Below are 55079 nucleotides of genomic sequence, written 5' to 3'. Positions count from 1 at the left end.
GGGTGGTGTTGGACACCCGCGCCTGCAGGTTGGCCAGGCCGAGCTTGCTCCACTGGGCGATAACGTCGCCGTCGCCGTGGGTCAGGGTGCGGTTGTTGGGCCCGGCGACCGCGGCCCGTCCGCGTTCCAGCGCGATGGCGTTGTAGCCGGCGACCTGGGTGGCGAAGCCGACCGCGCCTTGGGTGAACCCCGAGCTGTAGTCGAGGATGGTGCCCTGCACCCAGTTGTCGCGGCTGTGGCTGTCGCGGCGGGTGCCGTCGCTCTTGTAGTAGCGGAACAGCGGGCCCTTGGTCGCGCGCTCGCGGGCGTACCAGTTGCGGGTCGAGCCGGACAGGCGCTGGTCTTCGATGAAGCCGTTGGCCTCGGCCTGGGCGCTGTTTTCCTTGAGGGTCAGCGGCAGGTAGCCCTGGTCGACGGATTTGGCCTGGGCGATGCCGCTCAGGCTGGCGAGGGACAAGGTGATTACGGTAGCGATGCGTTTCAAGGCGATGTTTCCTTTCTTGTTCTTGTCGGTGGACCGCCGGGGCTGGTGAGCCGGGCGGTCGCGGTCACGGCGTCGGTTCAGTCGATGCCGACGTCGCGGAACGTGGTCTTGCCGAAGGGGCTCACCCGGTAGTCCTGCACCCGGGTACTCACGGGCTGGCTGACGGTGGAGTGGGCGATCGGGGTGATCGGCACGTTCTGCTTGATGTAGTGCTGGGCCTGGCGATACAGCTCGCTGCGTTGTTCGCGGTCGCTGGTGCCCTTGGCTTTCTTCATGAGAGCGTCGTATTCCGGGTCGCACCACATGGAGTGGTTGTGGCTGCCGATGGCGTCGCAGCTGTACAGCGTGCCGAGCCAGTTGTCCGGGTCGCCGTTGTCGCCGGTCCAGCCGATCAGCAGGGTGTCGTGCTCGCCGCTCTTGGCGCGCTTGAGGTATTCGCCCCACTCGTAGCTGACGATGTTGACCTTGAGCCCGAGCTTGCCCCAGTCGTCCTGGAGCATCTGTGCCATCAGGCGCGCGTCGGGGTTGTACGGGCGTTGCACCGGCATGGCCCAGAGGGTGATCTCGGTGCCCTCCTTGACCCCGGCGTCGCGCAGCAACTGCCTGGCCTTGTCCAGGTCACGGGGGGCGTCGGCGACGCTCTCGTCGTAGGACCACTGGGTCGGCGGCATGGTGTTCACGGCCACCTGGCCGGCGCCCTGGAACACGGCCTTGATGATCGCCTCCTTGTTCACCGCCATGTCCAGCGCCTGGCGTACTTCCAGCTGGTCGAACGGCTTGTGCCGGGTGTTGTAGGCGATGTAGCCGAGGTTGTAGGCGGGCTTCTCGATCAGGTTGATGCTTTCGTCGCGCCGCAGGGCTTCGAGGTCGGCGGGGCGCGGGTGGATGCTCACCTGGCATTCGCCCTTGATCAGCTTCTGCACGCGCACGGACGGGTCGACGTTGATGGAGTAGATCAGGTTGTCCAGCTTGACCTGGTCCGGGGCCCAGTACTCGGTGTTGCCGCGATAGCGGATCTGGGTGTCCTTCTGGTAACGGGCGAACACGAAGGGGCCGGTGCCGATGGGCTTGTGGGTGATGTCCGAGGGGGTGCCGCGGGCCATCAGGTGTTCGGCGTACTCGGCGGAAATCACCGAGGCGAAGCTCATGGCCAGGTTCTGCAGGAGGGTCGCGTCGGGGTGGTTGAGGGTGAAGGTCACGGTCATGGGACCGGTCTTCTCCACCCTGGCAATGGTCTTGTCCATGCCCATGGCGTTGAAGTAGGGGAATACCGTGCCGTAGGCCAGGCGGAAGGGGTGGGTCGGGTCGAGCATGCGGTTGAAGGTGAAGACCACGTCGTCGGCGTTGAACTCGCGGCTCGGAGTGAAGCCCGGGTTGCTGTGGAACTTCACCCCCGGGCGCAGGTTGAAGGTGTACACCAGGCCATCGTCGGAAATGCTCCAGTCGGTGGCCAGGGACGGTTCCACCACCGTGGCCCCGCGCTCGAACTCCACCAGGCGGTTGTACAGCGGTTCGGACACGTCGTTGTCGGTACCGCTCTGGTATTGCGCGGTATCGAAGCCGGAAGGGCTGCCCTCGGAACAGAACACCAGGCTGCCCTTGGCCAGGCCGAGGGGCGAATGGGCCAGCAGGCCCGCCCCGAGCAAGGCGGCGAAGAGAGACGTCATACGCATGGGAATTCCCTGTCTTGTCGTCGTTATTGGAAGTTTCCGCGGCACATGGCGAGTCCTCGCTCACGCGTCGCGGCGCCGTTCCCAAGGTAAGGGGGGGAAAGGCGTCCGACGAGGTACACAAGGTGCAAATTGGGGTAGGAGGATTCCGAGTGATTTGTGGAATTTTCAGCAGCAAGCTGATGATTCATCCACGCATCGACAGTTTCGTCCCGTGCGGCCCCGGTACATGACCGGGGCCGTCCCTGCGATCACGGCTTCAGACTGACGCCATTGAAGTCGTTGAGGGCGAATGGACTGATCTTGAAGTCATCGACGTTCTTGCGCATGGGCTGGTAGACCGTGGAGTGGGCGATCGGGGTGATCGGCACCTGGTCCTTGAGGATGTGCTGGGCCTGCTTGTACAGCTCGGTGCGCTTGGCCTGGTCGGGGATGCGCTTGGCGTCCTTGACCAGCTTGTCGTAGTCGGTGTTGCACCAGTGGGAGAAGTTGTTGCCGTTGACCGCGTCGCAGCCGTACAGGGTGCCGAGCCAGTTGTCCGGGTCGCCGTTGTCGCCGCTCCAGCCGATCAGCATGGCGCCGTTCTCGCCGTCCTTGGCGCGCTTGATGTACTCGCCCCATTCGTAGCTGACGATGCGCGCCTTGATGCCGATCTTGGCCCAGTCGGACTGGATCATCTCGGCCATCAGCTTGGCGTTGGGGTTGTACGGTCGCTGCACCGGCATGGCCCACAGGGTGATCTCGGTGCCTTCCTTGACCCCGGCTTCCTTGAGCAGGGCCTTGGCTTTCTCCGGGTTGTACTCGGTGCCCTTGATGGTCTCGTCGTAGGACCACTGGGTCGGCGGCATGGCGTTGACCGCCAGTTGCCCGGCGCCCTGGTACACCGAGTCGATGATCTGCTGCTTGTTCACCGCCATGTCGAGGGCCTGGCGGACCTTGAGCTGGGCCATGGGGTTGGGTTCGTTGCTGCCCTTGATCTTGTCCATCACGTTGTAGGCGATATAGCCCAGGTTGAAGCCGGCCTGGTGCGGCATCTGCAGGTTCGGGTCGGCCTTGAGCGTCTCGAGGTCGGCCGGACGCGGGAACAGGGTGACCTGGCACTCGTTCTTCTTCAGCTTCTGCATGCGCACCGAGGCGTCGGTGGTGATGGCGAAGATCAGGTTGTCGATCTTCACCTCGCCAGGTACCCAGTACTCCTTGTTGCCCTTGAAGCGGATCTGCGCGTCCTTCTGGTATTTGCTGAACACGAACGGACCGGTGCCGATCGGCTTCTGGTTGAGGTCCGCGGCTTTGCCCTGCTTGAGCAACTGGTCGGCGTATTCGGCGGACTGGATCGAAGCGAAGCTCATGGCGATGTTCTGGATGAACGCGGCGTCGACCTCGGCGAGGGTGAAGCGGACGGTGTGCTCGTCGACCTTCTCGACCTTCTTGATGTTCGCGTCCATGCCCATGTCGGTGAAGTACGGGAACTCGGTGGGGTACGCCTTGCGGAACGGCATTTCCTTGTCGAGCATGCGGTTGAACGTGAACAGCACGTCGTCGGCGTTGAACGGCCGGGTCGGCTTGAAGTAGTCGGTGGTGTGGAACTTCACGCCTTCGCGCAAGTGGAAGGTGTAGGTCAGGCCATCGTCGGCGACGTCCCAGCTGGTGGCCAGGCCGGGAATGACCTTGGTGCCGCCGCGCTCGAACTGGGCCAGGCGGTTGAAGACGGTTTCGGACGAGGCGTCGAAGTCGGTTCCGGTGGTGTACTGGGCGGGGTCGAAGCCGGCAGGGCTGCCTTCGGAGCAATACACCAGGTTGGACGCTGCCTGGGCGGCGGGGGTGGCGGCGAGCAGACCTGCGCCGACGAGGAAGGGAATGACTGCGGTTTTCAGCATGGTGGCCTCATTGTTGTCATTTTTGAGTGAGGGCGGCCTCGTGAGCCGACCCGAGGATACTTATGCAGGTGCTGTACCCGATGCAACGCTTGAGGATAGCTTGAGGATAGCTGGTCGCTGAAAAAGCGGAACGAACGTACAAGGATGTCGCATTCGTGTAATTTCGCGCAGGTTGAACGTTTGCGCTGGCGGGTTTCTGTAAGAAATTGAAACTTTTCTTGCTTGAGGGCCTCGGTGCGGGCCCTCAAGACCAATCGAAAAGGGCCGGCATGCACAGGCCCGGAATCAATCAGGGCATCTGCACTTCAATGGTGCCATCGGCATTGACGCTGACCTCGGTGGTCCCCGCCTCGACCTGCGGCGCCGCGGCGCCCTCGGCATCCATGCTGGCCTTCATCATCATCGGCGCCCGTGCATAGGGATGCGGATAGCCACTGCTGTTGAGGTTCAGGCTGACCACCTTGTAGCCCTTGCCGCCCAGCGCCTCGGTGGCGATCTGTGCACGGGCCTTGAAGGCATCGACGGCGTCCTTGATCAGTGCATCTTCGCTGGCCTTGCGGGTGGCCGGGGCGATGGAGAAGTCCATGCCTGCCATCTTCAGGTTCTGCAACAGGTCGCCGGTCAGCTTGGACAGGGCAGGGAAGTCGGCGCTTTCCAGGCGCAGTTCGGCGCGCTCGCGCCAGCCGGTGATCTTCTGGCCCTTGTCGTCATAGATCGGGTAGGCATTGCGGCTGCCCTGGCTGATCTTCACGTCCTTGACCTGGCGCGCCTGCTCCAGGGCCTTGTTCAGGGTGGTGGTGATCTCGGCGGCCAGCTTGGCCGGGTCGCTGTTCTGCGCTTCGCTGTACAGGGTCACGACCATGAGGTCGCGAGCGACTTCCTTGCTGGCTTCGGCGCGCAGGGAAACATGGTTGTAGCGCGGCTCGTCCGCCAGAACGGGAAGGCTGACCAGGACACTGGCGGCCAGCAGGGCTTTGGCGCTACGGCGTGGGGTATGCATGTGCGACTCCTTGAAAAATGGGCGTGGCCGATAAAATCCTTTGCCACGCAGACCCTATCCGACCTTGAAAGTAGCACTAAGGTTCCATAAAGCCATCATTCACCCCCGCCGTGGTGTGGCGAGTTGCCGCATCGCTGCAGCCCCGGGAGCCGCTTGGCGTATACTCGCCGGGGTTTACCTGGAGCACTCATCAGGAGCGCTCATGCTCGCCTCGGTCTCTATGCAAATGCTGTCTGCCACCCGTCAAAACCTCTGGCGCCTGACGTTCATCCGTACCCTGGTACTGGCCGCCCAGGCCGGCTCGGTCGCCGTCGCCTACTGGACCGACCTGCTGCCGCTGCCCTGGCTGGCGCTCAGCGTCACCCTCGGCTTCTCCATGGTGCTGTGCCTGGTCACTGCCCTGCGCCTGCGTGCCTCGCTGCCGGTCACCGAACTGGAATACGCGGTGCAACTGGCCTGCGACCTGCTGATCCACAGTGCACTGCTGTATTTTTCCGGCGGCTCGACCAATCCGTTCGTTTCCTACTACCTGGTGCCGCTGGCGATCGCCGCGGTGACCCTGCCCTGGATCTATTCGCTGATCCTTTCCGGTATTGCCCTGGTGGCCTACACCTTGCTGCTGGTGCAGTTCTACCCGCTCGATATCTTCCCCATGGCCCGGGAAAAGATGCAGATCTACGGCATGTGGCTGAGCTTCGCGCTGGCTGCGGCGGTGATCACCTTCTTCGCGGCGAAGATGGCCGAGGAACTGCGGCGCCAGGAACAGTTGCAAGCCCAGCGCCGCGAGGAAGGCCTGCGCGACCAGCAACTGCTGGCCGTGGCCACCCAGGCCGCCGGCGCCGCTCACGAACTGGGCACGCCGCTGGCGACCATGAGCGTGCTGATCAACGAAATGCGCCAGGACCACACCGATCCGCTGCTGCAGGACGACCTGGCCGTGCTCCAGGAGCAGGTCAAGCAGTGCAAGCACACCCTGCAGCAGCTGGTGCGCGCCGCCGAGGCCAACCGGCGCATGGTGGTGGAACAGCAGCCGGTGACCTTCTGGCTCGACGAGTCGCTGAACCGCTGGCACCTGATGCGTCCGGAAGCCAGCTACCGCTTCCAGCGTTTCGGCCAGGGCCTGATCCCGCACCTGGCGCCGCCGCCGGACCTGACCCAGGCCCTGCTCAACCTGCTCAACAATGCCGCCGATGCCTGCCCCGATGGCCTGGAAGTACACCTGGACTGGGATGCTTCCGACATCATCATCAGCATCCGCGACCATGGCCCTGGCGTGCCGGTGGCCATTGCCGAACAGATCGGCAAACCTTTCTTTACCACCAAGGGCAAGGGCTTCGGCCTTGGCCTGTTCCTGAGCAAGGCCAGCGTTACCCGTGCTGGTGGCTCGGTAAAACTCTATAGTCACGAAGAAGGCGGCACGCTTACCGAGCTGCGCTTGCCCCGTGACGCGCGAGGAGACGTGTGATGACTGATGAAATCCAGGTTGAAGGTGAAGAACTGCCGCACCTGCTGCTGGTCGATGATGACTCGACCTTTACCCGGGTGATGGCCCGTGCCATGAGCCGCCGCGGTTTCCGCGTCAGCACCGCGAGTTCGGCGGAGGAAGGCCTGGTCCTGGCCCAGCAGGACGTGCCGGACTACGCCACGCTGGACCTGAAGATGGAAGGCGACTCGGGCCTGGTGCTGCTGCCCAAGCTGCTGGAGCTGGACCCGGAAATGAAGGTGGTGATCCTCACCGGCTACTCCAGCATCGCCACGGCGGTGGAGGCGATCAAGCGTGGCGCCTGCAACTATCTGTGCAAACCGGCGGATGCCGATGACGTGCTGGCGGCCCTGGCGTCCGAGCATGCCGACCTGGATACCCTGGTGCCGGAAAACCCGATGTCGGTAGATCGCCTGCAGTGGGAGCACATCCAGCGCGTCCTGACCGAGCACGAAGGCAATATTTCCGCGACGGCGCGGGCGCTGGGCATGCACCGCCGGACCTTGCAGCGCAAGCTGCAGAAACGCCCGGTCCGGCGCTGAGTCTGTCCGGCCTCATCGCTGCGGTTCGGCGTCCCGACGAGCCAGCTCCCCACAGTTACAGCGGTGCACGCGACCCCTGTGGGAGCTGGCTTGCCAGCGATGGGGCCCGGAAAGTCACCGAAAAACGGCATTTTCCCCGGCAGCTCGTCCACAAACCCCCATCCCTGAGCCTTGCACTGGCGTATCATTAGCCGCCTAACGACAGGCCACGGAACACTCCCCCGCATGCTCGCCTTATTCATCCAGACCCTGAACATCACCGCTCCGGTCTTCGCGATGCTGTTCATGGGCGTGTTGCTGCGCCGCATCGACGCCATCAACGACAACTTCATCCAGACCGCCTCGTCGCTGGTGTTCAACGTGTGCATGCCGGCGCTGCTGTTCCTCGGCATCTACCACGCCGACCTCGACGCCGCGGTCAAGCCGGGCCTGTTGCTGTACTTCATCGCCGCCACCTTCGGCAGTTTCGCCTTGGCCTGGCTGATTGCCATCTGGCGCTGCCCCCGCGAAGATCGCGGCATCTACACCCAGGGCGCGTTTCGCGGCAACAACGGGGTGGTGGGGCTGGCCCTGGCGGCCAGCATGTACGGTGACTACGGCATTTCCCTCGGGGCGATCCTCGCCGGGCTGGTGATCCTGCTCTACAACTCGCTGTCGTCGGTGATCCTCGCGGTGTACAGCCCGACGGTGAAGTCCGACCCGTGGAGCATCTTCAAGAGCATCCTGCGCAACCCGTTGATCATCAGCGTGCTGCTGGCGACGCCCATGGCCTACGCCAAGGTCGGGCTGCCCAACTGGCTGCTGACCTCCGCCGACTACGTCGCGCAGATGACCCTGCCACTGGCACTCATGTGCATCGGCGGCACGCTGTCGCTGGCATCGTTGCGTGCAAGCGGGCGCATGGCCCTGAGCGCGAGCCTGGTGAAGATGGTCTGGTTGCCCCTGGTATTCACCTTCGGCGGCTGGCTATGCGGCTTTCGCGGTGCGGAACTGGGCATCCTGTTCCTTTATATTGGCAGCCCCACGGCGGCGGCCAGTTATGTCATGGCCCGCGCGGCCAATGGCAATCACGAGTTGGCGGCGTCGATCATTGTCATCACGACATTGGCGGCGGCTCTGACAACCAACATCGGAATCTTCCTCTTGCAGTGGGGAGGATGGATCTAGATGCTGCGGAAAAATAATACGAACACTGCGTCTCACGTCTGAGGACACTTCATGCAAGACCAGATCACGCCCGAGCGTTTGCATCGCGGCCTGAAAAATCGCCATATCCAGCTGATCGCGCTGGGCGGGGCCATCGGCACCGGCCTGTTCCTGGGCATCGCCCAGACCATCCAGATGGCTGGCCCGTCGGTACTGCTGGGCTACGCCATTGCCGGCCTGATCGCCTTCTTCATCATGCGCCAGCTCGGCGAGATGGTGGTGGAAGAACCGGTTTCCGGGACCTTCAGCCACTTCGCCCACAGCTACTGGGGGCCGTTCGCCGGCTTCATGTCGGGCTGGAACTACTGGGTGCTCTATGTGCTGGTGGGCATGGCCGAACTGACGGCCGTGGGCATCTACGTGCAGTACTGGTGGCCTGAGTTTCCGACCTGGGCCACGGCGGCGGTCTTCTTCGTCATCATCAACCTGATGAACGTCAGCCAGGTGAAGGTCTACGGCGAGATGGAGTTCTGGTTCGCCCTGATCAAGGTCGTGGCGATTCTCGGCATGATCGGCTTCGGCGGCTACCTGTTGATCAGCGGCAACGGCGGTCCGGATGCCAGCGTCGCCAACCTCTGGCAGCACGGGGGCTTCTTCCCCAACGGCGTCACCGGCCTGATGATGGCCATGGCTGTGATCATGTTCTCCTTCGGCGGCCTGGAACTGGTGGGCATCACCGCCGCGGAAGCCGACAACCCGCGCTACAGCATCCCGCGTGCCACCAACCAGGTGATCTACCGCATCCTGCTGTTCTACGTGGGCGCCCTGGCCGTGCTGCTGGCCCTGTACCCATGGCAGAAAGTGGTCGATGGCGGCAGCCCGTTCGTGATGATCTTCCATGACCTGGACAGCAACGTCGTGGCCACGGTGCTCAACCTGGTGGTCCTGACTGCCGCGCTGTCGGTCTACAACAGCTGCGTGTACTGCAACAGCCGCATGCTGTTCGGCCTGGCGACCCAGGGCGATGCGCCGAAGTCCTTGCTCAAGGTCAACGCCAAGGGCGTGCCGCTGGTGGCGCTGGGTATTTCCGCGCTGGCCACCGGCCTTTGCGTACTGATCAACTACTTCATGCCGCGCGAGGCCTTCGGCCTGCTGATGGCCCTGGTGGTGTCGTCGCTGGTGATCAACTGGGGGATCATCAGCATCACCCACCTGAAGTTCCGCAAGGCCAAGGCCGCGGCCGGTCACGAGACGTTCTACAAGAGCCTCGGCTACCCGCTGACCAACTACCTGTGCCTGGCCTTCCTGGCGTTCATCCTGGTGATCATGTGGCAGACCGAGGGCATCCGTATCTCCGTTGAGCTGATCCCGGTCTGGCTGCTGGTGCTGTTCGTGGTATTCAAGCTGACCAAGGGTCGTCGCGCCTGACGACCCCGTTCCGGGAAGTGCTCGATCAGCCCTGTTGCCAGGCGTCGATCACTTCCTGGGCCGCGCGGAACGCATCGATCGCCGCCGGCACGCCCGCATAGACTGCGCAATGCAGCAGGGCTTCGCGAATCTCTTCCACCGTACAGCCATTGTTCAGGGCGCCACGCACGTGGCCCTTGAGTTCCTGCGGGCACTTGAGCGCGGTCAGGGCGGCAAGGGTGATCAGGCTGCGGGTCTTCAGCGGCAGGCCTTCGCGGCTCCAGACGCTGCCCCAGGCGTGTTCGTTGACGAATTCCTGCAACGGCGCGGTGAACTCGGTGGCATTGCCCAGCGCGCGGTCGACGAACACGTCGCCCATGACCTGGCGGCGAACCTGTTCGCCGGTTTTCTTCGTATCGCCCATCTTGTTTTCCTTAGTGTTGACGACGCCAGGCGCGCAGGGTCGTGTAGCCGAGCAGCAACCCCAGCACTGGCAGGACATAGAACAACATCAGTTGCTCCAGGCGGTTGGCCAGGGGCATGCCGGTGGTGAAGGACACCACGTGCAGGCCATAGGCCAGATACAGGCAGAGGAACACCAGGCCTTCGGCGCGGGTCACCCGGTAGCCGGAGTAGAACACCGGCAGGGTCAGCACCGCGACGCCGAGCATCACCGGCAGGTCGAAATCCAGGGCATTGGGCGAGACGGACAGCGGCTCAGGGGTCAGCACCGCGGTCAGGCCGAGCACCGCCAGCAGGTTGAACAGGTTGCTGCCGATCACGTTGCCCACGGCGATCTCCCGCTCGCCGCGGATGGCGGCGATCAGCGAGGTGGCCAGTTCCGGCAGCGAGGTGCACACGGCGACCACGGTCAGGCCGATGACGCGCTCGGACAGGCCCAGGTCGGTGGCCACTTCCACCGCAGCCTCCAGCAACAGGTGTCCGGCCAGGCTGAGCAGGCCCAGGCCGAGGAGCATCAGTAGCAGGCTGCCGAACCAGAAGCCGAGGCCACGATCGACCCGCGGGTTCGGCGCCGGGTAGGTGCGGGCGTGATGCCGCGACTGGTGCCAGAGCATCGCCAGGTAGGCCAGCAGGCCGGCCAGGAGCAGGGCGCCTTCCCAGCGCCCAAGCTGTTCATTGAGGGCCAGCAGGTACACCGCCACGCTGGCACCGATCATCAGCGGGATATCCAGGCGCACCAGTTGTCGTGAGACCCGCAAGGGAATGATCAGCGCGGCGAGGCCGAGGGTGACGAGAATATTGAAGATATTGCTGCCGATCACGCTGCCCACTGCCACGTCGGGGGCGCCGGTGTAGGCGGCTTGCAGGCTGACGGTCAGTTGCGGCGCGCTGCTGCCGAAGGCGACCAGGCTGAGGCCGATGATCAGCGGGCGCACGTGCAGGCTGGCGGCGATGCGCAAGGCGGCGCGCACCAGCAGCTCGGCACCGAGGACCAGGAGGATCAGGCCGCTGCACAGTTGCAGGAGGCTGAAGGTGGGTAAGGCGGCCAGGTCGAAGATGATCGTGCTCCGGAAACGGGGTCAGTCGTTCAGGCTTTGTACCCGGACCCGCGCCGTTCCGCTACGGAGCATGTCCAGGCGTTGCGCCGCGGCGCGGGACAGGTCGATCAGGCGGCCACGGGTGTGCGGGCCGCGGTCGTTGATGTGGACCACTACGCTACGGTCGTTCTTCAGGTTTGTGACCAGTACCTTGGTGCCGAACGGCAGGCTGCGGTGGGCGGCGGTCAGGCCGTGCTGGTCGAAGGCTTCGCCACTTGCGGTGCGTTTGCCGTGATGGCGCGAGCCGTAATAGGAGGCGGTGCCGGTTTCATCGTAGCCCCGTGGGTCGATGTCGTGGCTGGCACAGCCGGCGAGGAGGGTGAACAGCGCGAGGGCGCTTAGGGGACGCCACATTTATGTCTGATGCTCCGTGGTCTCTATTGTGGGAGCGGGTTCACCCGCGATTACGATGGTGAACTCACCGACGTCATCGCGGGTGAACCCGCTCCCACAGGGGTATTGCAGTTACCCTTCGAGCTTGCTCTTGAGCAGTTGGTTCACCTGTTGCGGGTTCGCCTTGCCCTTCGACGCTTTCATCGCCTGGCCGACGAAGAAGCCGAACATCTTGCCGCGCTTGGCTTCGTCCGCTGCACGGTACTGCTCGACCTGCTCGGCGTTGGCCGCGAGCATCTCGTCCAGCACCTTCTCGATCGCACCGCTGTCGGTGACCTGCTTCAGGCCCCGGCTCTCGATGATCTGGTCGGCATCGCCTTCACCGGCAGCCATGGCTTCGAACACGGTCTTGGCGATCTTGCCGCTGATGGTGTTGTCGCGGATGCGCAGGAGCATGCCACCCAGTTGCTCGGCGCTGACCGGCGCCTGGTCGATCTCGACGCCCAGCTTGTTCAGCAGGCTGCCCAGTTCCACCATGACCCAGTTGGCCGCCAGCTTGGCGTCGCCACCAATGGCCGCGACCTTCTCGAAATACTCCGCCTGCTCGCGGCTGGAGGCCAGCACGTTGGCGTCGTAGGCCGACAGGCCGTACTGGCTCTGGAAGCGCTCGACCTTCTGTGGCGGCAGTTCCGGCAGGGTGGCGCGCAGGTCGTCGAGGTACGCCGACTCGATCACCACCGGCAGCAGGTCCGGATCGGGGAAGTAACGGTAGTCGTTGGCTTCCTCCTTGCTGCGCATGGAGCGGGTCTCGTCCTTGTTCGGGTCGTACAGGCGGGTTTCCTGGATGACCTTGCCGCCGTCCTCGATCAGCTCGATCTGGCGTTGCACTTCGCTGTTGATCGCGCGCTCGATGAAGCGGAACGAGTTGACGTTCTTGATCTCGCAGCGGGTGCCGAACTCGACCTGGCCTTTCGGGCGGATCGACACGTTGCAGTCGCAACGCAGCGAGCCTTCGGCCATGTTGCCGTCGCAGATACCGAGGTAGCGCACCAGCGCGTGGATCGCCTTGACGTAGGCCACGGCTTCCTTGGCGCTGCGCATTTCCGGCTCGGAAACGATTTCCAGCAGCGGTGTGCCGGCGCGGTTCAGGTCGATGCCGGTGGAGCCGCTGAAGTCTTCGTGCAGGCTCTTGCCGGCGTCTTCTTCCAGGTGCGCGCGGGTGATGCCGATGCGCTTGACGGTGCCGTCTTCAAGGGCGATGTCCAGGTGGCCCTTGCCGACGATCGGCAGTTCCATCTGGCTGATCTGGTAGCCCTTGGGCAGGTCCGGGTAGAAGTAGTTCTTGCGCGCGAACACGTTGTGCTGACCGATCTCGGCGTCGATTGCCAGGCCGAACATGCAGGCCATGCGCACCGCTTCCTGGTTCAGCACCGGCAGTACGCCGGGCATGCCCAGGTCGATCAGGCTGGCCTGGGTGTTCGGCTCGGAGCCGAAGGTGGTGGCGCTGCCGGAGAAAATCTTCGACTGGGTGGCGAGCTGGGTATGGATCTCCAGCCCGATGACAACTTCCCATTGCATGTGTCTGTCCCTCAGAAGCCGTTAGGTGCGCGGGTGTGCCAGTCAGTGACCTGCTGGTACTGGTGCGCGACGTTGAGCAGGCGGCCTTCCTGGAAATACGGGGCCAGCAGTTGCACGCCGACCGGCAGGCCGTCGACGAAACCGGCCGGCATCGACAGGCCTGGCAGGCCGGCGAGGTTGGCGGTGATGGTGTAGACGTCTTCCAGGTAGGCGGCGACCGGGTCGGCGCTCTTCTCGCCGATCTTCCACGCCAGGTTCGGCGTGGTCGGGCCGAGGATCACGTCGACGCCTTCGAAGGCGGCCATGAAGTCGTTCTTGATCAGGCGGCGGATCTTCTGTGCCTTCAGGTAGTAGGCGTCGTAGTAGCCGGCCGACAGGGCGTAGGTGCCGACCATGATGCGGCGCTGCACTTCGCTGCCGAAGCCTTCGCCACGGGAGCGCTTGTACAGGTCGGTGAGGTCCTTGGGGTTCTCGCAGCGGTAGCCGAAGCGCACGCCGTCGAAACGCGACAGGTTCGAGGAAGCCTCGGCCGGGGCGATCACGTAGTACGCCGGGATCGCGTGCTGGACGTTCGGCAGGCTGATTTCCTTGATCACCGCGCCGAGTTTTTCCAGCTCCTTGACGCTGGCCTGGACCAGCTCGGCGATGCGCGGGTCGAGGCCGGCACCGAAGTATTCCTTCGGCAGGCCGATGCGCAGGCCCTGCAGCGAGGTGTTGAGGCTGGCGCTGTAGTCCGGCACCGGTTCGTCGATGCTGGTGGAGTCCTTCGGATCGAAGCCGGCCATGCCTTGCAGGAGCAGGGCGCAGTCCTCGGCGGTGCGGGCCAGCGGGCCGCCCTGGTCGAGGCTGGAGGCGTAGGCGATCATGCCCCAGCGCGAAACGCGACCGTAGGTCGGTTTCAGGCCGGTCAGGCTGGTCAGTGCTGCGGGTTGGCGGATCGATCCGCCGGTGTCGGTGCCGGTGGCGGCCGGCAGCAGGCGCGCGGCGACGGCAGCGGCGGAGCCACCGGACGAGCCGCCCGGTACGTGCTCCAGGTTCCACGGGTTCTTCACCGCGCCGTAGTGGCTGGATTCGTTGCCCGAGCCCATGGCGAACTCGTCCATGTTGGTCTTGCCCAGGGTCACGGTGCCGGCTTCGGCCAGCTTGCCGACCACGGTGGCGTCATAGGGCGCGGTGAACGAGTCGAGCATTTTCGAGGCGCAGCTGGTGCGCACGCCCTGGGTGCAGAACAGGTCCTTGTGGGCGATCGGCGCGCCGAGCAGGGCACCGGTTTCGCCGGCGGCACGGCGGGCATCGGCGGCCTTGGCCTGGCTGATGGCCAGGTCGTCGGTGACGCTGATGAAGCTGTTGAGCTGCGGGTCGAGCTGGTGGATACGGGCCAGCAGGGCACGGATCAGCTCTTCGGAGGAAAACGATTTGTCGGCGAGTCCGCGAGCGATCTCGGCCAGGGTAAGTTGATGCATGGCAGGCGCTATTCCCTTACTCGATGACTTTTGGAACCAGGTACAGGCCGCTGTCCGTCGCCGGGGCGATGGCCTGGTAGCTGTCGCGATGGTTGCTTTCTGTTACAACGTCGGCGCGCAGGCGCTGACTGGCTTCCAGAGGGTGTGCCAGAGGCTCGATGCCGGTGGTGTCGACGGCCTGCATCTGGTCGACCAGTCCCAGAATACTGTTCAGGGCATCGGTAGTGCGTGGCAGATCGGCCTCGTCCAGGCCCAGGCGGGCCAGGTGAGCGATCTTTTCCACGTCGCAGCGTTCAAGCGCCATGGGGATCTCCTGGGGAAATAAAACGGAATTGTCCGCGCAGAGGAACATGCCGGTGTACACGCGGTCATAAGGCCCGATCGTGTGCTGGCCTGCTCGGAAAAACCGCCAATTTAACATATTGGCGCCTTGCCCAAAATCCCCGCCATTGTTAGAGTTTGCCGCACTTTTTTACCCACGCGTTGCCAGGGTCCCTTTCCCATGTTCAAGAAACTGCGTGGCATGTTTTCCAGCGATCTCTCCATCGACCTGGGCACTGCCAACACCCTTATTTACGTGCGTGAGCGCGGTATCGTCCTGAATGAGCCCTCCGTCGTGGCCATTCGTACTCACGGCAACCAGAAAAGTGTCGTAGCGGTCGGTACCGAAGCCAAGCGCATGCTCGGCCGTACCCCGGGCAACATTGCTGCCATTCGTCCGATGAAGGACGGCGTGATCGCCGACTTCAGCGTCTGCGAGAAGATGCTGCAGTACTTCATCAACAAGGTTCACGAGAACAGCTTCCTGCAGCCGAGCCCGCGCGTGCTGATCTGCGTGCCGTGCAAGTCGACCCAGGTCGAGCGCCGTGCCATCCGTGAATCGGCCCTGGGCGCCGGTGCCCGTGAAGTGTTCCTGATCGAAGAGCCAATGGCTGCCGCTATCGGTGCCGGCCTGCCGGTCGAGGAAGCCCGTGGCTCGATGGTCGTCGATATCGGCGGCGGTACAACCGAAATCGCGCTGATCTCCCTGAACGGCGTGGTCTATGCCGAATCCGTCCGCGTCGGCGGCGACCGCTTCGACGAAGCCATCGTCACCTACGTGCGCCGCAACTACGGCAGCCTGATCGGCGAATCCACCGCCGAGCGCATCAAGCAGGAAATCGGTACCGCCTACCCGGGCGGCGAAGTGCGCGAAGTCGACGTCCGCGGCCGCAACCTGGCCGAGGGCGTGCCACGTGCCTTCACCCTGAACTCCAACGAAGTCCTGGAAGCCTTGCAGGAATCCCTGGCGACCATCGTCCAGGCGGTCAAGAGCGCCCTGGAGCAATCGCCTCCGGAACTGGCCTCGGATATCGCCGAGCGTGGCCTGGTGTTGACTGGTGGTGGCGCACTGCTGCGCGACCTCGACAAGCTGCTGGCCCAGGAAACCGGCCTGCCGGTAATCGTCGCCGAGGACCCGCTGACCTGCGTCGCCCGTGGCGGTGGACGCGCCCTGGAAATGATGGACAAGCACACCATGGACCTGCTCTCCAGCGAGTGATTTCGCCGGATTGCCTTCTCGTCGCCCGGATTTCGGCTAGCCTGCGCAGTGCTGTCCGAACCCGGGCTGACGTCCCTCTGGACGTCCATTCCATCCACCCGCAAGCCAGGCCGGTGCGTTGCCGTATGAATTACCTGCTGAACCGTCGACCACGAGGAGCGGCCCATTAAACCGCTTTTCGCCAAAGGCCCGTCGCTGGGCGTGCGCCTGCTCGTGCTGGTCGTGCTGTCGATCGCCCTGATGGTGGTCGATGCCCGCTTTACCGTGCTCCAGCCCGTGCGCAGCCAGATGTCCCAGGTGCTGATGCAGGCCTACACGATCACCGACCTGCCGCTGCGCCTGTGGCAGGGCGTCGCCAGCCAGTTCGGTAGCCGCACTGAGCTGATCGCCGAGAACGAGAAACTCAAGACCGAAGCCCTGCTCCTGCAAGGCCGCCTGCAGAAGCTGGCAGCGCTGACCGAGCAGAACGTGCGCCTGCGCGAACTGCTCAATTCCTCGGCGCTGGTCAACGAGAAGGTCGAGGTCGCCGAACTGATCGGCATGGACCCGAACCCCTTCACCCATCGCATCCTGATCAACAAGGGCGAGCGCGACGGCGTGGTCCTCGGCCAGCCGGTGCTCGACGCCCGTGGCCTGATGGGCCAGGTGGTCGAGCTGATGCCGTACACCTCGCGGGTGCTGCTGCTCACCGACACCACCCACAGCATCCCGGTGCAGGTCAACCGCAATGGTCTGCGCGCCATCGCCAGCGGTACCGGCAACCCGGAGCGCCTGGAACTGCGCCATGTCGCCGATACCGCCGACATCAAGGAAGGCGACCTGCTGGTCAGCTCCGGCCTTGGCCAGCGGTTCCCGGCCGGTTACCCGGTGGCGACGGTGAAGGAAGTGATCCACGACTCCGGCCAGCCGTTTGCCATCGTTCGCGCGGTACCGACCGCGGCGCTCAACCGCAGCCGCTACCTGCTGCTGGTGTTCTCCGACAGTCGTACCCCGGAAGAGCGCGCCAGCGACGCGGTCAAGGCGCAGGAGGCGGATCATCCGGCTTCGCCAGTTCAGGTCCTCGACCCTGCGCATGCGGCCCCGGCGGTTACCCCGGTTCCCGCCACTCCCGCAGCCACCACCCCGGCCGCACCGCATGCCCCGGCAGCCACGCCCGCCCCTGCGCCAGCCCCGGCTGCTGCACCGGCGAACCATGGCGCGGCCACGACCCCATCCCGGGAGAGACATTGATGGTCAGTACCCATGGCAAGAATGGCTGGGTGGTCTGGTTGACCTTCCTCATCGGCCTGCTCCTGAGCGTATGGCCGATGCCGCCGTTCATGGACATCTTCCGTCCGTTGTGGCTGGCCTTGCTGCTGGCCTTCTGGACCCTCAACCTGCCGCACAAGGTCGGAATGACCACCGCATTCCTGCTCGGCCTGTGCGAAGACGTGCTCTACGGCACCCTGCTGGGGCAGAACGCCCTGGTGCTGACCCTGATCACCTTCCTCGTGCTCAGCCTGCAGCAACGCCTGCGCATGTTCCCGATGTGGCAGCAGAGCCTGACCATCCTCGTGGTGTTCGGGGTCGCGCAACTGGTGCAGCTGTGGCTCAGTGCGCTGACCGGCAATCGCCAGCCGACCCTCGCGCTGGTCTGGCCTGCGGTCACCAGTGCCTTGCTCTGGCCCTGGATCAGCTTTGGCCTGCGCGGGCTGCGCAGTCGCCTGAGCATCTACTGAATCCCGCTTTTCGACGCTGACAGGGAGACGTCACGATGACACCGCTGTACCTGGCCTCCGGTTCGCCGCGCCGCCGTGAGCTGCTGACCCAGATCGGCGTTCCCTTCACCGTCGTCAGCGCCTCCATCGACGAAACCCCGTTGCCCGGCGAAGCGGCCGGTGCTTATGTCGAGCGCCTGGCCCGGGGCAAGGCCGCTGCCGGCCTGGCCCTGCTGACCGCCAGCGGCACCCGCGAACCCCTGGCGGTGCTCGGTGCCGACACCGCCGTCGTGCTCGACGGCCGCATTCTTGGCAAGCCGCTCGATCGCGACGACGCCCTGGCCATGCTGGCCGCCCTCTCCGGACGCGAGCACGAAGTGCTGACCGCGGTCGCCGTCACCGACGGCCAGCGCACGGAAAGCCTGTGCATCACCAGTCGCGTCGCCTTCAATCCCATCAGTGAATCCCGGGCGCAGGCCTACTGGGCCAGCGGCGAGCCGCAGGACAAGGCCGGTGCCTACGCCATCCAGGGCCTCGGCGCGGTGTTCGTGCAGGGCCTGCAGGGCAGCTACTCCAGCGTGGTCGGCCTGCCGGTCGCCGAGACGGCCGAGCTGCTGGCGCGCTTCGGCATTCCCTGCTGGCAGGGTATTGCGTGAGGATGCACTGACCACCGTTTATTGCTCGCCAGCCACCGCCGGGCGATCCATGATTACCTGAAGACTTTTGACGAGAGCCTGCCATGAGTGAAGAGATTCTGATCAACATCACCCCGATGGAATCCCGCGTGGCGGTGGTGGAAAACGGTGTCCTTCAGGAAGTCCATGTCGAGCGCACCCAGCGCCGTGGCATCGTCGGCAACATCTACAAGGGCAAGGTGGTGCGCGTACTGCCGGGCATGCAGGCGGCCTTCGTCGATATCGGCCTGGAGCGCGCGGCTTTCATTCATGCGTCAGAGATTTCCCTGCGCGAAGGCACTACGGTGGAAAGCATCAGCGCCCTGGTCCACGAAGGGCAGGCCCTGGTGGTGCAGGTGACCAAGGACCCGATCGGCTCCAAGGGCGCGCGCCTGACCACCCAGTTGTCGATCCCGTCGCGCTACCTGGTGTACATGCCGCGTACCAAGCATGTCGGCATTTCCCTGAAGATCGAGGATGAAGCCGAACGCGAGCGCCTGAAACAGGTAGTCAGCGATTGCGTGGCCAAGGAGAACATCCAGGATTCCGGCGGCTTCATCCTGCGTACCGCCGCCGAAGGCGCCGGCGCCGACGAGATCCTCATGGACATCCGCTACCTGCGTCGCCTATGGGACCAGATCGGCGCACAGATCAAGACCGTTGGCGCACCTACGGAAATCTACGAGGATCTGGGCCTGGCCCTGCGCACCCTGCGCGACCTGGTCAACCCGAAGATCGAGAAGATCCGCATCGATTCCCGGGAAACCTTCCAGAAAACCACACAGTTCGTCGCCGAACTGATGCCGGAAATCGCCGATCGCCTGGAACACTACCCGGGCGAGCGGCCGATCTTCGACCTGTACGGCGTCGAGGACGAGATCCAGCGCGCCCTGGAGCGCAAGGTACCGCTCAAGTCCGGCGGCTACCTGGTGGTCGACCCGGCCGAGGCGATGACCACCATCGACGTCAACACCGGGGCCTTCGTCGGCCATCGCAACCTCGAAGAGACCATCTTCAAGACCAACCTCGAAGCCGCCACCGCCATTGCCCGCCAGCTACGCCTGCGCAATATCGGCGGAATCATCATCATCGACTTCATCGACATGGAAGATGAAGAGCACCAGCGCCAGGTCCTGCGCACCCTGGAAAAGCAGCTCGAACGCGATCACGCCAAGACCAACATCATCGGCCTGACCGAACTGGGCCTGGTGCAGATGACCCGCAAGCGCACCCGGGAAAGCCTGGAGCAGGTGCTCTGCGAGCCCTGCATCAGTTGCCAGGGCCGCGGCAAGCTGAAGACGCCCGAGACAGTCTGTTACGAGATTTTCCGGGAAATCCTTCGCGAGGCGCGGGCTTACCAGGCCGAAGGGTATAGAGTGCTCGCCAATCAAAAGGTGGTGGACCGCCTGCTGGACGAAGAATCGGGGAACGTCGCCGAACTCGAAGCCTTTATCGGGCGAACCATTCGTTTCCAGGTGGAGTCCATGTATTCCCAGGAACAATACGACGTGGTGCTGCTCTGATTCGGTCTGAAGCCTCGATCGCCGCCCTGGCGCTGGCAAACCCGACACGCCGGGCCATAGTTACAAGACGACTCGGGGGGCCACTGCAATGGAGCGTCTGATCCGCGTTCTGGCAGCATTGACCCGCTGGGGGTTGGGCGCCTGTGCGCTGCTGGCGGTATTGGTCGCGCTGTACGTAAGTCTGGGCCGCGAACTGATTCCGCTGGTCGCCGAGTACCGTGGCGAAGTGCAGGACAAGGCCGAGGCCGCGCTCGGCATGCCGTTGCACATTGGTGCGCTGGAAGGGCGCTGGAGCGGCCTGGCGCCGATCCTGGTGGTGCGCGATGTGCAGGTCGGCGAAGGCAGCTCGGCGCTGCGGCTGGACGCGGTCAAGGTGGTGCCCGACCTCTGGGCCAGCCTGACCCACCGCGAAGTGCGCCTGGCCCGGGTCGAGCTGGGTGGCCTGCAACTCAACCTGCGCGAAGACGAAAACGGTCAGTGGGCGCTCAAGGGCCTGCCGGTGAAGGACGACCAGCCGCTGGATGTCGAGCAGGTGCTGCGGCGCATGCAGGTGGTGGCGAAAGTCTCCATCCTCGATAGCCAGGTCACCCTGGAACCCTTCGACCACGATCCCATGACCCTGACCTATGTCGGCCTGAGCCTGCAGACCGGCAGCGTGCGCCAGCGTCTCGATGCGCGCCTGACCCTGCCTGACGGCCAGCCCATGGCGCTCAGCCTGAAAAGCCGGATCCGCGCCTCGCAGTGGCGCGACGGCCAGGTCGAAGGCTATCTCAGCTTGCCGCAGAGCGACTGGGCCAAATGGCTGCCCGCGCGCTTGCTCGGCCAATGGCAGCTTCCCGAGGCGCGGGCCGGTGGCGAGGTGTGGATCGACTGGAACAAGGGCCGGCTGCAAAGCGCGACCCTTCGCCTGAACGCGCCGAAGGTGCGCGCCGCCTACGCCGAGCGCAAGCCCGTGAGCCTGGACAACGTGGCCCTGAATGCCTGGCTGCGGCGCGGCGAGCAGGGCCTGGACATCGCCCTTGATTCGTTGGCCTTGAGTCTTGGCGAAACCCGCTGGGAATCCCATGTGCAGATCCGCCAGCGCCACGACGAAAAGGACGGTGAGTTATGGAGCGTCCAGGCCGACCGGCTTGACCTGACGCCGCTGACCCCGGTGATCCAGGCCCTTGGCCCGCTGCCGAAGCAGGGCATGGCGGTGGTCGATGGCCTGAAGGTCACCGGCGGCCTGCGCAACGTCCTGCTGGATATCCGCCCCCAGGTCGAGGGCGACCGCCTGTTCAGCTTCGCCGCCAACCTCGACCGCGTCGGCTTCGATGCCTATCACGGCGCGCCGGCTGCGGGGAATGTCAGCGGCAGCATCAGCGGCGACCTCGGCCACGGCGAGCTGCGCCTGGATACCGACAAGTTCATGCTGCACCTGGTGCCGATCTTCGCCGATCCCTGGCATTACCTGAAAGCCAACGCCCAGCTCACCTGGAAACTGGACAAGGAAGGCTTCACCCTGATCGCGCCGTACCTCAAGGTACTGGGCGAGGAGGGCAACATCGCCGGTGACTTCCTGATCCGCCTGCTGTTCGCCGAAGGCAGCGAGGACTACATGGACCTGCGGGTCGGCCTGGTGGACGGCGATGGCCGCTACACCGGCAAGTACCTGCCGGAAGTCCTGAGCCCGGACGTGGCGCACTGGTTGCGCACGGCCATCCTCAAGGGCAAGGTCGACGAGGGTTACTTCCAGTACCAGGGCTCGCTGAACCACGGTGCCCCCGACCATGCCCGCAGCATCACCCTGTTCTTCAAGGTCGAGGACGCCGCCCTGGACTTCCAGCCCGGCTGGCCACAACTGAGCAAGGTGGACGGCGATGTGTTCATCGACGACCACGGCGTGCGGATCAAGGCCAGCACCGGGCAGATGCTGAATACCACGGTCAGCGACGTGCTGGTGGACATTCCCCATGTGCCAGCCGGCGAGCACAGCCATCTGCTGGTCGACGGTGCCTTCGACGGCTCCCTGGGTGATGGCCTGAAGATCCTCCAGGATGCGCCGATCGGCACCGGCGCGACCTTCGCCGGCTGGGAAGGCGAGGGCGACCTGAAGGGGGCGCTCAAGCTGGACATCCCCCTGGCGCACGACACCGCGCCCAAGGTAGTGGTGGACTTCCAGACCGAGGGCTCACGGCTGAAACTCAGCGAACCGGTTCTCGAACTGACCCAGTTGAAGGGGGATTTCCGTTTCGACCTGGACAAGGGCCTGAGCGGCAAGAACATCAGCACCACGGCGTTCGGCAAGCCGGTCACTGCCGAGATCTTCGCCGAGGGCAAGCCCGGCCAGTTGCAGACCCGCATCGCCGCCAAGGGCCAGATCGCCTTGAAATCCCTGACCGACTGGCTGCAGTTCAACCAGCCGTTGCCGGTTTCCGGGGAGATTCCCTACCAGTTGCAGGTTTCGCTGGGCAGCAACAACCAGCTCAGCGTCGACTCCAGCCTCAAGGGCCTGGCCATCGACCTGCCCGCGCCTTTCGGCAAGGCAGCCAACGACACCCGTGCCAGCCAGTTCCGCATGAACCTGCAAGGGAGCGAACGGCGCATCGATGCGACCTACACCGACCTGGCCAGCCTGGCCATGGCCGCCCCGGCAGGCAAGCCCGAGCAAGTGCGCGGCGAGCTGGTACTGGGCGGCGGCAGTGCGCAGTTGCCGTCGAGCCCGGGCTTGCGGGTCAAGGGCAAGCTCGCCGAGCTGGATTTGGAAGGCTGGCAGAACAAGGCCGGCAGCTATGCTGGCAACGATCCGGGTGGTAGCGCCCGGCAGATCCTCCGCGATATCGACCTGAGCATTGGCAAGCTCAAGGCCTACAGCTTCGAGCTGAACCAGGCGGTGGTGCGTTTGGGCCGCAACAGCGACAACTGGGACCTGCGCCTGGACAGCCAGGAAGTCATCGGCAATGCGCGTATCCCCGATGCCAAGGCCGCGCCCATCGCAATCAACCTGCAGGCCCTGCACCTGCCCGCGCCGGATCCGGCCGAGGAAGCCTCCCCTGATGCACCCGATCCACTGGCCTCGGTCGACCCGCGCAATGTCCCCGCGCTGGACCTGAGCATTGCCAAGTTGTTCCGTGGCGATGCGCTGCTGGGCAGCTGGTCGCTGAAGCTGCGTCCGACCCCGCGTGGTCTCGCCCTCAATGACCTTGACCTCAATCTCAACGGCCTGCTGGTCGATGGCGCCGCCGGTTGGGAGGGCGTGCCGGGCGCCAGCAGCAGCTGGTTCAAGGGTCGCCTGGAAGGCAAGAACCTGGCGGACGTGCTCAAGGCCTGGAACTTTGCGCCATCGGTCACCAGCCGCGAGTTCCACATGGATGTCGACGGTCGCTGGCCTGGTTCGCCGGCCTGGGTCAGCCTCAAGCGTTTCTCCGGGACCATGGACGCCACCCTGCGCAGCGGTCAGTTCGTCGAAGTGGAAGGCGGCGCACAGGCCCTGCGGGTATTCGGCCTTCTGAATTTCAACTCGATCGGCCGCCGCCTGCGCCTGGACTTCTCCGACCTGTTCGACAAGGGCCTGAGCTACGATCGGGTCAAGGGCCTGCTGGTGGCCAGTGACGGTGTCTACGTGACCCGCAGTCCGATCGCCATGACCGGCCCGTCGAGCAATTTCGAGCTGGACGGCACGCTGGACATGGTTCGCGACCGTATCGATGCCAGCCTGATGGTGGCCTTGCCGGTGACCAATAACCTGCCGCTGGCGGCGCTGATCGTCGGGGCGCCGGCCATCGGTGGCGCGCTGTTCCTGGTCGACCGCCTGCTCGGCGACAAGGTGGCGCGCTATGCCAGCGTCAACTATCGGGTCGAAGGTCCGGTCAAAGAGCCTAAAATCACCTTTGTGAAACCTTTCGAAAAATCCAGGTAGAACGTGGACATGACCAGCGCCGTCATTCAAATGATCAGCCAGGACGATATCGCGGCCAACCTTGTCCGTGCTCGCGTCCTCCTCGAACAGGCCGCCAGCCAGGGCGCACGTCTCGCCGTGCTGCCGGAAAACTTCGCCGCCATGGGCCGTCGCGACAGTGCCGCGATCGGCCTGGCCGAGGCGCGCGGCGAAGGGCCGATCCTGCCGTGGTTGAAACAGACCGCCCGCGACCTCAGGTTATGGATCGTAGCGGGCACCTTGCCGCTGCCGCCCGTCGACCGGCCCGAGGCCAAAGCCCATGCCTGCTCCCTGCTGGTGGACGAGCACGGCGAGCTGGTCGCCCGCTACGACAAGTTGCACCTGTTCGACGTGGACGTGGCCGACAACCGTGGCCGCTATCGCGAGTCCGATGACTACGCCCATGGCGCGCAGGTGGTGGTGGCCGATACCCCGGTGGGCAAACTCGGCCTGAGCGTGTGCTACGACCTGCGTTTCCCGGAGCTGTACAGCGCGCTGCGCGAGGCCGGGGCCGAGTTGATCAGCGCGCCGGCGGCATTCACTGCGGTAACCGGCGCGGCGCACTGGGAAGTGCTGATTCGCGCCCGGGCCATCGAGACCCAGTGCTATGTGCTCGCGGCCGCCCAGGGCGGGATGCATCCGGGACCGCGGGAAACCCACGGTCATGCGGCGATCGTCGATCCCTGGGGGCGGATCCTCGCCGAACAGGACCGCGGCGAAGCGGTGCTGCTGGCCACGCGCGACAGTGCTGAACAGGCGTCCATACGGGCGCGGATGCCGGTGACCTTGCACCGGCGCTTTTTCTCGCGGGACGCATTGCGGCCCGCGCACCTCTCGGAGTGACTATGAGCGAGTTGTTAACAAGCGTCAGCGAGCAACTGCTGGCCCCCGGCGACCTGACCCTCGACAGCCTGCAAAGCGTGCTGGGCGAGCTGGCCGGTCCGGGCATCGACGCGGCCGACCTGTATTTTCAGGGCCAGATCTCGGAGTCCTGGGCGCTGGAGGACGGCATCGTCAAGGAAGGCAGCTTCAACCTCGACCAGGGGGTGGGCGTACGTGCCCAGTCCGGCGAGAAGACGGGCTTCGCCTACAGCAATGCGATCAACCTCGAAGCCCTGACCTCCGCTGCCCAGGCCGCCCGCTCGATTTCCCGTGCCGGGCAGAATGGCACGGTGCAGGCGTTCAAGAGCCAGGCGGTCACCGCGCTGTACGCGCCGGAGAACCCGCTGGACGTCATCAGCCGCGCGGAAAAGGTCGAGCTGCTCAAGCGCGTCGACGCCGCCACGCGCGCCCTCGACCCGCGTATCCAGCAGGTCAGCGTGAGCATGGCCGGGGTCTGGGAGCGCATCCTCATCGCTGCTGCCGACGGTAGCCTGGCAGCAGACATCCGTCCGCTGGTGCGCTTCAACGTCAGCGTGATCGTCGAGCAGAACGGCCGCCGCGAGCGCGGTGGTCATGGCGGCGGTGGGCGTACCGATTACCGCTATTTCACCGAGGATCGCGTCATGGGCTTCGCTCGCGAAGCACTGCGCCAGGCCCTGGTGAACCTGGAGGCGGTCCCGGCGCCCGCCGGCACGCTGCCGGTAGTGCTGGGTTCGGGCTGGTCCGGCGTGCTGTTGCACGAAGCGGTCGGCCACGGGCTGGAAGGTGACTTCAACCGCAAGGGCAGTTCGGCCTACAGCGGGCGGATCGGCGAGATGGTCGCGTCGAGCCTGTGCACCATTGTCGATGACGGCACCCTGGAAGGGCGCCGCGGTTCGCTGAGCGTCGACGACGAAGGCACCCCGACCGAATGCACCACCCTGATCGAGAACGGCAAGCTGGTCGGCTACATGCAGGACAAGCTCAACGCACGCCTGATGGGCATGGCGGTCACCGGCAACGGTCGTCGCGAATCCTACGCGCACCTGCCGATGCCGCGCATGACCAACACCTACATGCGTGCCGGCGAGAGCGACCCGGCGGAGATCATCGCCTCGGTCAAGCGCGGGCTGTACTGCGCCAACCTCGGTGGAGGCCAGGTGGACATCACCAGCGGCAAGTTCGTCTTCTCCACCAGCGAGGCGTACCTGATCGAGGACGGCAAGATCACCGCGCCGGTGAAGGGCGCGACCCTGATCGGCAACGGTCCGGAGGCCATGAGCCGGGTGTCCATGGTCGGCAGCGACCTGGCACTGGACAGCGGTGTCGGGACCTGCGGCAAGGATGGGCAGTCGGTGCCGGTTGGCGTGGGCCAGCCAACCCTGAAGATCGATGCGATCACCGTGGGTGGCACGGGCGCATGAAGGTGACACCGGGCGGGCAGGGTGCCTGCCCGGCATGGCAACTCAGCGCAGGCCGCGCTGGGTTTCGTCGAGGTCGCGGATGTACTTGAAGAGCTTGCGTGCGGCACTTGGCGGCTTGTTGGTCTTCGCCTCGTGCTGGGCCTGGCGGATCTGCGAGCGCAGTTGCTGGCGATCGGCGTCCGGGTATTCCTGGACGAACTTGTCGAGCACGTCGTCGCTGCCGCCGATCAGCCGGTCGCGCCAGCGCTCCAGGTTGTGGAAGCGCTCGTTGTACTGGTGGCTGGAGGCATCCAGTTGATCGAGCAGGGCGTTGATCGCGTCGAGGTCCTGGTCGCGCATCAGCTTGCCGATGAACGAGCGGTGACGGCGCTTCGCTTCGTTGGCCGTGTGCCGCTTGTGCTCTTCGAGGGCTTTACGCAGCTCGTCGGTCAGGGGCAGTTTGGCCAGGGTGTCGGGCTTGAGCGTGGTAAGGCGCTCGCCCATGTCCACCAGCGCCTGAAGTTCGCGCTTGATCTGGGTTTTGCTTTTTTCGCCTTCGTCGAAGGCATCGTAAGAATCAACCATGGGGGCAGTCCGCTGAGAAACGCCGCCATGATAACCAGTCGGGGGCCGCTTGTCCGGCCCGGTCGCTCGATGACCCTCGCCGAACGCCGTATTTGAGTGGAGAAAACCATGAGTGCAGTCCAGAGCGTAGGTCCGCAAGCCCTGCCGGCCTTGCAGGAGCAGGTCGAGCAGATCATCGCCGAAGCGAAACGCCAGGGTGCCAGTGCCTGTGAAGTGGCGGTGTCGCTGGAGCAGGGGTTGTCGACCTCGGTGCGCCAGCGCGAAGTGGAAACGGTGGAGTTCAACCGCGACCAGGGCTTCGGCATCACCCTCTACGTGGGCCAGCGCAAGGGCTCGGCCAGTACTTCGGCCAGCGGCGCCGATGCGATCCGCGAGACCGTCGCTGCCGCACTGGCGATCGCAAAACATACGTCCGAGGACGATTGCGCCGGGCTGGCCGATCCGGCGCTGATGGCGCGCGATGTCGCCGATTTCGACCTTTACCACGCCTGGGACATTACCCCCGAGCAGGCCATCGAGAAGGCCCTGGCCTGCGAGGCGGCGGCGTTCGAGGCCGATGCCCGGATCAAGAATGCCGATGGCACCACCCTCAACACCCATCAGGGCTGCCGTGTGTACGGCAACAGCAACGGTTTCATCGGCGGCTACGCCTCGACCCGCCACAGCCTGAGCTGCGTGATGATCGCTGAAGGCGAAGGGCAGATGCAGCGCGACTACTGGTATGACGTCAGTCGCCAGGGCGAGTTGCTCGCCGACCCGGTGAGCATCGGCAAGCGTGCCGCCCAGCGTGCGGCCAGCCGTCTGGGCGCGCGTCCGGTACCGACCTGTGAGGTGCCGGTGCTGTTTTCCGCTGAACTGGCTGGCGGGCTGTTCGGCAGTTTCCTGTCGGCGATTTCCGGCGGCAACCTGTACCGCAAGTCGTCGTTCCTCGAAGGCACCATCGGTCAGCGCCTGTTCCCGACCTGGCTGACCCTCGACGAGCGTCCGCACCTGCCACGCGCGCTGGGTAGCGCGGCCTTCGATGGCGATGGCCTGGCGACCTACGCCAAGCCGTTCGTCGAAAATGGCCAACTGGTGTCCTACGTGCTGGGTACCTACTCGGGGCGCAAGCTGGGGCTGCCGAGCACGGCGAACGCCGGTGGCGTGCACAACCTGTTCGTCACCCACGGTGTCGAGGACCAGGCGGCGCTGATCCGGCGCATGGGCCGCGGACTGCTGGTCACCGAGCTGATGGGCCATGGACTGAACATGGTGACCGGCGATTACTCCCGTGGCGCGGCGGGCTACTGGGTGGAAAACGGCGAGATTCAGTTCGCCGTGCAGGAAGTGACGATCGCCGGCAATATGAAAGATATGTTCCAGCAGATTGTCGCGATCGGAAGCGATCTTGAAACCCGCAGCAACATCCATACCGGCTCGATCCTGATCGAACGGATGACGGTCGCTGGCAGCTGATTCTGCGCTTCACGCGTCACCCGAAAGCCCGGCCCCTGCGCCGGGCTTTTTCTTGCCCGCAAAAAAGCCTGTTGAACTGATTCTATTTATCAATTAATAATGAATATCATTATCTGGGTGATGATGTTCTTCATGAAATCCGTCCTCCACGAATTGCCCTACCTGGAAAACTGGCGCTGGCTCAGCCGGCGCATTCGTTGCGCGCTGGAGCCCGACGAGCCGCGCCTGATCGAACACTATCTCGCCGAGGGGCGCTACCTGGTCTGCTGCACCGATACCTCGGCGTGGACCGTGGCCCTGACGTCTTTCCGTCTTCTGCTCGATACCGCCTGCGACCGCATGTTGCCGTGGCATTGGCGCTGCCTGTGCCTGGACCAGGCATGGCGCCCGTTGTTGCAACTGCGCAAGCTCGATGGCGGCGAGCTGGCCAGCGCTGGCAGCCGCTGGCCCTGCAACTGGCGAATTGCACGCTGTTGCCTTCGATTTCTTCCGCTGAACTGATGCAAGGACTTGATGATGAGTAATACCCGTATCGAGCGTGACAGCATGGGTGAACTGCAGGTGCCGGCCGAGGCCCTGTACGGTGCCCAGACCCAACGCGCGGTCAACAACTTCCCGATCAGCCAGCAACGCATGCCGACCCAGTTCATCCGTGCGCTGCTGCTGGCCAAGGCCGCCGCGGCCAAGGCCAACGTGCAGCTGGAGCAGGTGACCCCGGCCCAAGGCGAGGCGATCGTCGCCGCAGTGGAACAACTGCTCGCCGGTGATTTCATGCAGCACTTCCCGGTGGACGTGTTCCAGACCGGCTCCGGCACCAGTTCCAACATGAACGCCAACGAAGTGATCGCCACCCTGGCCAGCCGCGTGGCCGGTGACAAGGTCAATGCCAACGATCACGTCAACTGCGGCCAGAGCAGCAACGACATCATCCCGACCACCATCCATGTCAGTGCCGCACTGGCCCTGCACGAGCAACTGCTGCCAGCGCTGAAGCACCTGGTACAGGTGATCGAGGCCAAGGCCGAGCAGGTCCATCCGTTCGTCAAGACGGGCCGTACCCACCTGATGGACGCCATGCCGGTGCGCATGAGCCAGGTCCTCGGCGGCTGGACGCAGCAAGTCAAGGCCAGCATCGGCCACCTGCAAGACACCCTGCCCAGCCTGCAGGCTCTGGCCCAGGGCGGCACTGCGGTAGGGACTGGGATCAACGCCCACCCACAGTTCTCCGCGCTGTTTGCCAAGCAACTGAGCGGCCTGACCCAGGTCGACTTCGTGCCGGGTGAGAACCTGTTTGCGCTGATCGGCTCCCAGGACACTGCGGTTGCCGTCTCCGGCCAACTGAAGGCTACCGCCGTGGCCCTGATGAAGATCGCCAACGACCTGCGCTGGATGAACTCCGGCCCGCTCGCCGGTCTCGGCGAGATCGAACTGGAAGGCCTGCAGCCGGGCTCCTCGATCATGCCGGGCAAGGTCAATCCGGTGATCCCGGAAGCCACTGCGATGGTCGCTGCCCAGGTGATCGGCAATGACGCCACCATCGCCGTCGCCGGCCAGTCGGGCAACTTCGAGCTGAACGTGATGCTGCCGGTCATTGCCCGCAACCTGCTGGAAAGCATCGAGCTGATGGCCAATGCCAGCCGTCTGCTGGCCGACAAGGCCATCGCCAGCTTCAAGGTCAACGAGCCCAAGCTCAAGGAAGCCCTGGCGCGCAACCCGATTTTGGTCACCGCGCTGAACCCGATCATCGGCTACCAAAAGGCCGCCGAGATCGCCAAGACCGCCTACAAGCAGGGCCGCCCGATCATCGATGTAGCCCTGGAACACACCGAGCTGTCGCGTACCCAGCTGGAAGTCCTGCTGGATCCGGAGAAGCTCACCGCCGGCGGTATCTGATACCGCTCACCGCTTTGGAGGTTCGCCATGCAGCATTGGAAACGCACCACCGAAATCGCCAATCGCCTGTTCAACCAGGGCGATCTGGTCGACGCCCGCGAGCTGTACTTGCAGGCCCTGGCCCTGGCCCAGGTGCTTTTCGAGCGCTGGCATGACGCCGACGAAGCGGTGGCCGCCTGCGTGATTTCCCATCACAACCTGGCGGACCTGCACCTGCGCCTGAAACAGCCGCAGGAGAGCGCCGAATATCTCTGCGCGATCCACCAGCGGCTGCTCAGTGCCAGCCAGGACACGCGCCTGTCCCAGGGCCTGCGTGAAGCCGCCCTGCGCCAGAGCGGCAAGACCTACACCGAACTCTTGAGCTTCATCAGCGAGTACGGCCAGTACCCGCGCACCGAGCGGCTGCTGTATCGGCAGGAACCGCAGCCGGGTGTGCTGGCCGGTCAGGACCCCGTGATCACCCAAGCCTTCCAACAAGGAATCCACTGATGCCACATACCTTGCCTGCACTGCCTTACGCGTACGATGCCCTGGAACCGCACATCGATGCGCAGACCATGGAAATCCACTACACCAAGCACCACCAGACCTACATCAACAACCTCAACGCCGCCATCGACGGCACCGAGTGGGCCGAGTGGCCGGTGGAGAAGCTGGTGGCCGCAGTCAAGCAACTGCCGCAAAACCTCCAGGCCGCGGTGATCAACCAGGGCGGCGGGCACGCCAACCACAGCCTGTTCTGGACAGTGATGGCGCCCAAGGGCGGTGGTCTGCCGCAAGGCTCGGTGGCCAAGGCCATCGACGAACAACTGGGCGGTTTCGACGCCTTCAAGGACGCCTTCACCAAAGCTGCACTGACCCGCTTCGGTAGCGGCTGGGCATGGCTGAGCGTCACCCCGGAGAAGAAGCTGGTGGTGGAAAGCAGCGGCAACCAGGACAGCCCGCTGATGAATGGCAACACGCCAATCCTCGGCCTGGACGTCTGGGAGCACGCCTACTACCTGCGCTACCAGAACCGTCGCCCGGAATACATCAACGCCTTCTACAACGTGGTTGACTGGGCCGAAGTCGAACGGCGCTACGTTGCTGCCCTGGCGTGAGTGAAAGACGGATGCGTTCGGATGTCTTGTCCATAGGCAGTGTGCGCTTGTTCCGTCTGGCCCTGGGTACCGTGCTGTTGTTGGTCGGTACCGCCTTGCTGTTGGCCCAGGCTATCGCCTGGCTCGATCTCGAACCGCGCATGCTGCGCGCGCTGGAGGGCGGTGCCTTGTGTGCCCTGGGCACTGCGCTGGGCGCCGTTCCGGTGCTGGTGATCCGCAACATGCCGGTGGCCCTGGCCGATTCCCTTCTGGGCTTTGGTGCTGGTGTCATGCTGGCGGCCACGGCCTTTTCCCTGATCATCCCGGGGCTGGATGCCGCTCAGTCGGTCGGCTTCGGCAAGTGGGGGGCGGGTGGCCTGATCAGCTTAGGCCTGTTGTTCGGTGCCTTCTGCCTGTACCTGGTGGATCGCAAGGTTGCCGGTGCCTCGCCGGAGGCGCTGGTGGCGTCCGGCAGCCAGCCGGTGGTGCCGGCGCGTATCTGGGTGTTCGTCATCGCGATCATTGCCCACAACATCCCGGAAGGCATGGCCATTGGCGTGTCGGCTGGTGGTGGCATGCCGGACGCGGACAGCCTGGCGATGGGCATCGCCCTGCAGGACGTGCCGGAAGGCCTGGTCATTGCCCTGGTGCTGGCAGGTGCTGGGATGGCGCGTTTCCAGGCGTTCCTGATCGGTGCTGCGTCCGGGCTGGTCGAACCGGCGGCTGCCGTGCTCTGTGCCTGGCTGGTGAAACTGGCCGAACTGGCGTTGCCGCTGGGGCTGGCCTTTGCCGCAGGAGCCATGCTGTTGGTGGTGACCCAGGAAATCATTCCTGAATCGCGGGCCAATGGGCATCATCGCTTGGCGAGCCTGGGGCTTTGCGTCGGATTCTGCTTGATGATGGTGATGGATACGGCGTTGTCCTGATCCCGCCCTTGCACCCAGGCCTTGTGCGGTTCTTCGCAGGTGAGCCAGCTACAGCAGGCTGCATGAAAAAGCCCGCCAATTGGCGGGCTTTTTCATTACAGGCGATCACTCGCCTTCGTCAAACCGGTTGTTGATCAGCTCGATCAGTCCATCCAGCGCGGCCTGCTCCTCTTCGCCCTCGGTCAGCAGGTGCACCTTGGTGCCTTTGCCGGCGGCCAGCATCATCACCGCCATGATGCTCTTGCCGTCCACCAGCCTGTCCGGCGCGCGCCCAACCTTGACCGTGCAGGGAAACTTGCCGGCCACGCCGACGAACTTGGCGGCGGCGCGGGCATGCAGCCCCAGCTTGTTGATGATCTCGATTTCGATTGCGGGCATCGCGGGTGGGATCCTGTGGGCTAGAGGTCGCGGTGACGGACCTGGACATTCTTCAAGATGGGTTGCAGCAACTGGCCCAGGCGTTCGGTCAGGTAGACGGAGCGGTGGTGACCGCCCGTGCAGCCGATGGCGATGGTCACGTAAGCACGGTTGCTGGCGGCGAAGCGTGGCAACCATTTCAGCAGGTAGGAGGAGATGTCCTGGAACATCTCTTCCACGTCCGGCTGCGCGGCAAGGTAGTCGATGACCGGTTGATCCCGCCCGGAGTGCTCGCGCAGTTCCGGCTTCCAGTACGGATTCGGCAGGCAGCGCACGTCGAACACCACGTCGGCATCCACCGGCATGCCGCGTTTGAAGCCGAAGGACTCGATCAGGAACGCCGTGCCGGGCTCCGGCTGGTTGAGCAGGCGCAGCTTGATCGAATCACGCAACTGGTACAGGTTCAGGTTGGTGGTATCGATCTTCAGGTCTGCCAAGTCGGCGATGGGCCCGAGCAGCTCGCTCTCGACCCGGATCGCCTCGGCCAGGGAGCGGTCCGGGTTGGTCAGCGGGTGGCGGCGGCGGGTTTCGGAAAAGCGCTTGAGCAGGGTTTCCTCATCGGCATCCAGGTACAGCACGTCGCACTGGATGTGACGGGCGCGGGCTTCGTCGAGCAGTTCGGGGAAGCGCGTGAGGTGGCTGGGCAGGTTGCGGGCGTCGATCGATACCGCCACCCGCGGTTGCAGCAATTCCGTATTGATCAGTGCGCTCTCCGCCAACTGCGGAAGCAGGCCGGCGGGGAGGTTGTCGATACAGTAGTAACCATTGTCTTCCAGGACATCGAGGGCCGTACTTTTGCCGGATCCGGAACGGCCACTGACAATGATCAGGCGCATGGCTCAGCTTCCGTTCTGTTCGTCCAGGACAACCTGGTACAGGGCGGTGCTGCTGTTGGCGGCGCGCAGCTTGTCACGCACGTCCTTGCGGTCGAGCATGCTGGCAATCTGGCGAAGCAGTTCGAGGTGCGCATCAGTGGCGGCTTCCGGTACCAGCAGCACGAACAGCAGGTCTACCGGGGCGCCGTCGATGGCGTCGAAATCGATGGGGGCGTCCAGGTGCAGCAGGGCGCTGATCGGACTGGCGCACCCCTTGAGACGGCAGTGGGGAATGGCGATGCCATTGCCGAAGCCCGTCGAACCGAGTTTCTCCCGGTCGATCAGGCTCTTGAACACGTCCTGGGTGTCCAGCTCGGGAACTTCCTTCCCGATCAGGTTGGCGATCTGTTCGAGTACACGCTTTTTACTGCCGCCCGGCACGTTCACGAGGGAACGGCCGGGGGTCAGGATGGATTCAAGTCGGATCATGGATGAGGGGGATCAGCGGGCAGCTGCACCTTGCAGCAGACTTTGCTGTTTTTCCTTGTGTTTTTTCAGTTGGCGGTCGAGCTTGTCGGTCAGGAGGTCGATGGCGGCATACATGTCTTCGTGCTCTGCGTTCGCTACCACTTCACCGCCGGGAATCTGCAAGGTCGCTTCGATCTTCTGCTGCAGCTTCTCGACCTTGAGGATCACCTGCACATTGGTGATGCGGTCGTAGTGGCGCTCGAGCCGGGCGAGTTTTTCCCCGATGTAGGTACGCAGGGCCTCGGTGACTTCTACATGTTGTCCACTGATGTTGACTTGCATACTGCTTCTCCTTTGTTGCCGTGCATAAAGAGGCAGGTGTTGCGCCTGCCACTGAATTGCGATGGCACACCTCAGGGAAGGTCACATCAATCGCTTGCGTTCACTCGATGGTGCGATACCGAGGGACTCGCGGTACTTGGCGACGGTGCGACGTGCTACCTGGATGCCTTGTGCCTCCAGTAAACCAGCGATCTTGCTGTCACTCAATGGCTTTTTCTGATTTTCCGCGGCAACCAGTTTCTTGATGATCGCGCGGATGGCAGTGGACGAGCATTCACCGCCTTCGGAGGTGCTCACATGACTGGAGAAAAAGTACTTCAGTTCATAGATTCCCCGGGGCGTGTGCATGTATTTCTGCGTGGTGACCCGGGAAATGGTCGATTCGTGCATGCCCACCGCCTCGGCGATGTCGTGCAGGACCAGCGGCTTCATGGCCTCGTCGCCGTGATCGAGGAAACCACGCTGGTGCTCGACGATCTGGGTCGCCACCTTCATCAGCGTCTCGTTGCGGCTCTGCAGGCTCTTGATGAACCAGCGCGCCTCCTGCAACTGGTTGCGCATGAAGGTGTTGTCGGCGCTGGTGTCGGCACGGCGGACGAAGCCGGCATACTGCGGATTGACCCGCAGGCGCGGTACCGCTTCCTGGTTCAGTTCCACCAGCCAGCGCTCGTTGTCCTTGCGCACGATCACGTCGGGGACCACGTATTCCGGCTCGCTCGACTCGATCTGCGAGCCGGGGCGAGGGTTCAGGCTCTGTACCAGCTCGATGACCTGGCGCAGTTCGTCTTCCTTGAGCTTCATGCGGCGCATCAGCTGGCTGTAGTCGCGGCTGCCGAGCAGGTCGATGTAGTCACTGACCAGGCGCTGTGCTTCGCTCATCCACGGTGTGTTGGATGGCAACTGGCGCAGTTGCAGCAGCAGGCATTCGCCAAGGTTGCGCGCACCGATGCCGGCAGGCTCGAACTGCTGGATGCGGTGCAGGACGGCTTCGACCTCGTCCAGCTCGATGTCGAGCTCGGGATCGAAGGAGTCGCAGATTTCTTCCAGGGTCTCGTCGAGGTAGCCCTGGTTGTTGATGCAGTCGATGAGGGTGACGGCAATCAGCCGGTCGGTATCCGACATCGGTGCCAGGTTCAACTGCCAGAGCAGGTGGCTTTGCAGGCTCTCGCCCGCAGACGTACGGGTGGTGAAGTCCCACTCGTCATCATCGTTGCTTGGCAGGCTGCTGGCGCTGGTCTGGTAGATGTCTTCCCATGCGGTGTCCACCGGCAGTTCGTTGGGAATGCGCTCGTTCCATTCGCCTTCTTCGAGGTTTTCCGCGCTGGGGGCGGATTGCTCGAAGCTGCTTTCCTGCGCTTCCGCGACCGGCTTGCTCTCGGCGTTGTCGGCCATGGGGTCGCTGTTGTCGAAGTCGTCGCCTTCTTCCTGGCGTTCGAGCATCGGGTTCGACTCCAGGGCTTCCTGGATTTCCTGCTGCAGGTCCAGCGTGGAAAGCTGGAGCAGTCGGATGGCCTGTTGCAACTGCGGGGTCATCGTCAGTTGCTGGCCCATTCTTAGGACGAGCGATGGTTTCATGGCTGGGGCTTAACACCTTATTCGCCGGCGCGCATGCGCCATCTCTACACGGGCGCGGGGCGCCAATTTTAAGCAAGATATATGCCTGAAATTGATGCGTTTGCCTAGAGCGCTGTAACAATTAAGCCGTAATAATGGCTGAATGCCAGCGCTCGGTCACTCCGGTACGTCGACCTACAGGCGGAACTCGTGGCCGAGGTACACCTCTTTCACCAGCTGGTTGGCCAGGATGGTTTCCGAATCGCCTTCGGCAATCAGCTGGCCATCGTTGACGATGTAAGCGGTTTCGCAGATATCCAGGGTTTCACGGACGTTGTGGTCGGTGATCAGGACGCCGATGCCCTTGGCCTTCAGGTGATGGATGATCTGCTTGATGTCGCCGACCGAGATCGGGTCGACACCGGCAAAGGGTTCGTCGAGCAGGATGAACTTCGGCGCGGTAGCCAGGGCCCGGGCGATTTCCACGCGACGACGTTCGCCACCGGACAGGCTCATGCCGAGGTTGTCACGGATGTGGCTGATGTGGAATTCCTGCAGCAGGCTTTCCAGCTCCTTGCGCCGTCCATCGCGGTCGAGGTCCTGGCGGGTTTCCAGGATCGCCATGATGTTGTCGGCGACCGACAGCTTGCGGAAGATCGAGGCTTCCTGCGGCAGGTAGCCGATACCGGCGCGGGCACGACCGTGCATCGGCTGGTGGCTGACATCCAGGTCGTCGATCAGCACGCGACCCTGGTCGGCCTGGACCAGCCCGACGATCATGTAGAAGCATGTGGTCTTGCCAGCGCCGTTGGGGCCGAGCAGTCCGACGATCTGGCCGCTGTCGATGGACAGGCTGACGTCGCGCACGACTTGCCGGCTCTTGTAGCTCTTGGCCAGGTGCTGGGCTTTGAGAGTTGCCATTACTCGGCCTTCTTCTTCGGCTGGATCACCATGTCGATGCGCTGACGTGGTGTCTTGATGTCTTTCCCGCCGCGGCCGGCGGTAGCGACCTGGGTCTTCGAGTTGTAGACGATCTTCTCGCCTTCGGTGGTATTGCCTGCGTTGATCACTCGGGCCTGGTCGGTGAGGATGATCAGGTCCTTGCCGGCCTGGTACTGGATCTGCTTGGCATAGCCTTGCATCTTGTCCGGCTTGGCGGCGTCCTGTTGCTGCTCGAAATAGGCCAGGTTGCCGACCGAGGTGGCGGTGTCGATATCGCCGGCCTGGTTCAGGGTGACGGTCACGACGTTGCCTTTGATCATCATCGAACCCTGGGTGATGATCACGTCGCCCGTGTAGGTGGCGACCTTGTTCTTGTCGTCCATCTGGGCGCTGTCGGCCTGGATGCGAACGGGCTGCTCGCGATCGTTGGGCAGGGACCAAGCGCTCGCGCTTCCCAGTGCCGCGCTCAGGCTGAGCAAATAAGGGAGGGTTTTAACGAGCCTCATACTGTCCTCTTACGTTGGACAGCAGGTCCATCCTGCCGTCTTTCAAATACGCTTTCATTCCCTTGCCCGTAGTCACGCCACCGGCGCCGTCGATTCTAACGTCTTGCTCGGTTTGCGCATATTGCTTCTGCGGGAATACCGTCATGCGACTGGAGGTGATGATGGTGGTGCGATTCTGCTCGTCGGTACGGGCCACGCGCACGGCGTCGATCAACTCGACCTCGGTGCCGTCCGGGTTGACCTCGCCGCGCTCGCTCTGCACATGCCAGGGGAAGGTGGTGCCACGGTACATCTGCAGGTCCGGCTTGGTCAGCAGGGTGACTTCGCTGGCCTTGAGGTGCTCGACCTTGTCCGCGGTCATTTCGTACTGCAGCTTGCCGTCGGGCAGGAACTGCACACTGTGGGCGTTGATGGCGTAGTAGTCGATGGCGCTTTCGTCGACCTGTGCGACCGGCTGGTCGAGGAAGCGCTCGGGCACGATGTTCCAGTAGCCGATCGCCGCGAAAAGCGCGGCGATCACGCTGAACAGCGCAATGTTGCGAATCTTCTTGCTGAACATGACGGGCTCTACAGGTAGTGGGCGTTTGCTGCTTCCAGGTTGCCCTGGGCTTGCAGGATCAGTTCGCAGAATTCACGTGCCGCGCCTTCGCCGCCGCGGGCCTGGGTCACGCCGTGGGCATGCTCGCGGACGAACGCCGCGGCATTGGCCACCGCCATGCCCAGGCCGACCCGGCGGATCACCGGCAGGTCGGGCAGGTCGTCGCCCAGGTAGGCAACCTCTTCATAGCTTAGGCCGAGCTGGGCGAGAAGCTCGTCCAGCACCACCAGTTTGTCCTCGCGGCCCTGGTACAGGTGCGGAATGCCGAGGTTCTTCGCCCGGCGCTCGACCACCGGGGTCTTGCGTCCGCTGATGATCGCGGTGGTGACTCCGCTGTTCATCAGCATCTTGATGCCCTGGCCGTCGAGGGTGTTGAAGGTCTTGAATTCGCTGCCGTCTTCCAGGAAGTACAGGCGGCCGTCGGTGAGCACGCCGTCCACGTCGAAGACTGCCAGCTTGATGGCTTTGCCGCGTTGCAACAGGGTATTCATCACATCACTCCGGCGCGCAGCAGGTCGTGCATGTTCAAGGCGCCGACGGGACGGTCGGCCTTGTCGACGACCACCAGCGCGCTGATCTTGTGGTCTTCCATGATCTTCAGGGCCTCGGCGGCGAGCATTTCGGCGCGGGCGGTCTTGCCGTGGACGGTCATGACCTCTTCGATCAGGGTCTTGTGTACATCGATGTTGCGGTCGAGGCTGCGGCGCAGGTCGCCGTCGGTGAAGATCCCGGCGAGGCTGCCGTCGGCTTCGGCCACCACGGTCATGCCCAGGCCCTTGCGCGACATTTCCAGCAGGGCGTCCTTGAGCAGGGTGCCGCGCTGTACCTGCGGCAACTCGTCGCCGGCGTGCATGACGTTCTCCACCTTCAGCAGCAGGCGGCGGCCCAGGGCGCCGCCTGGATGCGAGAAGGCGAAGTCTTCGGCGGTGAAGCCACGCGCTTCTAGCAGGGCGATGGCCAGGGCGTCGCCCAGTACCAGGGCGGCGGTGGTAGAGGAGGTCGGGGCCAGGTTCAGCGGGCAGGCTTCCTGGGCCACGCGGGCGTCGAGGTTGACCTCGGCGGCCTTGGCCAGTGGCGAGTCGGGGTTGCCGGTGAGGCTGACGAGCTTGATGCCCAGGCGCTTGATCAGCGGCAGCAGGGTGACGATTTCGGCGGTGGAGCCGGAGTTGGACAGCGCCAGGATGATGTCGTCCCGGGTGATCATGCCCATGTCGCCGTGGCTGGCCTCGGCGGGGTGGACGAAGAACGCCGGGGTTCCGGTGCTGGCCAGGGTCGCGGCGATCTTGTTGCCGATGTGCCCGGATTTGCCCATGCCTACCACGACAACGCGGCCCTTGCTGCCCAGGATCAGTTCGCACGCCTTGACGAAGTCGGCGTCGATATGGGCCAGCAGGCCTTCTACCGCTTCGATTTCGAGGCGGATGGTGCGTTGTGCGGATTGGATCAGGTCGGTGGATTGGCTCATGTCGGAAATCGGTTTGCCTGATGAAAAGGTCGCGATTATAGCGGTAATGCGCGAAAGCCTCACCTGCGGATTGGCCCCGGGCAGCCTGTTGGAGCGTTTTGGCGCGACGCGGTTCCGTCGCACGATGGCATGAAAATGCCTGTACCGGGCCTGAACAGGCCGCGTCATGGCCTTGGGAAGGGCTTGCCAGCGGTGCTATAGTTCGCCACCAGTTCGGCCCGCTCGATAGCTGCGTGCCTCCACGAAGGGGGCGTGCGTCAGAGCGACAAGGCTGCATCGCAAGGAGTCTAGATGAGCGTTGATAACGCCTACGCGGTCGAGTTGAAGGGCGTCACCTTCAAGCGCGGCTCGCGCAGCATCTTCAATAATGTCGACATACGCATTCCCAAGGGCAAGGTCACCGGCATCATGGGGCCTTCCGGCTGTGGCAAGACCACGCTGCTGCGCCTGATGGGCGCGCAGTTGCGGCCGGCCAGCGGCGAGGTCTGGGTCGCCGGGCAGAACCTGCCGGCCCTGTCGCGCAGCGACCTGTTCGACGCGCGCAAGCAGATGGGCGTGCTGTTCCAGAGTGGCGCGCTGTTCACCGACCTCGACGTGTTCGAGAACGTCGCCTTCCCGCTGCGCGTTCATACCGGGCTTTCCGAGGAAATGATCCGCGACATCGTCCTGATGAAACTCCAGGCCGTGGGCCTGCGGGGCGCTATCGAGCTGATGCCGGACGAGCTGTCCGGTGGCATGAAGCGTCGCGTGGCGCTGGCCCGGGCGATCGCCCTGGACCCGCAGATCCTCATGTACGACGAGCCGTTCGTCGGTCAGGACCCGATCGCCATGGGCGTGCTGGTGCGTCTGATCCGCCTGCTCAACGATGCCCTCGGCATCACCAGCATCGTGGTTTCCCACGACCTGGCGGAAACCGCCAGCATCGCCGACTACATTTACGTCGTCGGCGATGGCCAGGTGCTCGGCCAGGGTACCCCGGCCGAGCTGATGGATTCGGACAACCCGCGCATCCGCCAATTCATGAAGGGCGACCCGGACGGACCGGTGCCTTTCCATTTTCCTGCGCCTGACTACCGCGCCGATCTGCTGGGGAAGCGTTAGATGCGCAGAAAATCCTTACTCGAACGTATCCGCCGTTTCGGCCGTTCGGCCATCGACGTGGTCGCGGTCATGGGGCGTTCCTGCCTGTTCCTGCTGCATGCCCTGGTGGGGCGTGGCGGTATCGGCGGCGGCTTCCAGCTGCTGGTGCGCCAGCTGTATTCGGTGGGCGTGCTGTCGTTGGCGATCATCGTCGTTTCCGGCATCTTCATCGGCATGGTCCTGGCCCTGCAGGGCTTCAGCATCCTGACCAAGTACGGTTCGGAGCAGGCCGTGGGGCAGATGGTCGCCCTGACCCTGCTGCGTGAACTCGGGCCGGTGGTGACCGCGCTGCTGTTCGCCGGGCGCGCAGGTTCCGCGCTGACCGCCGAGATCGGCAACATGAAATCCACGGAGCAATTGTCCAGCCTGGAGATGATCGGCGTCGACCCGCTCAAGTACATCGTCGCACCACGGCTGTGGGCCGGCTTCATCTCCCTGCCGCTGCTGGCGATGATCTTCAGTGTCGTCGGCATCTGGGGCGGCTCGTGGGTCGCGGTCGACTGGTTGGGGGTCTACGAAGGCTCGTTCTGGGCCAACATGCAGAACAGCGTGTCCTTCACCGACGACGTGCTCAACGGGGTCATCAAGAGCGTTGTCTTTGCCTTCGTCGTGACCTGGATCGCCGTATTCCAAGGCTATGACTGCGAGCCCACCTCAGAGGGGATCAGTCGTGCCACCACCAGGACCGTGGTCTATGCCTCGCTGGCAGTCCTTGGCCTGGACTTCATTTTGACCGCCCTGATGTTTGGAGATTTCTGATGCAAAACCGCACCCTGGAAATCGGTGTCGGCCTGTTCCTCCTGGCCGGGATCCTGGCGCTGATCCTGCTGGCCCTGCGCGTCAGTGGCCTGTCCGCCAGCCCCAGCAGCGATACCTATAAACTTTATGCGAATTTCGACAATATCGCCGGTTTGACTGTCAGAGCAAAAGTGACCATGGCCGGTGTGACCATCGGCAAGGTCACTGCCATCGATCTGGACCGCGAAACCTACACCGGTCGGGTGACGTTGCAGCTGGACAAGAGCGTGGACAACCTGCCCTCCGACTCCACCGCATCGATCCTGACCGCCGGGTTGCTCGGCGAGAAGTACATCGGCATCAGCGTTGGCGGTGAAGACACCGTGCTCAAGGATGGCGGGACCATCCACGACACTCAGTCGGCGCTGGTGCTGGAAGATCTGATCGGCAAGTTCCTGCTCAATACCGTAGGCAAAGAAGCTAAATAAGGAGTTTCCATGATTTCGATCCTGCGACGCGGCCTGCTGGTACTGCTGGCGGCCCTGCCGATGCTGGCCCAGGCGGCACCGGGTCAATCGGCCCATGACGTGATTCAAGGCACCACCACCCAGTTGCTCAACGACCTCAAGGCGAACAAGGAGCAGTACAAGGCCAATCCCGGCCAGTTCTACGATTCGCTGAACAACATCCTGGGGCCCGTGGTGGATGCGGACGGCATCTCCAAGAGCATCATGACCGTGAAGTACTCGCGCCAGGCCTCGCCTGACCAGATGAAGCGCTTCCAGGAAAACTTCAAACGCAGCCTGATGCAGTTCTATGGCAACGCCTTGCTGGAGTACAACAACCAGGGCATCACCGTCGATCCGGCCAAGGCCGAGGATGGCGATCGCGCCACCGTCGGCATGAAGGTCACCGGTACCAACGGTGCGGTCTACCCGGTGTCCTACACCCTGCAGAAGCTTCAGGGCGAGTGGAAGGTGCGTAACGTCATCGTCAACGGCATCAACATCGGCAAGCTGTTCCGCGACCAGTTCGCCGATGCCATGCAGCGCAACGGCAATGACCTCGACAAGACCATCGACAACTGGGCGGGCGAAGTCGCCAAGGCCAAGGCGGTCACCGAGGACGCGGCGGAGAAGCAGGCGCAATGAGCGTAGGCAGCGTGCAACTGGCCGAGCCGGGCGTTCTGAGCCTGGCCGGCACCCTCGACTACCGCTCCGGGCCGCAGTTGCGCAAGCAGGGCGCGGCGCTGATCGCATCGAGCCCGGCCAGCGCGCTGGTCCTCGATTGCACCGCGGTGCAGCAGTCCAGCAGCGTCGGGTTGTCCCTGCTGCTGGCGTTCATGCGCGACGCCAAGGCGGCGGGCAAGGGCTGCGAGGTGCGTGGCATGCCCCACGGCATGCGCGAGATCGCCGAGGTCTACGGGCTGGACGATATCCTCGCGTTGCAATGACCGTGTGAAATAACCGAAGCCCCTCTGTCAGAGTCCTCGTTTACGGGGTTCGCAGGCGAGGGGCTTTTTTGTATGATGGCCGACCCGCGCGCACAGGGCGCCGATTGAGGTTGAGCATGCAGGCCGTAGAAGTTAAGAACTTCCTTGAAGAAAAGTTGCCGGGAACCCGGGTCGAAGTTGAGGGCGAAGGCTGCAACTTCCAGTTGAACGTGATCAGCGACGAAATCGCGGCCCTGAGCCCGGTCAAGCGTCAGCAACAGATCTACGCTCACCTTAATCCGTGGATCACCGATGGCCGCATTCACGCGGTTACCATGAAATTTTTCAGCAGCGCAGCCTGGGCTGAGCGCACCTGAGCCAACTGGCGCGAGACTCCAAATGGACAAACTGATTATTACTGGCGGCGTTCGCCTCGACGGCGAAATCCGCATTTCCGGCGCGAAGAACGCGGCCCTGCCGATTCTCTCGGCCACCCTGCTGTGCGACGGCCCGGTCACCGTGGGCAACCTGCCGCACCTGCACGACATCACCACCATGATCGAGCTGTTCGGTCGCATGGGCATCGAGCCCGTGATCGACGAGAAGCTCTCGGTGGAAATCGACCCGCGCACCATCAAGACCCTGGTCGCGCCGTATGAGCTGGTCAAGACCATGCGCGCCTCGATCCTGGTCCTGGGTCCGATGGTCGCCCGTTTCGGTGAAGCCGAAGTGGCCCTGCCTGGCGGCTGCGCCATCGGTTCGCGTCCGGTCGACCTGCACATCCGCGGTCTTGAAGCCATGGGCGCGAAGATCGAGGTCGAAGGCGGCTACATCAAGGCCAAGGCACCTGAAGGCGGCCTGCGCGGCGCGCACTTCTTCTTCGACACCGTCAGCGTGACCGGTACCGAGAACATCATGATGGCCGCTGCCCTGGCCAAGGGCCGCAGCGTCCTGCAGAACGCCGCACGCGAGCCGGAAGTGGTCGACCTGGCCAACTTCCTGATTGCCATGGGCGCCAAGATCCAGGGCGCCGGTACCGACACCATCACCATCGATGGCGTCGAGCGCCTGGGCTCGGCCACCTACCGCGTGATGCCGGACCGTATCGAGACCGGTACCTACCTGGTCGCTGCTGCCGTCACCGGCGGTCGCGTCAAGGTCAAGGACACCGATCCGACCATCCTTGAAGCCGTCCTCGAAAAACTCAAGGAAGCCGGCGCCGAGATCTCCACCGGTGAAGACTGGATCGAGCTGGACATGCACGGCAAGCGGCCGAAAGCCGTCAACCTGCGTACCGCCCCGTATCCGGCGTTCCCGACCGACATGCAGGCGCAGTTCATCTCCCTCAACGCCATTGCCGAAGGCACCGGCGCGGTGATCGAGACGATCTTCGAAAACCGCTTCATGCACGTCTACGAAATGCACCGCATGGGCGCGCAGATCCAGGTCGAAGGCAACACCGCCATCGTCACCGGCACCAAGGCCCTCAAGGGTGCGCCGGTCATGGCCACCGACCTGCGGGCTTCCGCCAGCCTGGTGCTGTCGGCCCTGGTGGCCGAAGGCGACACCCTGATCGATCGCATCTACCACATCGACCGTGGCTACGAGTGCATCGAGGAAAAACTGCAGATGCTGGGCGCGAAGATCCGTCGCGTACCGGGCTAGACCTGTTCGGGGCGCAAGGATGCGCCTATGATCGCTGCACCGAATCGAACGCCGTCGGGCGCCCCCATGGGCCCGGCGGCTGAAGCCGCATAAGGACCGACGTTTCCCATGTTGACCATCGCGCTGTCCAAGGGCCGCATTCTCGACGATACCCTGCCGCTGCTGGCGGAAGCGGGCATCGTTCCGACCGAGAATCCGGACAAGAGCCGCAAACTGATCATCCCCACGACCCAGGACGACGTACGCCTGCTGATCGTGCGGGCCACCGACGTGCCGACCTATGTCGAGCATGGCGCCGCCGATCTGGGTGTGGCCGGCAAGGACGTGCTGATGGAATACGGTGGCCAGGGCATGTACGAGCCGCTGGACCTGAACATCGCCCGCTGCAAGCTGATGACCGCCGGTGCCATTGGCGCGCCGGAGCCCAAGGGGCGTCTGCGGGTCGCTACCAAGTTCGTCAACGTAGCCAAGCGCTACTATGCCGAGCAGGGCCGCCAGGTCGACATCATCAAACTGTACGGCTCGATGGAGCTGGCACCGCTGGTCAACCTCGCCGACAAGATCATCGACGTCGTCGACACCGGCAATACCCTGCGCGCCAATGGCCTGGAACCCCAGGAACTCATCGCGACCGTCAGCTCCCGCCTGGTGGTCAACAAGGCATCGATGAAGATGCAGCACGCCCGTATCCAGAGCCTGATCGACACCCTGCGTCAGGCCGTGGAGTCGCGACACCGCGGCTGACCCTGTGCGCGACTTCGTGTCGCGCCCGTCTATCCGCGTCATAGCCAAATACCTCGGGTGCCCGCGCGGATGGACTGGTAGCTTCAGGGCGCCTGAACCATTCGCCAATTACCGAGGCTTTAGCTATGACCACGTCCACTGCAATTCGCCGACTCAATGCCGCTGACCCGGATTTCGCCCGACATCTGGATCATCTGCTGAGCTGGGAAAGCGTGTCCGACGACGCGGTCAACCAGCGGGTTCTCGACATCATCCAGGCCGTGCGCGAGCGCGGCGACGCGGCGCTGGTGGAGTTCACCCAGCGTTTCGACGGCGTCCAGGCCCAGTCCATCGATGACCTGATCCTCGGCCGCGAGCGCCTGGAACTGGCCCTGACCCGCATCACCGCGGAGCAGCGCCAGGCCCTGGAAAAGGCCGCCGAGCGCGTGCGCCTTTACCACGAGCGGCAGAAGCAGGATTCCTGGAGCTACACCGAGGCCGACGGCACCGTGCTCGGCCAGAAGGTCACGCCGCTGGACCGCGCCGGCCTGTACGTGCCGGGCGGCAAGGCGTCCTACCCGTCTTCCGTGCTGATGAACGCCATTCCGGCCAAGGTCGCCGGGGTCAGTGAAGTGGTCATGGTGGTGCCGACCCCGCGTGGCGAGGTCAATGAGCTGGTGCTCGCGGCGGCCTGCATCGCCGGCGTCGACCGCGTCTTCACCATCGGCGGCGCCCAGGCGGTCGCGGCCCTGGCCTACGGTACCGAGAGCGTGCCGCAGGTGGACAAGGTGGTCGGCCCGGGCAACATCTATGTGGCGACTGCCAAGCGCCACGTGTTCGGCCAGGTCGGCATCGACATGATTGCCGGCCCGTCGGAAATCCTCGTGGTCTGCGACGGCCAGACCGATCCGGACTGGATCGCCATGGACCTGTTCTCCCAGGCCGAACACGATGAAGACGCCCAGTCGATCCTGGTCAGCCCGGACGCCGACTTCCTCGACCGTGTCGCCGCCAGCATCGACAAGCTGCTGCCGACCATGGACCGCGCCGAGATCATCCGTACCTCCATCGATGGCCGTGGTGCGCTGATCCAGGTCCGCGACATGGCGCAGGCCATCGAAGTGGCCAACCGCATCGCCCCGGAGCACCTGGAGCTGTCGGTGGCCGATCCGCAGGCCTGGCTGCCGCAGATCCGCCATGCCGGTGCGATCTTCATGGGGCGCCACACCAGCGAGGCGCTGGGCGACTACTGCGCGGGCCCGAACCACGTGCTGCCGACCTCCGGCACCGCGCGTTTCTCCTCGCCACTGGGGGTGTATGACTTCCAGAAGCGTTCGTCGATCATCTTCTGCTCCGAACAGGGCGCTTCCGAGCTGGGCAAGACCGCGTCGGTCCTGGCGCGTGGCGAATCCCTCAGCGCCCATGCGCGCAGTGCCGAATACCGTATCCTTGCCGACCAAGAGGGCAACTGAACATGAGCAAATTCTGGAGCCCCTTCGTCAAGGACCTGGTGCCTTACGTACCGGGCGAGCAGCCGAAGCTGACCAAGCTGGTCAAGCTCAACACCAACGAAAACCCGTACGGTCCGTCGCCAAAGGCGCTGGAAGCCATGCGCGGCGAACTCAACGACAACCTGCGCCTGTACCCGGACCCCAACAGCGACCTGCTCAAGCAGGCCGTGGCCCGCTACTACAGCGTCCAGCCGAACCAGGTGTTCCTCGGCAACGGCTCGGACGAGGTGCTGGCGCACATCTTCCACGGCCTGTTCCAGCACGACGCGCCGCTGTTGTTCCCGGATATCAGCTACAGCTTCTATCCGGTCTACTGCGGCCTGTACGGCATTCCGTTCGAGCCGGTGGCGCTGGACGCGCAATTCCAGATCCGCGTCGAGGACTACCGCCGCGCCAATGCCGGGATCATCTTCCCCAACCCGAACGCGCCGACCGGCTGCCTGCTGGCCCTGGAGGCCATCGAGCAGTTGCTGCAGGCCAACACCGAGTCGGTGGTGGTGGTGGACGAGGCCTACATCGACTTCGGTGGCGAGACGGCCATCAGCCTGGTGGATTGCTACCCGAACCTGCTGGTGACCCAGACCCTGTCCAAGTCGCGCTCCCTGGCCGGCCTGCGGGTCGGTCTGGCAGTGGGCCACCCGGACCTGATCGAGGCGCTGGAGCGAGTGAAGAACAGCTTCAACTCCTACCCGCTGGACCGCATCGCCATCGTCGGTGCCACGGCCGCGTTCGAAGACCAGGTGTATTTCGAGGAGACCTGCAACAAGGTCATCGCCAGCCGCGAGAAGCTGGTGGCCGAGCTGAATGCCCGTGGCTTCGAGGTGCTTCCATCGGCGGCCAACTTCATCTTTGCCCGTCATCCTGGCAAGGACGCCGCCGGAATCGCCGCCTCGCTGCGTGAGCAGGGCGTGATCGTGCGGCACTTCAAGTTGCCGCGGATCGACCAGTTCCTGCGGATCTCCATCGGTACCGAAGAGCAAAACCAGGCGTTGCTTGACGCCTTGAACTGATCCGCAAGCCCATCGCGGGTAAACCCGCTCCCACAGGATTTCGTAAACCCTGTAGGAGCGGGTTTACCCGCGATGGGGCCCTGAAGCTCACTACAAATTCCCCTATCGGTTTGCATTTCTCGGAAACAACCCGTTACTCTTGCCCTCTCTAAATTCATCCGATGATTGGATGTAAGTGCTCATGCCCCAGCTCATCAAACGCTCCCTGGTCGAACAAGCCGTCGACCAACTCCGCCAACGCATCACCCGCGGCACCTGGACGGTTGGTCAGCGCCTGCCCACCGAGCCGGAACTGGCTGCCGAGCTGGGCATCAGTCGCAACACCGTGCGTGAAGCCATGCGCGTGCTGGCCTTCAGCGGCCTGGTGGAAGTGCGCCAGGGCGATGGCAGCTACCTGCGCACCGCCTCCGATCCGCTGTCGGCGATGCAGGCGTTGTCTGGCTGCAGCCTGGAGCACGCCCGGGAAACCCGGCACCTGCTGGAAGCCGAAGCCATAGGCCTGGCTGCCCTGCGTCGCACCGAGCAGGACCTGGCGGGCCTGCGCGAGGCCTTGCACCACAGCGGCACGCACTTTCACGGCGACCTGGATGACTACATCCGCTGCGACCTGACCTTCCACCAGCGCCTGGTGGACGCCGCGCACAATCCCGCGCTGAGCGAGCTGTACCGTTACTTCTCCAGCGTAGTGGCGATGAAGCTGGAACAGAGCATGAGCCGGTTGCCGCGCAACCAGGCGGTTTTCGACCTGCATGTCGCGATCCTCGAGGCCGTCGAACAACAAGATCCTGCGCGGGCCAAGGCCCTCAGCCGGACGTTGATCAATGAACCCTGACTTTTCGAGACTGCCATGGGCCAAGACCTGAACACCAAGCCGACGCCCCGCGGGCCCGTGCTTGAAGAACTGCTTATCGATGCCGAAGCCGACGATGCCGCGCTTCAACCTCCGTCCCGCCTGCCAAAGGCCTGGCTGCTGTTGCTTGGCCTGGTGCTGGTGGCGCTGAACCTGCGTCCGGCGCTGTCGAGCATGGCGCCGCTGCTGGGCGATGTGTCGCGCAGCCTCGGCCTGAGCGGCTCGCAGGCCGGCCTGCTGACGACGTTGCCAGTGCTCTGCCTGGGGCTGTTCGCCCCGCTGGCGCCCGCGCTGGCACGGCGTTTCGGCAGCGAGCGGGTGATCCTCGGCATCCTGCTCTGTCTCGCCGGCGGGATCGCCCTGCGCAGCGCCTTCGGCAGCGTCGGGCTGTTCGTCGGCAGCCTGATCGCCGGAGCCAGCATCGGCGTGATCGGCGTATTGCTGCCGGGCATCGTCAAGCGCGACTTCCCGGCCCATGCCGGGCTGCTGATGGGCATCTACACCATGGCCCTGTGCCTTGGCGCGGCACTGGCGGCGGGGGCGAGCGTGCCTTTGAGCCACGCCTTCGGTGACAGCTGGGCCCTTGGCCTGGGCTTCTGGCTGGTACCGGCGCTGGTGGCGGCGCTGTTCTGGCTGCCGCAGGCCCGGCAAGGCCATGGCGCCCATCATGCGGCGTTCCGCGTGCGCGGCCTGTGGCGCGATCCGCTGGCCTGGCAGGTGACCTTGTACATGGGCCTGCAGTCGTCGCTGGCCTACATCGTCTTCGGCTGGCTGCCGTCGATCCTCATCGGTCGCGGCCTGAGCCCGACCGAGGCCGGGCTGGTCCTGTCCGGCTCGGTGATCGTGCAACTGGTCAGCGCCCTGACCGCGCCGATGCTGGCGACCCGCGGCAAGGACCAGCGCCTGGCCATCGTGGTGGTGATGGTGCTGACCCTCGCCGGCCTGTTCGGTTGCCTGTATGCGCCGCTCGGCGGCCTGTGGGGCTGGGCGGTGGTGCTGGGGATCGGGCAGGGCGGTACCTTCGCCTTGGCGCTGACCCTGATCGTGCTGCGCTCCCGGGATTCCCATGTCGCCGCCAACCTGTCGAGCATGGCCCAGGGCGTCGGCTATACGCTGGCCTCGGCCGGGCCATTCGCGGTGGGCCTGGTGCACGATTTGACCGGAGGCTGGGGCGCGGTGGGCTGGATCTTCGCGGTGCTCGGCGCCGGCGCCATCCTCTTCGGCCTCAAGGCCGGACGCTCGCTGCATGTGCAGGTGGTCAGCGAGCGTATCTGAGGACATGCCATTCGTCCGGTTGATGGTGCTGGCCTTGTGCTCTCGGCCGGACTATCGTGCAGCGTTCAGCCTTCCGGTGATGGAACCCGTCATGAGCGATGCCAACAGTGACCTGATCAACCGTTTCTACCAGGCCTTCCAGCGTCTCGACGCCGAGGCCATGGTTGCCTGCTACAGCCCCGACATCGTCTTCAGCGACCCGGCCTTCGGCACGTTGCGCGGCAAGGATGCCGGCGATATGTGGCGCATGCTCACCAGCCGCGCCAAGGATTTCTCCCTGACCTTCGACAGTGTGCGCGCCGACGAGCGCGGCGGCTCGGCCCACTGGGTGGCGACCTACCTGTTCAGCCAGACCGGGCGGGTGGTGGTCAACGATATCCGCGCCACCTTCGTGATTCGCGATGGCCTGATCGTCGAGCACCACGATGTCTTTGACTTCTGGCGCTGGTCGCGCCAGGCCCTGGGGACCCCGGGCTTGTTGCTGGGCTGGACGCCGTTCCTGCGCGGCAAGGTGGGACAGCAGGCGCTGAAGGGGCTGCGCGCGTTCCAGGGCGGGCGCTGAGGCGGTAAGCTGTCGGCTCCCGTCGTCAGAAACTGCCTTTCATCGTGACCGAAGCCGCCACTCCCGTTGCCGACAAACCCTGGTACGTCTATCTGGTGCGAGCTGCCAATGGCTCGTTGTACTGCGGCATCAGCGACAACCCCGAACGACGTTTCGCCGCCCACCAGAAAGGCCAGGGTGCGCGCTATTTCAGCACCAGCCCGGCGGTGGCGCTGGTGTATGTCGAGCAATGGCCGGACAAGTCCCAGGCCCTGCGCCATGAACGCCTGATCAAGGCCTTGCGCAAAAGCGCGAAGGAAGCGTTGGTGGCTTCCTTCGCGGCTCAGCGGTAGGGGTTGCTCACGGTGCGTTGCAGTTGTTCATCGCCTTGTACGCATCGAGCGAGGTCGTTTCCCGTCGAGGCTCAAGGGTGATTGGATTGGGTACCGGCGAACGACTCAATTGGCATTCCAGTTGGAGCCTCGCGCTGTTGCGTGTCTGCTCTTTGCTCAGTTTGGGGCTCTGCCATTCCGGATCCTGCGAATACTTTGCGTAAATCTGCTCGAAAATGGCGTCGGTGTCGGCGGCGGTGTAGGTGCATCCCGACCCGGTCAGGGTGATCTGCAGGCTGGGGTAGGTTGAAAAGTATGCATTTACCTTTTCCACACCCCATTTCGCGCTTTCGATGTACTCGGAGCAGTCCGGGTCGGCCATGGCGCTGGCCGCAGGTAGCGCGCCCAGTGCCACGAACAGGATGAACCATGAGGGCTTGAGGGTTTTCATGGTGGTACCTCTCGGCTGTAGAGAATGGCAGCTTCAGTTGTCGCATTGCCTGGCGATCGACTCCTCGATGCCAATCAGTGCTCGGTGTGGCTCCAGCGTCCATTCGGGGGCATAGCGTAGTTTGATGAAGGAACAGGTCAGTTGCCGGCGCATGCTCAGGATGTTCTGCGGGTAGCTGCCGGACGCACCTTGCCAGGCGGGGTCGCGGTAGTAGCGTGCGGCCAGTTCGTTGAAGAAGTTGTTGGTCTGGTCATCCCGCACTTCGCGGCCGCAGGCACTCGGTACGACGACCAGGCTCTTCTTGCCGGGCGAGCCTGGCAGGTCGACGAAGCGGGCGCTGTCGAAGTACTTGTCGCACTTGTTCGGCCCGGTGGTGGGCTGGATCACCTGGTCCGCAGGGTTGTAGCTGAACCTGGCGTCGGCATTGATCGTGGCTGGCAGGTCCAGCTTGACCAGGGGCAGGAAACGCTTGCTCGCGTTCCACCATTCGATCTGGTTCACCCTGCCATTCTCCAGTCCTGACTCTGTGGAGGAGGGCGGCACGGTATAGAACAGGCTCTCGACCGGTGGATTGTTGGGTGGCTCGTCGCCCCAGGTGGCGATGCGCAGTTCGTTCTGCACCGGAAACAGGGTTTCACCGCCGAGGTTGCGTGCCTCGATCATCGCCATGAAGGCCGGAGCGGCATGGGCGTCGCGGCGGTCGCGGACATCGAAGCTGCAGATCTCGCTGTACTTGACCTTGTCGGCGGGATATCGCTTGATCCACTCCTGCCCGGTGTAGACGCCGATCACGTCGCAGTTGCTTTCCACTGCCGGCGTCTGCACATGGTCGGTGCAGCCCCGGTCCTTGCGGTTGTCCGTGCCGCCGTCGTTGGGGTAGGCACAGAGCACCTCGTAGCTCTTGTTGCGCGGATTCTCGAATACCGGGAACAGGATTAAGCCGCTGTTGCGTCCATAGACGAGGCTCTTGAACTTGGCGTCCTTGCGCAGGTAAGAGGCCGAGATGGCCCCGGAGCTGATATTTTTTTCCTGGGGCACCCAGAACTTCGGCGTGGCGGTGGCGCGGATGATGACGCCCGAGCAGAGAAACGCCGGCTTGGAGCGAGCGCCGCAGTCGGAGGGGGTCTTGGCATAGCGGTCATTCAGTGCTTTGGCCGTGTCCTCGCCCGGACCGGCCTGGGCCATGGTCGCGGTGAGTGCCGCAACAAGTGTCAGGCAGCAGCCTGATGTCACGAGCGTCTTCATGTCTTCTCCTTCGAGCAGGCCGGCCCCGTTGGCTACGGGGTGCGGCGGTGTTCGAAGGCTAAGCAGGCGGGCATCCTGGTCGCTACTGACAAAAATGCCAGTTCAGATCAGCGGTTCAGTCCTTGCGGCGCTTCAACTGGTCGGTCAACTGGGTCGGCAAGCCCTTGATGATCAGGGTCCCGGCTTCCTCGTCGTATTCGATCTTCGAGCCCAGCAGATGGGCCTCGAAGCTGATCGACAGACCCTCGGCGCGGCCGGTGAAGCGGCGGAATTGATTGAGGGTACGCTTGTCCGCCGGGATCTCCGGCGACAGGCCGTAGTCCTTGTTGCGGATATGGTCGTAGAAGGCTTTCGGCCGGTCTTCGTCGATCAGGCTCGACAGTTCTTCCAGGGTCACCGGTTCGCCTGCCTTGCTCTGGCTGGTGGCGTACTCGACCAGGGTCTGGGTCTTCTCGCGCGCGGCTTCTTCCGGCAAGTCCTCGCTTTCGACGAAGTCGCTGAAGGCCTTGAGCAGGGTGCGGGTCTCGCCCGGGCCGTCGACACCTTCCTGGCAGCCGATGAAGTCACGGAAGTAGTCCGAGACCTTCTTGCCGTTCTTGCCCTTGATGAAGGAGATGTACTGCTTCGAATTCTGGTTGTTGCGCCATTCGGAAATATTGATGCGCGCGGCCAGGTGCAGCTGGCTGAGGTCGAGGTGGCGGGACGGGGTGACGTCCAGCTCGGCGTTCACCGCCACGCCTTCGCTATGGTGCAGCAGGGCGATGGCCAGGTAGTCGGTCATGCCTTGCTGGTAGTGGGCGAACAGGACATGGCCGCCGACCGAGAGGTTGGATTCCTCCATCAGCTTTTGCAGGTGCTCGACCGCAACACGGCTGAATTCGGTGAAGGTCTTTTCGCTGTCCAGGTATTCCTTCAGCCAGCCGCTGAACGGATGGGCGCCGGACTCGGCGTGGAACAGGCCCCAGGCCTTGCCTTGCTTGGCGTTGTAGCTGTCGTTGAGGTCGGCCAGGAGGTTTTCGATGGCGGTCGACTCGGCCAGTTCGGAGTCGCGTGCGTGCAGTACCGCAGGGCTGCCATCGGGTTTCTTGTCGATCAGGTGGACGATGCAATGACGGATCGGCATGGAATTCTCGGCTCAATGAAGGGGCGCGCGCGGGCGTGGCAAAGTTGCCAAGTGTAACCCAGCCGGGCCTGGGGACGGGGTTCTGCGGCGTGTTGGCTGGCGCGAGGTTCGTTTTTCGTTCTGTTTTTTGCGATATTTTGTGTAAACCCCCGAAAAACCTAAAGATTTGCGCCAGGCGAAGCGGATATTTATCTATTCCTGTGGTAGTTTTGCCCGGTCTTGCGCCCCCCGTGCGGCGCAGTGCTGGCAGACCGCTGGCGTCCCGTCGAACCAATCGCATTTTTAGGTATCTACATACGCGATTGGCAAAATGGATGTATCCCGGCCACCGCCACTACGCGGCGCCGGAACCGATGGCTGACGCGGCACTCTGCAAACCCACTGAATTTGATTAGGGAAGGAACATCACCATGGCATTGACCAAAGACCAACTGATCGCCGATATCGCTGAAGCTATCGACGCGCCGAAAACCACCGCGCGTAACGCTCTGGAGCAACTGGGCCAGATCGTTGCTGATCAACTGGAAAACGGCGCCGAAATCACCCTGCCAGGCATTGGCAAGCTGAAAATCACCGAGCGTCCTGCCCGTACCGGCCGTAACCCTTCGACTGGCGCTGCCATCGAAATCGCTGCCAAGAAAGTCGTGAAGTTCGTTCCAGCCAAAGTGCTGACCGACGCAGTCAACAAGTAAGTTGTAGACCGCTCGAAAAAAAACCGCGCCGGGTGCGAACCCGACGCGGTTTTTTCATGCCTGCCGACTGGCGTTCACTTGCCGTGGAAGCGCTGCGAGCACCACTGCAGGCGCGCCTGTGCATCCTGGAAGGTCCAGGCCACCAGGCGGCTCTGTTTCTGCCCCTGGCCCATCTCCAGCACCCGTTGTTCGACCGCTCCCGCCTTCTTCAGCGCCGCCTCGATGCCGGGCAGGTTGGAGGCTTTCGACACCAGGCTGCTGAACCACAGCACCTGCTGGCCCAGCGCCTTGCTCTCCTGCACCAGTTGGCTGACGAAACGGATCTCGCCGCCTTCGCACCACAGCTCGTTGTTCTGCCCGCCGAAGTTCAGCACCGGCAGCTTGCGCTTCGGGTCTGCCTTGCCCAGGGCACGCCACTTGCGCTGGCTGCCGCGGGTGGCTTCCTCGCGCGAGGCGTGGAAGGGCGGGTTGCACAGGGTCAGGTCGAAGCGTTCCTCGGCGGCCAGCAGGCCGGCGAGGATGTGCTTGCTATTGCCCTGCTGGCGCAGGCTGATGAACTTGCCAAGGCCGTTGGCCTGGACGATGGCCTTGGCCGAAGCCAGGGCCACCGGGTCGATGTCGGAGCCGGCGAAGCGCCAGCGGTAGTCCGCATTGCCCAGCAGCGGATAGATGCAGTTGGCACCGACGCCGATGTCCAGGGCCTGGACCTGCGCACCACGGGGGATTTCCCCGCCGTTTTCCTCGGCCAGCAGGTCGGCCAGGGCGTGCAGGTAGTCGGCCCGCCCGGGGATTGGCGGGCACAGATAGTCGGCGGGGATATCCCAGAACTGGATACCGTACTGGGCCTTCAGCAACGCACGGTTGAACACCCGCACCGCCTCCGGATCGGCGAAGTCGATGCTCGGCTTGCCGTAGGGATTGGTGATGGTGAAACGGGCGAGGTCCGGGAGGGCCTTGATCAGGGCGGGGAAGTCGTAGCGGCCTTGATGGCGGTTGCGTGGGTGCAAGGTGGGTTTGTCGGGTTTGGTCATGGTCGTGGGCTTGCCCTGGCGCGGGCCTGTGGGAGCGGGGGGTTTGACGGGACGCTGCAGGAGGGGAGGAGTGAGGAAGACACTAGAGAAGCACCCCACACAAAGCGACCGGCGGTGGA

General features: G+C 64.1%; 58 protein-coding genes and 1 pseudogene (1 of these 59 running past the window's edge). 34 read left to right on the top strand and 25 right to left on the bottom strand.

Translation table 11 applies throughout. The features are described from left to right. The 4 genes from V0R59_RS14230 to V0R59_RS14215 all read right to left on the bottom strand — a co-directional run. Nucleotides 1-484 carry the start of an OprD family outer membrane porin gene (locus V0R59_RS14230; RefSeq protein WP_330074893.1) on the bottom strand. It extends 893 nt beyond the left edge of the window, so only the first 484 of its 1377 coding nucleotides appear in the window; the start codon lies at nucleotides 482-484; its stop codon lies off the left edge, out of view. Between the two features lie 77 nt (nucleotides 485-561). Further along, on the bottom strand, nucleotides 562-2157 hold the full coding sequence (locus V0R59_RS14225; protein WP_330074892.1) for an ABC transporter substrate-binding protein: 1596 nt from the start codon (nucleotides 2155-2157) through the stop codon (nucleotides 562-564). A gap of 248 nt (nucleotides 2158-2405) precedes the next feature. Next, entirely contained in the window at nucleotides 2406-4031 is a 1626-nt protein-coding gene (locus V0R59_RS14220; protein ID WP_330074891.1) for an ABC transporter substrate-binding protein, read from the bottom strand. 289 nt (nucleotides 4032-4320) lie between these two features. Beyond that, nucleotides 4321-5031: an SIMPL domain-containing protein gene (locus V0R59_RS14215; RefSeq protein ID WP_330074890.1), complete on the bottom strand. Its 711-nt coding sequence runs from the start codon at nucleotides 5029-5031 to the stop codon at nucleotides 4321-4323. A 202-nt stretch (nucleotides 5032-5233) separates the two neighbouring features. On the opposite strand from V0R59_RS14215, the gene V0R59_RS14210 reads away from it, so the two are divergent. The 4 genes from V0R59_RS14210 to V0R59_RS14195 all read left to right on the top strand — a co-directional run bounded on the left by V0R59_RS14210 (nucleotide 5234) and on the right by V0R59_RS14195 (nucleotide 9630). After that, nucleotides 5234-6496 carry an ATP-binding protein gene (locus V0R59_RS14210; protein ID WP_330074889.1) on the top strand — a complete coding sequence of 421 codons (1263 nt, stop codon included), beginning with the start codon at nucleotides 5234-5236 and terminating at the stop codon, nucleotides 6494-6496. After that, nucleotides 6496-7056, top strand: coding sequence for a response regulator transcription factor (locus V0R59_RS14205; RefSeq protein WP_330074888.1), 561 nt, complete (start codon nucleotides 6496-6498; stop codon nucleotides 7054-7056). The genes V0R59_RS14210 and V0R59_RS14205 overlap by 1 nt, the downstream gene beginning before the upstream one ends. Before the next feature lie 225 nt (nucleotides 7057-7281). Then, nucleotides 7282-8223 (top strand): AEC family transporter, encoded by a 942-nt coding sequence (locus tag V0R59_RS14200; protein ID WP_330074887.1) that lies wholly within the window; start codon nucleotides 7282-7284, stop codon nucleotides 8221-8223. A 51-nt stretch (nucleotides 8224-8274) separates the two neighbouring features. Further along, nucleotides 8275-9630, top strand: a complete 1356-nt coding sequence (locus tag V0R59_RS14195; RefSeq protein ID WP_330074886.1) for an amino acid permease — start codon at nucleotides 8275-8277, stop codon at nucleotides 9628-9630. Nucleotides 9631-9655: 25 nt separating this feature from the next. Here the strand turns inward: V0R59_RS14195 and V0R59_RS14190 are convergent, their stop codons facing one another. The 6 genes from V0R59_RS14190 to gatC form a co-directional block, all read right to left on the bottom strand. Next, nucleotides 9656-10033 carry a carboxymuconolactone decarboxylase family protein gene (locus tag V0R59_RS14190; protein WP_330074885.1) on the bottom strand — a complete coding sequence of 126 codons (378 nt, stop codon included), beginning with the start codon at nucleotides 10031-10033 and terminating at the stop codon, nucleotides 9656-9658. A 10-nt stretch (nucleotides 10034-10043) separates the two neighbouring features. Continuing rightward, on the bottom strand, nucleotides 10044-11087 hold the full coding sequence (locus V0R59_RS14185; protein ID WP_330074987.1) for a calcium/sodium antiporter: 1044 nt from the start codon (nucleotides 11085-11087) through the stop codon (nucleotides 10044-10046). A 63-nt stretch (nucleotides 11088-11150) separates the two neighbouring features. Next, nucleotides 11151-11522 carry a septal ring lytic transglycosylase RlpA family protein gene (locus tag V0R59_RS14180; protein WP_330074884.1) on the bottom strand — a complete coding sequence of 124 codons (372 nt, stop codon included), beginning with the start codon at nucleotides 11520-11522 and terminating at the stop codon, nucleotides 11151-11153. A 111-nt stretch (nucleotides 11523-11633) separates the two neighbouring features. Continuing rightward, nucleotides 11634-13079, bottom strand: a complete 1446-nt coding sequence (gene gatB / locus V0R59_RS14175; RefSeq protein ID WP_330074883.1) for an Asp-tRNA(Asn)/Glu-tRNA(Gln) amidotransferase subunit GatB — start codon at nucleotides 13077-13079, stop codon at nucleotides 11634-11636. A gap of 11 nt (nucleotides 13080-13090) precedes the next feature. Next, entirely contained in the window at nucleotides 13091-14542 is a 1452-nt protein-coding gene (gatA, locus tag V0R59_RS14170; protein ID WP_330074882.1) for an Asp-tRNA(Asn)/Glu-tRNA(Gln) amidotransferase subunit GatA, read from the bottom strand. A gap of 16 nt (nucleotides 14543-14558) precedes the next feature. Beyond that, the gene (gene gatC, locus V0R59_RS14165) at nucleotides 14559-14846 is read right to left on the bottom strand and encodes an Asp-tRNA(Asn)/Glu-tRNA(Gln) amidotransferase subunit GatC (protein WP_330074881.1); all 288 of its coding nucleotides are present in this window, start codon (nucleotides 14844-14846) and stop codon (nucleotides 14559-14561) included. 198 nt (nucleotides 14847-15044) lie between these two features. Here gatC and mreB point away from each other — a divergent pair, with 198 nt between their 5' ends. From mreB to tldD, 8 genes are all read left to right on the top strand, one after another. Further along, entirely contained in the window at nucleotides 15045-16082 is a 1038-nt protein-coding gene (mreB, locus tag V0R59_RS14160; RefSeq protein ID WP_008371426.1) for a rod shape-determining protein MreB, read from the top strand. A 165-nt stretch (nucleotides 16083-16247) separates the two neighbouring features. Then, a complete protein-coding gene (gene mreC / locus V0R59_RS14155) occupies nucleotides 16248-17312 on the top strand; it encodes a rod shape-determining protein MreC (RefSeq protein WP_330074986.1) in 1065 nt (354 codons plus the stop codon). After that, complete coding sequence (gene mreD / locus V0R59_RS14150) at nucleotides 17312-17800, top strand: rod shape-determining protein MreD (RefSeq protein WP_330074880.1); 489 nt, start codon at nucleotides 17312-17314, stop codon at nucleotides 17798-17800. The genes mreC and mreD overlap by 1 nt, the downstream gene beginning before the upstream one ends. A 35-nt stretch (nucleotides 17801-17835) precedes the next feature. Beyond that, nucleotides 17836-18435 (top strand): Maf family protein, encoded by a 600-nt coding sequence (locus tag V0R59_RS14145; RefSeq protein WP_330074879.1) that lies wholly within the window; start codon nucleotides 17836-17838, stop codon nucleotides 18433-18435. An 83-nt stretch (nucleotides 18436-18518) separates the two neighbouring features. After that, nucleotides 18519-19976, top strand: coding sequence for a ribonuclease G (gene rng / locus V0R59_RS14140; RefSeq protein ID WP_330074878.1), 1458 nt, complete (start codon nucleotides 18519-18521; stop codon nucleotides 19974-19976). Between the two features lie 88 nt (nucleotides 19977-20064). Further along, the gene (locus tag V0R59_RS14135) at nucleotides 20065-23874 is read left to right on the top strand and encodes a YhdP family protein (protein ID WP_330074877.1); all 3810 of its coding nucleotides are present in this window, start codon (nucleotides 20065-20067) and stop codon (nucleotides 23872-23874) included. A gap of 9 nt (nucleotides 23875-23883) precedes the next feature. Next, complete coding sequence (locus tag V0R59_RS14130) at nucleotides 23884-24735, top strand: carbon-nitrogen hydrolase family protein (RefSeq protein ID WP_330074876.1); 852 nt, start codon at nucleotides 23884-23886, stop codon at nucleotides 24733-24735. Nucleotides 24736-24737: 2 nt separating this feature from the next. Continuing rightward, a complete protein-coding gene (tldD, locus tag V0R59_RS14125) occupies nucleotides 24738-26177 on the top strand; it encodes a metalloprotease TldD (protein ID WP_330074875.1) in 1440 nt (479 codons plus the stop codon). A gap of 42 nt (nucleotides 26178-26219) precedes the next feature. On the opposite strand, the gene yjgA is transcribed toward tldD, so the two are convergent. Next, on the bottom strand, nucleotides 26220-26741 hold the full coding sequence (gene yjgA, locus V0R59_RS14120; protein WP_330074874.1) for a ribosome biogenesis factor YjgA: 522 nt from the start codon (nucleotides 26739-26741) through the stop codon (nucleotides 26220-26222). A 108-nt stretch (nucleotides 26742-26849) separates the two neighbouring features. On the opposite strand from yjgA, the gene pmbA reads away from it, so the two are divergent. The 6 genes and pseudogenes from pmbA to V0R59_RS14090 all read left to right on the top strand — a co-directional run bounded on the left by pmbA (nucleotide 26850) and on the right by V0R59_RS14090 (nucleotide 32094). Next, on the top strand, nucleotides 26850-28196 hold the full coding sequence (gene pmbA / locus V0R59_RS14115; RefSeq protein WP_330074873.1) for a metalloprotease PmbA: 1347 nt from the start codon (nucleotides 26850-26852) through the stop codon (nucleotides 28194-28196). A 123-nt stretch (nucleotides 28197-28319) separates the two neighbouring features. Next, nucleotides 28320-28720 (top strand): annotated as a pseudogene (locus tag V0R59_RS14110) (FagA protein). Continuing rightward, nucleotides 28713-30089, top strand: a complete 1377-nt coding sequence (locus V0R59_RS14105; protein ID WP_330074872.1) for a class II fumarate hydratase — start codon at nucleotides 28713-28715, stop codon at nucleotides 30087-30089. The pseudogene V0R59_RS14110 and the gene V0R59_RS14105 overlap by 8 nt, the downstream one beginning before the upstream one ends. A 27-nt stretch (nucleotides 30090-30116) precedes the next feature. Further along, complete coding sequence (locus V0R59_RS14100) at nucleotides 30117-30578, top strand: hypothetical protein (RefSeq protein WP_330074871.1); 462 nt, start codon at nucleotides 30117-30119, stop codon at nucleotides 30576-30578. After that, entirely contained in the window at nucleotides 30578-31189 is a 612-nt protein-coding gene (locus tag V0R59_RS14095) for a superoxide dismutase (protein ID WP_330074870.1), read from the top strand. The genes V0R59_RS14100 and V0R59_RS14095 overlap by 1 nt, the downstream gene beginning before the upstream one ends. An 11-nt stretch (nucleotides 31190-31200) precedes the next feature. Beyond that, the gene (locus tag V0R59_RS14090; protein WP_330074869.1) at nucleotides 31201-32094 is read left to right on the top strand and encodes a ZIP family metal transporter; all 894 of its coding nucleotides are present in this window, start codon (nucleotides 31201-31203) and stop codon (nucleotides 32092-32094) included. Nucleotides 32095-32199: 105 nt separating this feature from the next. On the opposite strand, the gene V0R59_RS14085 is transcribed toward V0R59_RS14090, so the two are convergent. The 10 genes from V0R59_RS14085 to V0R59_RS14040 all read right to left on the bottom strand — a co-directional run bounded on the left by V0R59_RS14085 (nucleotide 32200) and on the right by V0R59_RS14040 (nucleotide 39201). Continuing rightward, entirely contained in the window at nucleotides 32200-32472 is a 273-nt protein-coding gene (locus V0R59_RS14085; protein ID WP_330074868.1) for an HPr family phosphocarrier protein, read from the bottom strand. A 20-nt stretch (nucleotides 32473-32492) separates the two neighbouring features. Next, the gene (gene rapZ, locus V0R59_RS14080; protein ID WP_330074867.1) at nucleotides 32493-33347 is read right to left on the bottom strand and encodes an RNase adapter RapZ; all 855 of its coding nucleotides are present in this window, start codon (nucleotides 33345-33347) and stop codon (nucleotides 32493-32495) included. A 3-nt stretch (nucleotides 33348-33350) separates the two neighbouring features. Further along, nucleotides 33351-33815, bottom strand: coding sequence for a PTS IIA-like nitrogen regulatory protein PtsN (ptsN, locus tag V0R59_RS14075; protein WP_330074866.1), 465 nt, complete (start codon nucleotides 33813-33815; stop codon nucleotides 33351-33353). 12 nt (nucleotides 33816-33827) lie between these two features. Beyond that, nucleotides 33828-34136, bottom strand: coding sequence for a ribosome hibernation-promoting factor, HPF/YfiA family (gene hpf / locus V0R59_RS14070; RefSeq protein WP_330074865.1), 309 nt, complete (start codon nucleotides 34134-34136; stop codon nucleotides 33828-33830). An 81-nt stretch (nucleotides 34137-34217) separates the two neighbouring features. Then, nucleotides 34218-35711: an RNA polymerase factor sigma-54 gene (locus tag V0R59_RS14065; RefSeq protein WP_330074864.1), complete on the bottom strand. Its 1494-nt coding sequence runs from the start codon at nucleotides 35709-35711 to the stop codon at nucleotides 34218-34220. Nucleotides 35712-35885: 174 nt separating this feature from the next. After that, nucleotides 35886-36611, bottom strand: a complete 726-nt coding sequence (lptB, locus tag V0R59_RS14060; protein WP_330074863.1) for an LPS export ABC transporter ATP-binding protein — start codon at nucleotides 36609-36611, stop codon at nucleotides 35886-35888. Then, nucleotides 36611-37138, bottom strand: a complete 528-nt coding sequence (lptA, locus tag V0R59_RS14055) for a lipopolysaccharide transport periplasmic protein LptA (protein ID WP_330074862.1) — start codon at nucleotides 37136-37138, stop codon at nucleotides 36611-36613. The genes lptB and lptA overlap by 1 nt, the downstream gene beginning before the upstream one ends. After that, nucleotides 37125-37697: an LPS export ABC transporter periplasmic protein LptC gene (lptC, locus tag V0R59_RS14050; protein ID WP_330074861.1), complete on the bottom strand. Its 573-nt coding sequence runs from the start codon at nucleotides 37695-37697 to the stop codon at nucleotides 37125-37127. The genes lptA and lptC overlap by 14 nt, the downstream gene beginning before the upstream one ends. Before the next feature lie 8 nt (nucleotides 37698-37705). Then, the gene (locus V0R59_RS14045) at nucleotides 37706-38227 is read right to left on the bottom strand and encodes a KdsC family phosphatase (protein ID WP_042120742.1); all 522 of its coding nucleotides are present in this window, start codon (nucleotides 38225-38227) and stop codon (nucleotides 37706-37708) included. Then, nucleotides 38227-39201 (bottom strand): KpsF/GutQ family sugar-phosphate isomerase, encoded by a 975-nt coding sequence (locus V0R59_RS14040; RefSeq protein WP_330074860.1) that lies wholly within the window; start codon nucleotides 39199-39201, stop codon nucleotides 38227-38229. The genes V0R59_RS14045 and V0R59_RS14040 overlap by 1 nt, the downstream gene beginning before the upstream one ends. Between V0R59_RS14040 and V0R59_RS14035 the strand changes: the two genes are divergently transcribed. The 15 genes from V0R59_RS14035 to V0R59_RS13965 all read left to right on the top strand — a co-directional run bounded on the left by V0R59_RS14035 (nucleotide 39200) and on the right by V0R59_RS13965 (nucleotide 50439). After that, on the top strand, nucleotides 39200-39334 hold the full coding sequence (locus tag V0R59_RS14035) for a hypothetical protein (protein ID WP_330074859.1): 135 nt from the start codon (nucleotides 39200-39202) through the stop codon (nucleotides 39332-39334). The two genes, V0R59_RS14040 and V0R59_RS14035, sit on opposite strands and share 2 nt — an antisense overlap. Nucleotides 39335-39492: 158 nt before the next feature. Then, the gene (locus tag V0R59_RS14030; RefSeq protein ID WP_330074858.1) at nucleotides 39493-40302 is read left to right on the top strand and encodes an ATP-binding cassette domain-containing protein; all 810 of its coding nucleotides are present in this window, start codon (nucleotides 39493-39495) and stop codon (nucleotides 40300-40302) included. Then, a complete protein-coding gene (gene mlaE, locus V0R59_RS14025) occupies nucleotides 40303-41100 on the top strand; it encodes a lipid asymmetry maintenance ABC transporter permease subunit MlaE (protein ID WP_330074857.1) in 798 nt (265 codons plus the stop codon). Next, a complete protein-coding gene (gene mlaD, locus V0R59_RS14020; RefSeq protein ID WP_330074856.1) occupies nucleotides 41100-41567 on the top strand; it encodes an outer membrane lipid asymmetry maintenance protein MlaD in 468 nt (155 codons plus the stop codon). Before mlaE ends, mlaD begins: the two co-directional genes overlap by 1 nt. A 9-nt stretch (nucleotides 41568-41576) precedes the next feature. Continuing rightward, on the top strand, nucleotides 41577-42230 hold the full coding sequence (locus V0R59_RS14015) for an MlaC/ttg2D family ABC transporter substrate-binding protein (RefSeq protein ID WP_330074855.1): 654 nt from the start codon (nucleotides 41577-41579) through the stop codon (nucleotides 42228-42230). Continuing rightward, nucleotides 42227-42532, top strand: coding sequence for an STAS domain-containing protein (locus tag V0R59_RS14010; RefSeq protein WP_330074854.1), 306 nt, complete (start codon nucleotides 42227-42229; stop codon nucleotides 42530-42532). The genes V0R59_RS14015 and V0R59_RS14010 overlap by 4 nt, the downstream gene beginning before the upstream one ends. Nucleotides 42533-42648: 116 nt before the next feature. Next, nucleotides 42649-42888, top strand: a complete 240-nt coding sequence (locus V0R59_RS14005; protein WP_009398240.1) for a BolA family protein — start codon at nucleotides 42649-42651, stop codon at nucleotides 42886-42888. A gap of 22 nt (nucleotides 42889-42910) precedes the next feature. After that, complete coding sequence (gene murA, locus V0R59_RS14000) at nucleotides 42911-44176, top strand: UDP-N-acetylglucosamine 1-carboxyvinyltransferase (protein WP_330074853.1); 1266 nt, start codon at nucleotides 42911-42913, stop codon at nucleotides 44174-44176. Between the two features lie 108 nt (nucleotides 44177-44284). Continuing rightward, on the top strand, nucleotides 44285-44920 hold the full coding sequence (hisG, locus tag V0R59_RS13995; protein WP_330074852.1) for an ATP phosphoribosyltransferase: 636 nt from the start codon (nucleotides 44285-44287) through the stop codon (nucleotides 44918-44920). 125 nt (nucleotides 44921-45045) lie between these two features. Then, nucleotides 45046-46371 (top strand): histidinol dehydrogenase, encoded by a 1326-nt coding sequence (gene hisD / locus V0R59_RS13990; protein ID WP_330074851.1) that lies wholly within the window; start codon nucleotides 45046-45048, stop codon nucleotides 46369-46371. Between the two features lie 2 nt (nucleotides 46372-46373). Beyond that, nucleotides 46374-47420, top strand: coding sequence for a histidinol-phosphate transaminase (gene hisC, locus V0R59_RS13985; protein ID WP_330074850.1), 1047 nt, complete (start codon nucleotides 46374-46376; stop codon nucleotides 47418-47420). 181 nt (nucleotides 47421-47601) lie between these two features. Beyond that, nucleotides 47602-48252, top strand: coding sequence for a FadR/GntR family transcriptional regulator (locus tag V0R59_RS13980; protein WP_330074849.1), 651 nt, complete (start codon nucleotides 47602-47604; stop codon nucleotides 48250-48252). 15 nt (nucleotides 48253-48267) lie between these two features. Further along, nucleotides 48268-49545, top strand: coding sequence for a CynX/NimT family MFS transporter (locus V0R59_RS13975; RefSeq protein WP_330074848.1), 1278 nt, complete (start codon nucleotides 48268-48270; stop codon nucleotides 49543-49545). A gap of 91 nt (nucleotides 49546-49636) precedes the next feature. Next, nucleotides 49637-50107, top strand: coding sequence for a nuclear transport factor 2 family protein (locus V0R59_RS13970; RefSeq protein WP_330074847.1), 471 nt, complete (start codon nucleotides 49637-49639; stop codon nucleotides 50105-50107). Nucleotides 50108-50151: 44 nt separating this feature from the next. Then, nucleotides 50152-50439, top strand: coding sequence for a GIY-YIG nuclease family protein (locus V0R59_RS13965; RefSeq protein WP_330074846.1), 288 nt, complete (start codon nucleotides 50152-50154; stop codon nucleotides 50437-50439). A 7-nt stretch (nucleotides 50440-50446) separates the two neighbouring features. Here V0R59_RS13965 and V0R59_RS13960 read toward each other — a convergent pair whose 3' ends face one another. From V0R59_RS13960 to yejK, 3 genes are all read right to left on the bottom strand, one after another. After that, nucleotides 50447-50869: a hypothetical protein gene (locus V0R59_RS13960; RefSeq protein WP_330074845.1), complete on the bottom strand. Its 423-nt coding sequence runs from the start codon at nucleotides 50867-50869 to the stop codon at nucleotides 50447-50449. 33 nt (nucleotides 50870-50902) lie between these two features. Continuing rightward, on the bottom strand, nucleotides 50903-52114 hold the full coding sequence (locus V0R59_RS13955; RefSeq protein ID WP_330074844.1) for a DUF2599 domain-containing protein: 1212 nt from the start codon (nucleotides 52112-52114) through the stop codon (nucleotides 50903-50905). Nucleotides 52115-52229: 115 nt separating this feature from the next. Further along, entirely contained in the window at nucleotides 52230-53237 is a 1008-nt protein-coding gene (gene yejK, locus V0R59_RS13950; RefSeq protein WP_330074843.1) for a nucleoid-associated protein YejK, read from the bottom strand. A 410-nt stretch (nucleotides 53238-53647) separates the two neighbouring features. Here yejK and V0R59_RS13945 point away from each other — a divergent pair, with 410 nt between their 5' ends. Next, nucleotides 53648-53929: an HU family DNA-binding protein gene (locus V0R59_RS13945; protein ID WP_330074842.1), complete on the top strand. Its 282-nt coding sequence runs from the start codon at nucleotides 53648-53650 to the stop codon at nucleotides 53927-53929. Nucleotides 53930-54003: 74 nt separating this feature from the next. On the opposite strand, the gene rlmF is transcribed toward V0R59_RS13945, so the two are convergent. Beyond that, a complete protein-coding gene (gene rlmF / locus V0R59_RS13940) occupies nucleotides 54004-54960 on the bottom strand; it encodes a 23S rRNA (adenine(1618)-N(6))-methyltransferase RlmF (RefSeq protein ID WP_330074841.1) in 957 nt (318 codons plus the stop codon). Nucleotides 54961-55079: the final 119 nt, after the last annotated feature.

The organism is Pseudomonas ulcerans (assembly GCF_036324125.1).
GTDB lineage: Bacteria > Pseudomonadota > Gammaproteobacteria > Pseudomonadales > Pseudomonadaceae > Aquipseudomonas > Aquipseudomonas ulcerans.
The sequence above is the reverse complement of the archived record's forward strand: the minus strand, read 5'-3'. Positions and strand labels throughout refer to the sequence as shown.

Coding starts and splice junctions, on each gene's coding strand:
- V0R59_RS14225 (WP_330074892.1), bottom strand. CDS start 2,157: ATGCGTATGACGTCTCTCTTCGCCGCCTTGCTCGGGGCGGGCCTGCTG.
- V0R59_RS14220 (WP_330074891.1), bottom strand. CDS start 4,031: ATGCTGAAAACCGCAGTCATTCCCTTCCTCGTCGGCGCAGGTCTGCTC.
- V0R59_RS14215 (WP_330074890.1), bottom strand. CDS start 5,031: ATGCATACCCCACGCCGTAGCGCCAAAGCCCTGCTGGCCGCCAGTGTC.
- V0R59_RS14210 (WP_330074889.1), top strand. CDS start 5,234: ATGCTCGCCTCGGTCTCTATGCAAATGCTGTCTGCCACCCGTCAAAAC.
- V0R59_RS14205 (WP_330074888.1), top strand. CDS start 6,496: ATGACTGATGAAATCCAGGTTGAAGGTGAAGAACTGCCGCACCTGCTG.
- V0R59_RS14200 (WP_330074887.1), top strand. CDS start 7,282: ATGCTCGCCTTATTCATCCAGACCCTGAACATCACCGCTCCGGTCTTC.
- V0R59_RS14195 (WP_330074886.1), top strand. CDS start 8,275: ATGCAAGACCAGATCACGCCCGAGCGTTTGCATCGCGGCCTGAAAAAT.
- V0R59_RS14190 (WP_330074885.1), bottom strand. CDS start 10,033: ATGGGCGATACGAAGAAAACCGGCGAACAGGTTCGCCGCCAGGTCATG.
- V0R59_RS14180 (WP_330074884.1), bottom strand. CDS start 11,522: ATGTGGCGTCCCCTAAGCGCCCTCGCGCTGTTCACCCTCCTCGCCGGC.
- gatB (WP_330074883.1), bottom strand. CDS start 13,079: ATGCAATGGGAAGTTGTCATCGGGCTGGAGATCCATACCCAGCTCGCC.
- gatA (WP_330074882.1), bottom strand. CDS start 14,542: ATGCATCAACTTACCCTGGCCGAGATCGCTCGCGGACTCGCCGACAAA.
- gatC (WP_330074881.1), bottom strand. CDS start 14,846: ATGGCGCTTGAACGCTGCGACGTGGAAAAGATCGCTCACCTGGCCCGC.
- mreB (WP_008371426.1), top strand. CDS start 15,045: ATGTTCAAGAAACTGCGTGGCATGTTTTCCAGCGATCTCTCCATCGAC.
- mreD (WP_330074880.1), top strand. CDS start 17,312: ATGGTCAGTACCCATGGCAAGAATGGCTGGGTGGTCTGGTTGACCTTC.
- V0R59_RS14145 (WP_330074879.1), top strand. CDS start 17,836: ATGACACCGCTGTACCTGGCCTCCGGTTCGCCGCGCCGCCGTGAGCTG.
- rng (WP_330074878.1), top strand. CDS start 18,519: ATGAGTGAAGAGATTCTGATCAACATCACCCCGATGGAATCCCGCGTG.
- V0R59_RS14135 (WP_330074877.1), top strand. CDS start 20,065: ATGGAGCGTCTGATCCGCGTTCTGGCAGCATTGACCCGCTGGGGGTTG.
- V0R59_RS14130 (WP_330074876.1), top strand. CDS start 23,884: ATGACCAGCGCCGTCATTCAAATGATCAGCCAGGACGATATCGCGGCC.
- tldD (WP_330074875.1), top strand. CDS start 24,738: ATGAGCGAGTTGTTAACAAGCGTCAGCGAGCAACTGCTGGCCCCCGGC.
- yjgA (WP_330074874.1), bottom strand. CDS start 26,741: ATGGTTGATTCTTACGATGCCTTCGACGAAGGCGAAAAAAGCAAAACC.
- pmbA (WP_330074873.1), top strand. CDS start 26,850: ATGAGTGCAGTCCAGAGCGTAGGTCCGCAAGCCCTGCCGGCCTTGCAG.
- V0R59_RS14105 (WP_330074872.1), top strand. CDS start 28,713: ATGAGTAATACCCGTATCGAGCGTGACAGCATGGGTGAACTGCAGGTG.
- V0R59_RS14100 (WP_330074871.1), top strand. CDS start 30,117: ATGCAGCATTGGAAACGCACCACCGAAATCGCCAATCGCCTGTTCAAC.
- V0R59_RS14095 (WP_330074870.1), top strand. CDS start 30,578: ATGCCACATACCTTGCCTGCACTGCCTTACGCGTACGATGCCCTGGAA.
- V0R59_RS14090 (WP_330074869.1), top strand. CDS start 31,201: ATGCGTTCGGATGTCTTGTCCATAGGCAGTGTGCGCTTGTTCCGTCTG.
- V0R59_RS14085 (WP_330074868.1), bottom strand. CDS start 32,472: ATGCCCGCAATCGAAATCGAGATCATCAACAAGCTGGGGCTGCATGCC.
- rapZ (WP_330074867.1), bottom strand. CDS start 33,347: ATGCGCCTGATCATTGTCAGTGGCCGTTCCGGATCCGGCAAAAGTACG.
- ptsN (WP_330074866.1), bottom strand. CDS start 33,815: ATGATCCGACTTGAATCCATCCTGACCCCCGGCCGTTCCCTCGTGAAC.
- hpf (WP_330074865.1), bottom strand. CDS start 34,136: ATGCAAGTCAACATCAGTGGACAACATGTAGAAGTCACCGAGGCCCTG.
- V0R59_RS14065 (WP_330074864.1), bottom strand. CDS start 35,711: ATGAAACCATCGCTCGTCCTAAGAATGGGCCAGCAACTGACGATGACC.
- lptB (WP_330074863.1), bottom strand. CDS start 36,611: ATGGCAACTCTCAAAGCCCAGCACCTGGCCAAGAGCTACAAGAGCCGG.
- lptA (WP_330074862.1), bottom strand. CDS start 37,138: ATGAGGCTCGTTAAAACCCTCCCTTATTTGCTCAGCCTGAGCGCGGCA.
- lptC (WP_330074861.1), bottom strand. CDS start 37,697: ATGTTCAGCAAGAAGATTCGCAACATTGCGCTGTTCAGCGTGATCGCC.
- V0R59_RS14045 (WP_042120742.1), bottom strand. CDS start 38,227: ATGAATACCCTGTTGCAACGCGGCAAAGCCATCAAGCTGGCAGTCTTC.
- V0R59_RS14035 (WP_330074859.1), top strand. CDS start 39,200: ATGTCGGAAATCGGTTTGCCTGATGAAAAGGTCGCGATTATAGCGGTA.
- V0R59_RS14040 (WP_330074860.1), bottom strand. CDS start 39,201: ATGAGCCAATCCACCGACCTGATCCAATCCGCACAACGCACCATCCGC.
- V0R59_RS14030 (WP_330074858.1), top strand. CDS start 39,493: ATGAGCGTTGATAACGCCTACGCGGTCGAGTTGAAGGGCGTCACCTTC.
- mlaE (WP_330074857.1), top strand. CDS start 40,303: ATGCGCAGAAAATCCTTACTCGAACGTATCCGCCGTTTCGGCCGTTCG.
- mlaD (WP_330074856.1), top strand. CDS start 41,100: ATGCAAAACCGCACCCTGGAAATCGGTGTCGGCCTGTTCCTCCTGGCC.
- V0R59_RS14015 (WP_330074855.1), top strand. CDS start 41,577: ATGATTTCGATCCTGCGACGCGGCCTGCTGGTACTGCTGGCGGCCCTG.
- V0R59_RS14010 (WP_330074854.1), top strand. CDS start 42,227: ATGAGCGTAGGCAGCGTGCAACTGGCCGAGCCGGGCGTTCTGAGCCTG.
- V0R59_RS14005 (WP_009398240.1), top strand. CDS start 42,649: ATGCAGGCCGTAGAAGTTAAGAACTTCCTTGAAGAAAAGTTGCCGGGA.
- murA (WP_330074853.1), top strand. CDS start 42,911: ATGGACAAACTGATTATTACTGGCGGCGTTCGCCTCGACGGCGAAATC.
- hisG (WP_330074852.1), top strand. CDS start 44,285: ATGTTGACCATCGCGCTGTCCAAGGGCCGCATTCTCGACGATACCCTG.
- hisD (WP_330074851.1), top strand. CDS start 45,046: ATGACCACGTCCACTGCAATTCGCCGACTCAATGCCGCTGACCCGGAT.
- hisC (WP_330074850.1), top strand. CDS start 46,374: ATGAGCAAATTCTGGAGCCCCTTCGTCAAGGACCTGGTGCCTTACGTA.
- V0R59_RS13980 (WP_330074849.1), top strand. CDS start 47,602: ATGCCCCAGCTCATCAAACGCTCCCTGGTCGAACAAGCCGTCGACCAA.
- V0R59_RS13975 (WP_330074848.1), top strand. CDS start 48,268: ATGGGCCAAGACCTGAACACCAAGCCGACGCCCCGCGGGCCCGTGCTT.
- V0R59_RS13970 (WP_330074847.1), top strand. CDS start 49,637: ATGAGCGATGCCAACAGTGACCTGATCAACCGTTTCTACCAGGCCTTC.
- V0R59_RS13960 (WP_330074845.1), bottom strand. CDS start 50,869: ATGAAAACCCTCAAGCCCTCATGGTTCATCCTGTTCGTGGCACTGGGC.
- V0R59_RS13955 (WP_330074844.1), bottom strand. CDS start 52,114: ATGAAGACGCTCGTGACATCAGGCTGCTGCCTGACACTTGTTGCGGCA.
- yejK (WP_330074843.1), bottom strand. CDS start 53,237: ATGCCGATCCGTCATTGCATCGTCCACCTGATCGACAAGAAACCCGAT.
- V0R59_RS13945 (WP_330074842.1), top strand. CDS start 53,648: ATGGCATTGACCAAAGACCAACTGATCGCCGATATCGCTGAAGCTATC.
- rlmF (WP_330074841.1), bottom strand. CDS start 54,960: ATGACCAAACCCGACAAACCCACCTTGCACCCACGCAACCGCCATCAA.